This window comes from Paenirhizobium selenitireducens ATCC BAA-1503 (assembly GCF_000518785.1).
GTDB lineage: Bacteria > Pseudomonadota > Alphaproteobacteria > Rhizobiales > Rhizobiaceae > Allorhizobium > Allorhizobium selenitireducens.
Genome location: NZ_JAEG01000002.1, coordinates 167755 through 222502, shown reverse-complemented (window position 1 = coordinate 222502; position 54748 = coordinate 167755). Strand labels below are relative to the sequence as shown.

Here is a 54748-nt window from a genome sequence, read left to right as displayed (position 1 = left end):
GTCGCGGACAGAAGGCCGAGAGAAGCGGCCAGCGACTTGAGCATGATACAGGATCCCCTACGCAATACGGATTGCGCTAGAATATAATGTGAAACTTAAGGAAAGTTTGAAGAAAAATCGATGTTCACGAACTCGTGTAGGCGCATGAAATGTCCCGGTTCGGGGCTCGACTTCGCACTATATTGGGCTGTTCAGGCTGTCAGAAGTAAAAGAGCTCATGATGATGTATTTCCCTTGCTCGGAAACGTATAGCCTGTCTGCACGCTCGCCTTTCCAAACTTTTCCCTAAGTTTATCCATGGCAATCTCTGCCGCCGCCCGACGCTGCGCCTGTTCGTCGACGAGATCCGGCGGGTCGGCCAGTGCCTCGTCCTGCAGGTCGCTGACGCCGATGCCGATTAGCCGGAAGCGCGTGCCGTCCGCTTCTTTTTCCAAAAGCGTGAGCCCGGTACGAAAGATCCGGTCGGCGAGCTGTGTCGGGTCGTCGAGCCTGCGGTTGCGCGTTCGCCCCTTGAAGTCGGCAGTCTTCAGTTTCAGCACGACGGTCTGGCCGGCAATGCCGCTCTTCTTCAGCCGCCACGCGACCTTTTCGGACAGCGCCCGCAGATGGGTCACCAGTTCCTCGTTTCGCCAGATGTCGTCGAAGAAGGTGGTTTCGGCCGAAACGCTCTTGGCGGCGTCGTTGAGATGCACGTCGCGGTCGTCGATGCCGCGCGACAGGCGGAACAGACGCTGCCCCATGGTGCCGTAGCGCCGCATCAGGTCGCTTTCCTCCATCGTCTGCAACTGGCCGACCGTGCGGATGCCGTCGCGCTCCAGCGTCGCGGCAAAGGCCTTGCCGACGCCCCAGATGGTGGTGACGGGGCGAGGTGCCAGGAAGGACAGCGCCTCGGCCTCGCCGATCACCGAAAAGCCGCGCGGCTTTTGCAGGTCGGAGGCCACCTTGGCGAGGAACTTGCAGTAGGAGAGCCCGACGGAAACGGTAATGCCGATCTCCTTTTCGACACGCCGGGCAAACCGCGCCAATACGCGCGCCGGCGGATCGTGATGCAGTCTTTCCGTGCCCTTGAGCTCGAGAAAGGCCTCGTCGATCGACAGCGGCTGGACGAGCGGCGTGAGCTCTTCCATCATCGACCGGACCTGCCGCCCGACCCGGACATATTTCTCCATGTCGGGTTTGATCACCACGGCCTGCGGGCATGCCTCCAGCGCCTTGAACATCGGCATGGCCGAGCGCACGCCGTGGATGCGGGCAATGTAGCAGGCGGTCGAGACGACGCCGCGCTTGCCCCCGCCGATGATCACCGGCTTGTCGACCAGATCGGGATTGTCGCGCTTTTCCACCGAGGCATAGAAGGCGTCGCAGTCGATATGGGCGAGTGTCAGCCCGTAAAGTTCGGGATGATAGACGAGGCGAGGGCTGCCGCATGCGCGACAACGCGTCTTGCCCTCCGGCTGCCCGGCCAGGCAGTCGCGACAGAAGCCTGGAAGATGATCGGTGGGCGCGGTCATAATGAGAACAAAGGTTGAACATGGCCACCATACGCGCTAGCCTCATCGCACTCAAGAGGCAAGATTCGATGAATGAGACCGTGTTCACAACAAAGCCTTTGACCGCCGACCTCTGGCCCGATTTCGAGACGGTGATGGGGCCGCAGGGCGCCTGTTATGGCTGCTGGTGCACCTATTTCCGCCTCGCAGCCGCGCAGCGCAAGTTGCTCGGGGGCGCTGAAAAGAAGCAGCATATGCGGGCGCGCGTGCTGTCCGGGCCGCCGCCGGGCCTGATCGGCTATCGCGACGGCCAACCGGTCGGCTGGGTGCAGGTGGGGCCGCGCAGCGATGTGCCCAACTGGAATTCGTCGCGCACCGTGTCGCGCCCGGTGGAGGCGGCCGATGCCTCCGATCCGGGCGTCTGGGCGATCAGCTGCTTTTTCGTCGTCTCGTCCGGCCGTGGCGCCGGCCTCAGCCATGCCTTGCTGGCAGCAGCCGTCGATTTCGCCAGACGAAACGGTGCAAGCCGCGTCGAGGCCTGTCCGATCGATCATACCAAGCAGTCGAAATCCGTTGGCCTCTATGTCGGGCCGACGCGAATTTTTCGCGCCGCCGGTTTTGAGGAGGTGGCCTTGCGCAAGGAGGGCAGGCCGCTGATGCGGCTGGCGCTTTTATGAGACCCGGCTGACGCTGCAATGCCGGCGAATGTGCTGCGTTGCCTCGGGCCAGTCGGCAACGCGCAGGACGGGCGGCTCGGCCAGCGGCGCATGGCGATGGATCTCGGAGACCGGGATCATGTGCAAGAGCAGGCAATCGACGACATGGGTTCCGACCGAAACCAGATTGTGCGCCATGTCGTCGATGAAGGCGACCGGTAACGGGCGCCCGCCATGCAGGGTTTCGACAACCGGCCCCTTGGGCTCTTGGGTCGCCACCAGCGGCTGGCGGAGACCGATCGAGTCGAGCAGGCGCCGGCGGCGGTCGGCAAAGCGCGGCGGCATGGCGGTCAGGAACACGATGTCGGCATCACGGGCGATGGCCTCAATCGCCGCAGCCGTCGTGGAAAAAGGGGTTTGCCAGGTCTCCTGGGCGTCGAAGAAGGCCTCGATGAGATCGCTGACCTCCCGGTCGGGCAGGGCGGTGTCCGTCGTTTGCGAAACGATATTGCCATGCAGCCGGAACGAGCGGGGAACCAGCCTGTGGCCGAGACTGTCGAGATAGGATTGAAAGGGGACGATGAATTGCAGGACGACGTCGTCCACATCGCAGACGACGAGCGGCCGGTCGGTCAACCGGACTGCATCCAACCCCTGCGTCATTCAGAAGTCTCCGGAATCGAGCGTCGGACCATTGTAGTGGTGCGAGGCGCTGACGACGGCTTCGGGCTTGGTGTCGGTCGCTGCGCAGAAGGCCATCAGGGTCGGCTCGTGCGCCATGAGGAAATCCAGCATGCCGGCCATGAAGGCGGGATCGCGAATCGACTGCCGCAACTGGTCAGGCTGGGTACCGGAGAGGGCCAGAAAACGGCCGAGCATGTCTGGTTCGCCGGCAAGCCAGCCGAGAACAGCAATGGCGGTTTCCTCGGCGCTTAGGGGTATGCTGCTGTTCTTCATGGGCCTTTCCGTAATTCTCGGTAGAGTTACCTATTTCTCAACCAAATGACCTTAGCATGACATCGCACCAGAAGTGCAGACTGCCGCACCGCAGTGATCTGTGGATACAAGGCGGGATCAAGGAACGGGATTTATGCCGAAGAAGGTAATGATTGTCGAAGACAATGAGCTCAATATGAAGCTCTTCCGCGATCTTATCGAAGCTTCGGGCTATGAGACGATCCAGACCCGCAATGGCATGGAAGCGCTCGATCTGGCCCGCAAGTACCGTCCGGACCTGATCCTGATGGACATCCAGCTTCCCGAGGTTTCCGGCCTTGAGGTGACACGCTGGCTGAAGGAAGATCCTGAATTGCATGTGATTCCGGTGATTGCGGTCACCGCCTTCGCGATGAAGGGCGACGAGGAGCGCATCCGCCAGGGCGGTTGCGAGGCCTATGTCTCCAAGCCGATTTCCGTGCCGAAGTTCATCGAGACGATCAAGACCTATCTGGGCGACGCGTGAGGGAACGGGGCCGATGACCGCGAGAATACTTGTCGTCGACGATATTCCGGCCAATGTGAAGCTGCTTGAGGCGCGCCTTATCGCCGAGTATTTCGACGTGCTGACTGCCGACAACGGCCGCGATGCGCTGGACATCTGCGACCGCACCCAGGTCGATGTTGTCCTGCTCGACATCATGATGCCCGATATGGATGGTTTCGAGGTGTGCGAGCGGCTGAAGGCCAATCCGCGCACCGCGCATATTCCGGTGGTCATGGTGACGGCGCTCGACCAGCCATCCGACCGTGTGCGCGGCCTGAAGGCCGGCGCCGACGATTTTCTCACCAAGCCGGTCAACGACCTGCAGCTGATCTCGCGGGTCAAGAGCCTCGTGCGGCTGAAGACCCTGAGCGACGAATTGCGCATCCGCGCCGATACCGCGCAGTCGATCGGCATCGACGACCCGCTGCGCCTCAGCGAAGGCCGGCTCGAAGAGGCGGCCCAGGTTCTCCTCGTCGATAGCCGCGGCAGTTCCCAGGAACGCATCATCAAGACGCTGAAGCCGATCGCCGTCGTGACCGCGATGTCCGACCCGCAGGCCGCGGTGTTCGATGCTGCCGAAAACGCCTATGATCTGGTCATCGTCAACGGCAATCTCGACGACTACGATCCGCTCCGCCTCTGCTCGCAGCTGCGCTCGCTGGAGCGCACGCGCTTCATCCCGATCCTGCTGATTACCGAGCATGGCGACGATCAGGTGATCGTCAGGGCCCTCGATCTCGGCGTGAACGACTATATTGTGCGGCCCCTCGATCCGAACGAGCTGGTGGCCCGCACGCTGACGCAGATCCGCCGCAAGCGCTTCAATGACCGCCTGCGCCATAGCGTGACGCAGACGATCGAACTCGCCGTCACGGACGGTCTGACGGGGCTGCACAATCGTCGCTATCTCGACAGCCACCTGAAGATGCTTTTCACCCGGGCCCAGGCGCGGGGCAAGTCGTTGTCTGTCTGCATCACGGACATCGACCGCTTCAAGCAGGTCAACGACACCTATGGCCATGACGCGGGCGACGAGGTGTTGAAGGAATTCGCCATGCGGGTCCGCTCAACCGTGCGCGGCGCTGATCTGGCATGCCGCTACGGCGGCGAGGAATTCGTTGTCGTCATGCCCGATACCGCAGCTGACGTCGCGGCTCTCATTGCCGAGCGCCTGCGCAGCATTATCGAGACCAAGCCTTTCGTGCTGAAGGGGACGGGCGTATCGCTCGACATCACTGCCTCCATGGGCATCGCCACCGCCGGCCAGGGTATCGATACCCCCGAGCAGTTGCTGAAGCAGGCCGATCTGGCGCTCTATCAGGCGAAGCGGGACGGGCGAAATCGGGTGGTTGCCGCCGCGGCTTGACACCTGGCGTACCGAAACGACGCACCCCCGCGCCTCTGGTCCGAGGCGCTGCTGCATTTCGTTCTTTGTCAAGTTACCGAATTGGGGGATTGCGCCGAATTCCGCTGTGAATGACAATGGTCAAAATTCAGTGTTTTATCGACGTGCGTCGCGAACCGCCTCCATCGTCCCGAAGTCTCTTCTTGCAGACTCCGTTCGGGATTCTGGCGCGGAAGCCGTATTTTTCTGAGTGTTCTGAGTAGCTCGCAACTATAGATCGACTATCCGGCAAATTGTACGTGCGCGGATCTATTTTTGTACCTATTTATATTAGATTTTTATTATATGGAAGTTGTGTCGACGCTCTGCGTGTCGCGGTGTTTCCTGCGCTAAATAGCGAATTATACTTCTGTAGCTCAATAAATGTGTGAAGTAGAACGTCAAGGCTCCGACGGTAGTCGGTCGCTTTAAACTGTGCCAGCCTCAATCATTTTAACCATAGTCCAAAGCAAAGTGTGGAAGAGTTAAGAAACTATTGATTTTCTTCTGAAGTTGAGCGAAGTTGGGATCAACAGAAAGAACGCCTCGCTAAAGAGGCCTATCGATGCCCCATGATGCTCAGGTCCGCCGCATCTCCTGGGTCGTGGGGTCGGTCGGTTGGTATGCAAGTAATAAACGGTTCCTCGTGCCGTATTTGTGTACCGACCGACCCCCGTTTATCAAGCAAAGGCACCGCAGCCGGTATGGCGCGGTGCCTTTTGCTTTTGGTCCTCTCGGTCAATACGGAGCGGGCGAGGCGGCGATCCGCAGCGACACGAATTTTTCGAATTCCAAAACGAAAAGGCGCGCTGCCGAGGGCAACGCGCCTGATACGCTGAAAACCGATCAAGAATTACTTGATCTTGGTTTCCTTGAATTCGACGTGCTTGCGAGCGATCGGATCGTACTTCGTCTTCGTCATCTTGTCCGTCATCGTACGGCTGTTCTTGGTGGTGACGTAGAAGAAACCCGTGTCGGCTGTCGACAGCAGCTTGATCTTGATTGTTGTAGCCTTGGCCATGGTCGTCCTGCCTTTAATAAACGAAGCCGTGGACGACCGAACGAAGCCCACGGCAAATCTGGCGCGAAACTACAAATCGCGCCGGAAAAGTCAAGTCCGTTTCCCCCTGAAAAGCAGCCGGCCCACCGAAAGCGCTACGTAAAGGCCGAAGAAACCGGCAATTGCCCATGCAAAGCCGTGGTTTCCGGAAATGTCGATGGCGGCGCCGATCGCCTGCGGCCCGGCGACCGTGCCGACCGCATAGCAGAACACGAATGCGGCATTGGCCGCCGCAAGGTCCGAACCGGTCAGGCGCGAGCCGAGATGGCTCAAGCCCACGGTGTAGAGCCCGGAGACGCTGCCGCCCCAGAAAAGCAGCACGATGGCCATCAGCACCCAGTTCTCCGACAGCCAGGGGAGCGCCAGCGAACCGGCAAGGCCGATCACCGCCATGGCCGACAGCAGCAGCCGGCGGTCCTTCAGGTGGTCGGAGAGCATGCCGAGCGGGATCTGGAAGATCATGTTGCCGACGCCCATGACCGTCAGCAGCAGCGCCGCCTGCGATTCGCCAAAGCCGATTCGGGTCGCGTAGATCGGGAACAGCGACAGCCCGCCGACCTCGACGGCGCCGAAGATGAAGACCGCTGCCGTCGCCGTGGGCACGAGGAAGATGTAGCGCAGGAAGTGACTGCTCGGTTTCTCATCGAGCGCCGGGCTTTCGCCGCGGGCGATATAGATCGGAATGGCGGCAACGAGGATGGCGATGGCGCCCACGGCGAAGGGAATGATGCCGTCACTGCCCAGAATCGAGAAGAGCAGGGGACCCGAGGCGAAGCCGACCGACAGCACCGTCGCATAGATGCCAAGCACGAGGCCGCGGCGCGATGGCGGTGCTGCGGCATTGATCCAGAACTCGGACAGGATGAACAGGGTGGTCGTGGCACCGTGGAAGACAATGCGCAGCGGAAACCACATCCAGAACTGTTCGGCATAGTAGAAGCCGAGCGAGCTGATGGCGGCGAACAGGACCGCCCACAGCATGGTGCGCGCCACCCCGAAGGAATGGGCAAGCTTGGTGGTGACCGGAGCCGCCGCCATCGCCGCGACGCCCGCCATCGCCGAGTTCAGGCCGATCAGGGTGGACGAGATGCCGCGCTTTTCCAGAATGATGCTCAGCAGCGGCAGGCCGAGGCCGATTGCGATACCGACGGCGGTGATTGCCGATATGGCGGCAACCAGCGAAGGCCAGTGGATCTCCTCGCGGTGACCATTTGCGCCGTTTGCCGGCTTTGACATCAGTCTGACCTCAAATAGTTTCGCGGAAAAAACGGCCGTTGCGGGAGAAATAGAACGGGCCGTCGCTTCCGAACGGCAGGGATGGATCGCTCTTCATCTGTGCCTTCACGTCGTCGAGGATCGTCCTCGTGATCGCCGGCATGTTCAGACTGGAAAGGTCTTCCATGTCAAGCCAACGAAGGTCGTGTAATTCGGAAGAATCGCTGATGCCCGCCGGATCGACGGCCGCTTCGTCAGTAAAAGTCAAAAAGAACCGCGTGTCGAACCGCCGCACATTTCCCGGGGGCGTGATGGCGCGGGCGACATAGCGCAGGCTGCCGAGATCGGCGACAAGGCGGGAAATCCCCTTGCGGCCGTTCTCCGCGCGTCCGATGAGAAGCCCGGTTTCCTCGACCAGTTCGCGCACGGCGGCCAGCGCCAGGCCACGGCCGCGGCTGAGCGCAGCCGTGCTCGCATCGCCGCCGGCAAGCCTCGCAAGCACCAGCGGGTTCAAGTCGCGCAGGAAGGCCTGCCGGCTGTCGCCGCGGTCGCGTCGCCCGCCCGGAAAGACGTAGAGGTTCGGCATGAAGACATGCGCGCTGCCGCGCTTGCCCATCAGCACACGGGGCGTGCCGTCGGTCCGGTCGACGAGAAGAAGCGAGGCTGCGTCCCGAGGACGCATCCTGGCGGACGCCTGGGATGCGGCGTCCTGCTGATGGAATGGATGACTGCTCATGGTCTGGTGGTCGGACCGAAGTTCTCGGGCTCGTCCGCCTCGCCGCCGAAGCCGTGCATTCTGAGTGCCCATTGCAGGCCGATCACGCCGCCCTTGATAGGCTGGATGGTGACGAGCGCGGTGACGACGCCGAGCGGCGCCCAGATCGCCAGATGGATCCAGTCCGATGCCGGGAAAATCAGATCGGTCATCATGAAGCCGCCGAGCAGCACGTGGCCGAGCACCATGATCACCAGATAGGGCGGCAGGTCATCGGAGCGGTGATGGAAGATTTCCTCGCCGCAGGCGGCACAGGTGTCGACCGGCTTCAGGTAGGCGCGGAAAAGCTTGCCGCTGCCACAGGCGGGACACTGGTTGAGCAGGCCGCGCATGATCGAGCGGCCGAGGGGCCGCTCCGTCGCGGTGTCGCCGCCGAAGCGCACGGGTTCTTCCTGCTGTCCGGCGGTCATGTCTTTTCCTTCCATGTCTTTCCTCACCGTCTCGGCCGGCTGGGCCGCGTGCCGGGCTTCTTGGGCGCACCGCGCCGGCCGGCCTTGTGGAACGAGCGCGTGGCGGTCGGCATGGGCCGCCCATCGCTCAGCATCTCGAAGCGCAGGGCGCCGGCAAGCGGGATCGCCTCGACGAGCTTCACCTCAACCGAATCGCCCAGCCGGTAGCCGAGCCCGGTCTTTTCGCCGGACAGCGCCTGGTGCGCCTCGTCGTAGATATAGTAGTCGCGGCCGAGCGTCGACACGGGCACGAAGCCGTCGGCGCCGAACTGCGGCAGGGTAATGAACAGTCCGGCCTTGGTCACGCCGGAAATCTGCCCGTCGAATTCGTCGCCGACCCGGCCGGCGAGATGATGGGCGATCAGCCGGTTGACGGTGTCGCGTTCGGCGGCCATGGCACGCCGCTCGAAGGTCGAGATTTCCGCCGCGATGTCGTCGAGCGACGCCTCTTCCTCCGGCGTGATGCCGCCCTCGCCGAGCCCCAGCGAGCCGACCAGCGCGCGATGCACGATGAGGTCGGCATAGCGCCGGATCGGCGAGGTGAAATGGGCGTATTTCAGCAGGTTGAGGCCGAAATGGCCGATATTCTCCGGGCTGTAGATCGCCTGGCTCTGGCTGCGCAGCACCATTTCGTTGACCATGGTCTGGTGCGGCGTGTCGAGCGCCTTGGCGAGAATGCCGTTGAAGGAGTTGGACCGCAGGCCGGCCCCCTTGGCAAGCGTCAGACCGATGGTGGCGAGGAATTCGCGCAGCGTCTCCTGCTTGGAAAGCTTCGGTGCGTCGTGGATCCGGTAGACGAGCGGCTGGCGCTTCTTCTCCAGCGTTTCGGCGGCCGAGACATTGGCCTGGATCATCATTTCCTCGATCAGCTTGTGGGCGTCGAGGCGTTCCGGCACATGGACGCGGTCCACCGTGCCGTCGGGCTTGAGGATGATCTTGCGCTCGGGCATGTCGAGTTCGAGCGGCTGGCGACGGTCGCGGCCGCGCTTCAGAACCTCGTAGGCGTGCCATAGCGGCTTCAGGATGGGCTCCAGCAGCGGTCCTGCCTTGTCGTCGGCCTTGCCGTCGATCGCCGCCTGGGCCTGCTGGTAGGAGAGCTTGGCCGCGCTCTTCATCATGACGCGATGGAATGTATGCCCGGCCTTGCGGCCTTCCTTGGAGAAGGTCATGCGCACGGCGAGTGCCGGCCGGTCGACGCCCTCGCGAAGCGAGCAGAGGTCGTTGGAAATCCGCTCGGGCAGCATCGGTACGACGCGGTCGGGGAAGTAGACCGAGTTGCCGCGCTTCAGCGCTTCGCGGTCGAGCGCCGATTTCGGCCGGACATACCAGGAGACGTCGGCGATCGCCACGGTGACGATCACGCCGTCGGGATTGTCGGGCGAGGGGTCGCGCTCGGCATAGACGGCATCGTCATGGTCCTTGGCGTCGTGCGGGTCGATGGTGATCAGCGGCACATGGCGCCAGTCCTCGCGATGGGACATGGAGGCATGCTGTGCCGCGTCCGCCTCGTCGAGGACCGATTGCGGGAAAATGTGCGGAATGCCGTGCGAATAGATGGCGATCATCGAGATCGCCTTTTCCGAGGCGACGGAGCCGATCACGTTCAGCACGCGCGCCTGCGTCAGCCCGAGACGTCCGGTGCGGGCAATCTCGACCTCGACCAGATCGCCGTCCTTGGCGTCGCCCAGGTCACCGGCGGAGATCAACATCTCCTCGCCGCGCCGTTCGATCGGCATCAGCCGCCCGCCGCCGCCCGGCATTTCGCGGAACACGCCGAGCAGCGCGTTGCGATGCCGGTCGATGACCTTGATGATGCGCGCGCTATAAGCGGGACCTGCCCGGTCCTTGGAGGCGAATATCTTGGCAAGCACCCGGTCCCCCAGTCCGCCGACGGGGGCCTTGCCCTTGGCGCGGTCGGCGCTCGACTGGCGGATGGCGACAGCGGGCGCGACGCCCAGTTCCTCGTTCCACTCCGCCGGACGGCCGATCAGTTCGCCATCCTTGTCGCGGGTGGTGATGTCGAGAACGGTGACGGGGGGAAGGGCGCCCGGCCGCTTCAGCGACTTGCGGTCCTTCTGCACCAGACCGTCATCCTCGAGAGAACGCAGCACATCCTTGAGTTCGACCCGCGTTTCACCCTTTAGTCCGAAGGCCTTGGCGATCTCGCGCTTGGAGGCGCGGTCCGGGTTGTCGGCGATGAACTCGAGCAACACTTCCCGCGACGGCATCTCGCCATGGATGATCACAGGCTTGTCGCCTGCCGCGCCCGCAGCCTCCGCACGCCGGCTCCTGCGGTTGCCGGAGGCGGGGTTGGGAGAACGGTCGCGCGGGGTCTTGCTCAAATCTAGCTCTTCTTCGTCTTTGGTGCCGCCTTGGCCTTCGGCTTGGCGGCAGTTGTCTTCTTCGGCTTCGCCTCGGTGGCGTCGGCGGCCTTGGCCTTGACGGCCTTCGGCTTTGCCGCGGCCTTGGCCGGAGCCTTTTTCGCTGCGGTCTTCTTGGTGCCGCTCTTGCCCGCCTTTTCGGCGATCATGAGTAGCGCCTCCTCCAGCGTCACCGACTGCGGGTCCTTGCCCTTCGGCAGCGTGGCGTTGACCTTCGCCCAGTTAATATAGGGACCATATTTGCCATCGCGAACAGTAATCGCGCCGCCGTCGGGATGTTCCCCGATTTCCTTGAGGGCGGCAGCCGTCCGCCCGCGCCCGCCGGGGCCCTTGCTCTGCTTTTCCGCCAGAACGGTGACGGCGCGGTTGAGACCGACCGAAAGCACGTCCTCGATGCTGTCGAGGTTGGCATAGGTGCCATCATGCAGGATGAAGGGTCCGTAGCGGCCGAGGCCGGCGGAGATCATCTTGCCGGTCTCGGGATGGTTTCCGACCTCGCGCGGCAGCGAAAGCAGCGACAGAGCCTTCTCGAAATCGATGCTGTCCGGGGTCCAGCCCTTGGGCAGCGAGGAGCGCTTGGCCTCTTTGCCGTCGCCGCGCTGGACGTAAGGTCCGAAGCGGCCGCTGCGCAGGGTGATTTCCTCGCCCGTCGTCGGGTCCTTGCCGAGCGCTTTCGGTTCGTTCGATCCGGACGCCTCGGCATCCGCGCCGCCTTCGGAGGAGAGCTGACGGGTGAAGCTGCATTCCGGATAGTTCGAGCAGCCGACGAAGGCGCCGTACTTGCCGAGTTTCAGCGACAGGTTGCCGGTGCCGCAGACCTGGCAGATGCGCGGGTCGGAACCGTCCTCGCGCTTCGGGAAGACCAGCGGTGCCAAAGTCTCGTTCAGCGCGTCGAGCACATTGGTGACGCGCAGTTCCTTTGTGTCCTCGATCTGGGCAAAGAAATTCGTCCAGAAGTCGCGCAGCACATCCTTCCAGTTCAGCTCGCCGGCCGAGACCTGGTCGAGCTTTTCCTCAAGGTCGGCAGTGAAATCGTATTCGACGTAGCGGGTGAAGAAGCTCTCGAGGAAAGCCGTTACCAGTCGCCCCTTGGAATGCGGGATCAGCTTGCGCTTGTCGATCGTCACATATTCGCGGTCGCTCAGCGTTTTCAGCGTCGCGGCATAGGTGGAGGGGCGGCCGATGCCGAGCTCTTCCATCTTCTTGATCAGCGTCGCTTCCGAATAGCGCGGCGGCGGCTCGGTGAAATGCTGGGTTGCGTTGACCTTCTGCTTGGCCAGCGCTTCACGCGCATTGATCTCGGGCAGGCGGCCTTCGTCGTCGCCATCCTCTGCCGGTTCGCCCTCTTCCTTCTGGTCGGTATAGGCGGCGATGAAACCGTCAAAGCGGATGACCGAGCCGACGGCGCGCAGGCCGGCCTTTTCGCCATTGTTGTCGGCGAGGATCTCGACCGTGGTGCGCTCGATTTCCGCGGATGCCATCTGGCTGGCGATGCCGCGCTTCCAGATCAGGTCGTAGAGACGCATCTGGTCGGCGTCGAGGAAGCGGCGCACCTTGTCGGGCGAGCGATTGAAGTCGGTCGGGCGAATGGCTTCGTGCGCTTCCTGGGCGTTCTTTGCCTTGGTCGAATAGAAGCGCGGCTTCTCCGGCACGTAGCGCGGACCGAACTGGTCGGCAACGGCGGCGCGGGCGCCGTCGATCGCTTCGGGCGCCATCTGCACGCCGTCGGTACGCATATAGGTGATGAGACCGACGGTCTCGCCGCCGATGTCGATGCCTTCATAGAGTTTCTGGGCGACCTGCATGGTCCGCGAAGCCGAAAAGCCGAGCTTGGAGGAGGCAGCCTGCTGCAGCGTCGACGTCGTGAAAGGCGGCCCGGGATTGCGCTTGACGGGCTTTGCCTCGACGCTGTCGACGACATATTTGGCGCCCTCGAGCAGCGTCTTGATGCCGCCCGCCTGGTCGCCGTTGGTCACCGAATTGCGCTGGATGCGCTTGCCGAGATGCGAGACGAGCCTTGCCTCGAACTCATCGCCGCGCGGCGTCTTGAGCAGCGCGGAAATGTTCCAGTATTCCTCGGCGACGAAGCGCTCGATTTCCGTCTCGCGATCGCAGACCAGGCGCAGCGCCACCGACTGCACGCGGCCGGCCGAGCGGGCGCCCGGCAGCTTGCGCCACAGCACCGGCGAGAGGTTGAACCCGACGAGATAGTCGAGCGCGCGGCGGGCGAGATAGGCATCGACCAGCGCGCCGTCGATGTCGCGCGGATGCGCCATCGCGTCCAGTACCGCCTTCTTGGTGATGGCGTTGAAGACGACGCGTTTGACCGGCTTGTCGCCGATCACCTTCTTCTTCTTGAGAAGATCGAGCACATGCCAGGAAATCGCCTCACCTTCGCGATCCGGGTCGGTTGCAAGAATGAGGCCGTCGGCGCCCTTCATGGCGTCGGAAATGTCCTTCATCCGCTTGGCCGACGCCGCATCGACTTCCCAGTCCATGGCAAAGTCATCGTCGGGGCGCACGGATCCGTCCTTGGCCGGCAGATCGCGCACGTGACCGAAGGATGCAAACACTTTGTAGCCGGGACCCAGATACTTGTTGATCGTCTTGGCCTTGGCCGGAGATTCTACGACTACGACATCCATTGCGTTTCTCTGTACTACGGAAAAGGCTTTTCATCCGGGCCTTTGCGGCCTGACCCCGAAAACCGGTTCCCCGACATGGAGGGGGATTCGGCCGCGGTCAAGGGGGCAGCGGGATTTTCTCCCATATGCAACGCGATGCAACCAGATGTAGATTCGCGGTAGATTGCAATTTAAGATAATAGGCACTATCGTTTTCGCAACTAGGGTACAACCGCATCGCGCGGTAATTGCGGGTGGGAAACATGGTCTCGAAAACGGCGAACGGTGGCGAGTCGCGCACGGGAGAAAACATAGCCTATATCCGGCAGATGCTCGGCGAGCTGCGCATGGTCGCCGAGAACGAGGGGGCCGAGATGCTCTGTTACCTGATCGAGATGGCCTATGTGGAGGCTGGCGACCTGCAGATGGGGCGTCGGTCGCTGTCAATCCATCATCGCAATGGAAACAAGCCCACCCGGATGCCGGTGTAGCCGGCCGGCGATATCGAGTTCCAGCAGAACCAGATAGACTGCGGAAGGTGCGAGCCCGGTATGGCGGACGATGTCGTCGATTTCCACCGGTGTTGGCCCCAGCGCATCGGTGATGCGCGCCCGATCGCTGTCGCTCGGCGGCGGAGCCATTCCATGCTCCTCGCTGCCGCCCGGTTCATCCGCTTCACGGCCGGAGAAGAGATCGATCGCGGTCAGCGGCGCGAGCGCCTGCAGTACGTCGTCCGGCCGCGTCGTCACGGTTGCGCCGTCCTTCAACAGGCCGTTCGTGCCTTCGCAGCGTGGATCGAGCGGTGAGCCGGGTACGGCAAAGACGAGCCGGCCGAAATCGCCGGCGAGCCGGGCGGTGATCAGCGAACCGGAGCGCGCCGCCGCCTCGACGACGACCACGCCGAGGGCGACGCCGGCGATCAGGCGGTTGCGGCGGGGAAAGTCGCGGGCGCGCGCCTCCCAGCCAAAGGGCATTTCGGAGATCGCCAGTCCCCGGCCGTCCCAGATCTCGCGCAGGAGGTCGATGTTTTCCGGCGGGTAGGGCCGGTCGAGCCCTCCGGCCATGGCGGCGATCGTGCCGGTCTCGAGGCTCGCGCGATGGGCGGCGGTGTCGATGCCGCGTGCCAGGCCGGAGATGATGGCGTAGCCCGCCCGCCCGATGTCGCGCGCCATGAGCGCGGCGAATTTCGCCCCGCTGATCGAGGCATTGCGCGAACCGACCACGCCGACGGCGGGCAGGCTTGCCGCCGAAAGGTCGCCCTTCACCGCCAGCAGCGGCGGCGCCCCGTCGATCTGTCGCAGCGCTGTGGGATAGTCCGGTTCGCCGATGCCGAGAAAGCGCGCGCCGAAGCGTGCGGCCGTCTCCAGTTCCTGTTCGGCTTCCGCCTCGGTGGCAATGCGGATCGCGCGCGTCGAACCGCCGCGCCGGGAAAGCTCCGGCAGCATGGCAAGCGCGGTTTCCGCCGTGCCGAAATGATTGATGAGATCGCGAAAGGTCGCGGGGCCTACATTGTCGCTTCGGATCAGTCTCAGCCAACTGATCCTTTGCCGGTCGTTCAGCGCAATCCCTGTCCGTCTTGCGCCTGGCTCCGGCATGACCTCATCCCTTTTTGCCGATCTTGCTCTCGGTTCCCGCGATCAGTCGTTCGATATTGGCCTTGTGCCGCCAGTAGGTGATGGCCGTCATGACGGCTGTGACCAGGGCCGCGTCACGAGTGCCCAGTATCCACAACACAACCGGAATGACAAGGGTTGCAACCAGGGCGGACAGCGAGGAGTAGCGGGTCACGAATGCGAGCGTCAGCCACACCACCGCGAAGACGGCTACCATCAGCGGCGCGACGCCAAGCAGCGTGCCGATATAGGTGGCGACGCCCTTGCCGCCCTTGAAGCCGAGCCAGATCGGGAAGAGGTGGCCGATGAAGGCAGCAAAGCCGGCGATGAGGCCGGCGTTCTGGCCGAACACCGCCTGGGCGATGACCGCGGCGACAGTCGCCTTCAGCGCATCGAGCAGGAGGGTTGCGGCGGCAAGCTTCTTGTTGCCGGTGCGCAGAACGTTGGTCGCGCCGATATTGCCGGAGCCGATCGAGCGCAGGTCGCCATGGCCGGCCATGCGGGTGAGCAGCAGGCCGAACGGGATCGAACCCAGCAGGTAGCCGAGGCTCAGCACGGCGATCAGCGCCGGCCATCCGATTGCAAGAAAATTGACGCTGGCCACCTGAGCTCCCCTTTGGTTCTTTTAGAGCGAATGCACGCACTTGCCGGCGACATAGGTCGCGACCGCGCGGCCGGAGAAGCGGGCATCCTCGAAGGGTGTGTTCTTCGACCGCGACAACAGCAGTTCCTTGGCGACCAGCCACGGTTCGTCGAGGTCGATCAGCGTGATGTCGGCCTTCGAACCGGGCCGGAGCGAGCCGGCGTCGAGACCGAAGATCTCGGCCGGGCGCGTCGACATGGCATCGATCAGCCGCATCAGCGGCACGTGGCCGCTGTGATGCAGGCGCAGTGCCGCAGACAGCATGGTCTCGAGGCCGATCGCACCGTCGGCTGCGTCGGCGAAGGGCAGCCGCTTGGTATCGACGTCCTGCGGATCGTGCGACGACACGATGATGTCGACGGTGCCGTCGGCGATCGCCTGGACCATGGCCATGCGGTCGTCTTCGGCCCGCAGCGGCGGCGTCAGCTTGAAGAAGGTGCGGTATTCGCCGATGTCGTTCTCGTTGAGCGCCAGATGATTGATCGAGATGCCGCAGGTGACCCTGGCGCCGCGGCCGCGCGCCACGCGGATCGCTTCTGCCGACTCAGGCACGGAGATCTTTGCGGCGTGAAACTTGGCGCGTGTCAGACCGGCGATGCGCAGATCGCGTTCGAGCGGGATGATCTCCGCTTCGCGCGGCACACCGGAAAGCCCGAGCCAGCTGGCGAACAGCCCCTCGTTCATCACGCCGTTGCCGAGATATTTTTCGCGAGATTCGAGGTCGATGACCGCGCCGAATTCGCGGGCATAGGTCATCGCCCGGCGCAGCACCAGCGTGTCGGAAAGCCCGTGGCGGCCGTTGGTGAAGGCGACGGCGCCGGCTTCCTGCAGCAGGCCTATCTCGGTCATTTCCTCGCCGGCAAGGTGCTTGGTCAGCGCCGCTGCCGGATAGACATTGACGACGGCCTTGTCGCGGGCCGTCTTCTTGACGAATTCGACCAGCGCGATGTCGTCGATCACCGGATCGGTGTCCGGCATCATGATGAAGGAGGTGACCCCGCCGGCTGCAGCCGCCCGGCTCGCCGAGGCGATCGTCTCGCGGTGTTCGGCGCCCGGTTCGCCGACGAAGACGCGGGCGTCGACCAGCCCCGGAACGGCGGTGAGACCGGCACAGTCGCGGACTTCGGCGCCGTCCGGCGCACCCTGGTTCAGTGCGTCGGCACCGGCGGCCAGCACGCGACCGTCTTCGCCGACGATGATCGCGCCGATGGTGTCGAGCTGGCGGGACGGATCGACGATACGGACATTCTTGAAGACGAGCGGCCGGTTCATGCGCCCATTCCTTCGCTACGCGGACCCTGGTTTTGCGAGATCAACAGCGCCTCCATGACCGCCATGCGAACGGCGACGCCCATTTCCACCTGTTGTTCGATGACGCTCTGCGGACCGTCTGCCACTTCCGAGGCGATCTCGACGCCGCGGTTCATCGGGCCGGGATGCATGACGAGGGCGTCTTCCTTCGCGGCCTTCAGCTTTTCCGCGTCGAGACCGTAGAAGTGGAAGTATTCGCGGACCGACGGCACGAAGGCGCCGGCCATGCGCTCGCGCTGCAGCCGCAGCATCATCACCACGTCGGCGTCCTTCAGGCCTTCCTTCATGTCGTGGAAGACCTCGACCCCCATGTCGGCAATGCCCGAGGGCAACAGCGTCGCGGGCGCGACGACCCGCACCCGTGCGCCCATGGCGTTGAGCAGAAGAATGTTGGAGCGCGCGACGCGCGAGTGGAGCACATCGCCGCAGATCGCCACGATGATGCGCGACAGCTTGCCCCGGGCGCGACGGATGGTCAGCGCGTCCAGCAGAGCCTGGGTCGGATGTTCATGCTGGCCGTCGCCGGCATTGACCACGGAGCAGGCGACCTTCTGGGCCAGCAACGCGGCAGCACCGGCCGAGGAATGGCGCACCACCAGCACGTCGGGGCGCATGGCGTTCAGCGTCATGGCCGTGTCGATCAGGGTCTCGCCCTTCTTCACCGACGAGTTGCCGACCGACATGTTCATCACGTCGGCGCCAAGGCGTTTTCCGGCCAGCTCGAACGAGGACTGGGTCCGCGTCGAGGCTTCGAAGAAGAGGTTGATCTGGGTGAGGCCGCGAAGCGTGGAAGTCTTCTTCTCCCGCTGGCGGCTGATTTTTACGGCTTCGTCGGCCCTGTCGAGCAGATAGGTAATATCCTGCTCGGTCAGACCCTTGATGCCGATGAGATGGCGATGGGGAAAGAAGACCATGGACGCCCTCCTGAGATGTCACGCGGTCTATAAAGAAGGCCGGGCCGGGGGGCAAGCATATGCTATGTGGATAGAAGCGCGGTCCCCATGTAAAACGAATCGATTTCCGCTAGAGGATCGGCATGACCCCAATGAACCGGACTGAAGAAAAGCTCGCAGAACTGAACCAGCCGAAACCCTGGTCCGGTATCAATGCCTATCGCTCCGATCCGCTGCTGGTCGACCTGACCGCCTCGCTGTCACGCGGACTTCGCGAGGAATACGACGTCATCGGCAAATACGTGACCTCACACGAGGCACAGGAACTGGCGCGCATGGCGAACCAGAGCCCGCCGCAGCTGCGCACCCACGGCGTTCGCGGCGAGCGGCTCGACGTCGTCGAGTTTCATCCGGCCTGGCATGCGCTGATGCGTCGCTCCATGTCGGTCGGCCTGCATTCCTCCGTCTGGGAAAACCAGACCGAAGCGCGCGGCCACGAGCATCTGGCCCGCGCTGTGCGGTTTTTCCTCACCGCCCAGCTCGAATGCGGCCATCTCTGCCCGCTGACCATGACCAGTGCCTCGGTCGCGGCCCTCGTTGCCTCGCCGCACGTGCAGAAGGAATGGGCGCCGAAGATCCTGTCGCGCAAATATGATTCGTCCAACAAGCCGGCCATGCAGAAGACTGCGGTCACCATCGGCATGGGCATGACGGAAAAGCAGGGCGGCACGGATGTGCGTGCCAACACCACGTCCGGCGAGCGGGTGGGCGAGGGGATCTATCGCCTCTCCGGCCACAAGTGGTTCATGTCGGCGCCGATGAGCGACGCCTTCGTCATGCTCGCCCAGACCAAGGACGGCATGGGCTGCTTCCTGGTGCCGCGCCTGCTCGAAGACGGCTCGGCCAACGGTCTGGAGTTCCAGCGTCTCAAGGACAAGATCGGCAACCGCTCCAACGCCTCGTCCGAAGTGGAGTTTTCCGAGACCTTCGGCTTCCTGCTCGGCACGCCCGGCGACGGCATCCGCACGATCCTCGACATGGTGACGCTGACCCGCCTCGATTGCGCGCTGGCGTCCGCCGGCATCATGCGCGCCTCGATGGCCGAGGCGGTGCACCATGTGCGCGGCCGCTCGGTGTTCGGCAAGAAGCTGATCGACCAGCCGATCATGACGCGCGTGCTGGCCGACATGGCGCTTGATGTCGCCGCCGCCACGGCCCTTGCCCTCAAGCTCGCCGATTCCTTCGACCGGGCCCGCGAGAATGCGGTCGATGCCGCTTATGCGCGGGTCATGACGCCGGTGGTCAAGTACTGGATCTGCAAGATGGCCCCGGCGCTGATCTACGAGGCGATGGAGTGCATCGGCGGCAGCGGCTATATCGAGGAGCGGCCGATTGCGCGCCACTACCGCGAGGCCCCGGTCAATGCGATCTGGGAAGGCTCCGGCAACGTCATGGCGCTCGATCTGCTTCGGGTGCTGAGCCGCGGCAAGGACCTGTTCGAGACGATTTTTGCCGGTCTCGAGCGTGATCTCGGCGCGTCGGGCAAGAAGACGGTGGAAGTCCTGCGCGCCGCAACCGCCCTTGCCGAACGCGATGAGGGGGCGGCCCGCCTGCTGATCGAGCAGCTGGCGCTGGCGGCGGCCGCGGCCGAACTCTACAAGCTAGGAGCGGGCAAGATCGCCGATGCTTTCCTCGAATCGCGCCTCGCCGGCGGCTGGCGCCATACCTATGGCGTGCTCGATGCCCGCTTCGACGCGCGTTATGTGCTGGACCTGCTCTATCCCGCCGCGAGCTGACCGACCAGATAGAGCACCAGCGGGATGGTGATGACGGCGGCGACCGTCTGGACGGTTGCCGCTGCCGCATAGAGCGGCGCATCGCCCCCCATCTGCTTGGCCAGCAGATAGCCGTTCATGGCGGTGGGCACCGCCGCGGAAAGCGCCAGCATGGTCAGCGCATCGCCCTGGACGCCGAGCAGCATGGCGATACCGGTGGTGACCGTCGGGAACACCAGGAGCTTCAGCGCCATCGCCAGGATCACGTTGGCCCGCGGCCGCAACGCGTCCATGATCCGCAGGCCCGCACCGACCATGATCAGGCCGAGGCCGAGCGAGGAACGCGCCACGAGGTCGACGGCCGTCATCAGCGGGTCGTAGACCGTTATGCCTGAGACATTGACCAGGACACCCAGCGCCGCGCCGAGAATGATCGGGTTCGACACGATCCTGACGACCAGGTCCATGAAACTGCGGCGGCCGCCGGAGAACCAGATCATCACCCCGACATTGATGACGTTGAGCGGGATGATGTTCACGGCCATCACGACCGCAACCAGGGTGAGCCCCGGCTGTCCGAAGAGCTTTTCCGCAATGGCGAGCGCCATGAAGGCGTTCCAGCGGGTCGCCGTCTGGAAGATCGAGGTAAAGGCCGGTCCCTCGACCCCGAGGCGATGGAGCGGCCGCCAGAGCCCCAGCACCAGCGCCGACATCAGGCCGACCGAAACGACGGCGCTGGTGCCGACCGCACCGGTGTCCATGGTCGAGAAATCGGCCTTGGCCAGCGTTTCGAAAAGCAGTGCGGGGAAGAGCACGTAGAAGCCGAACTGTTCCAGCCCGCCCCAGAGACTGTCGCTGATCAGCGGCCATCGCTTGAGCAGCGCGCCGAGCAGCACGAGCAGGAAGATCGGCAGGATGCTTTCGAAGATCAGGAGCATTGGTTCGCTTTCGGGGCCGGACGCCGGGGAGGGCGGGTTCCGATTAGCAGGTCAGGGTCGGGCGAGGCAATCGAGCCTTGGATTGTTTTGCCTGTCTGTCGATCCGCCCGTTCACTACCGGTGCCGATCCGAGACATCTTGGGTTATCCCCAACGGCTGTTAACCTTAACAAAGGGTTTACGTTGCGAGCCCACGGTTAAGAGGCCAGTTTCTTCCTGGAACGGGACAGGTGAATCGGACGGCCGCAATGGGAACCGCAGTGGCAAGAGTGACGTTGACGACCGTCATGGCGGCGTTTTTTGCCGGCCTTGCGCTGGATATCGCGGTTCCGGCCGTGGTGCTGAGCGTGATGGCGGGGTCGAACTGGCTGGTTCAGGTCTGGCCCGAATCACGGGATCGCGCCGGACCGCTGCCGCAGCGATGGAAGGGGAGACCCGCATGAAGGTATTTCTGGTGTTGTGGGCGCTGCCGATCCTGCTGCTGGGCAGCTGGTACAGCCTGTCCTATTACGACATGAGCTTCGGCATCTTCATGCTGACCCGCCGGGCGCATGACCTGGTCTTTTCCGTCTATGGCCATGTTCTCGGCCTGCCGCCCGAGACGATCCCGCCGCTGGTCGCCCGGGCCATCGTCGTCGACAGCGCGGTCGTCTTTGCCATCATCGGCTTTCGTCGTCGCAAGAAGATCGCGGCCTGGTGGGCGGCCCGTCAGGCCTCGTCCGAACTGCGGCCCGTTGTCGTGCCGAGCGCCGACAATCTGTCCAGCGCGCCCTGAAGAATGAAGCTCGCGGCGGCGGAATCAATCCGCTCGCTGCGCTTGGCCCGCGACACGTCCATTTCCAGAAGCGCCCGTTCGGCGGCAACCGTCGACAGACGCTCATCCCAGTAGACGAAGGGAATGTCCGTCTTCTCGGACATGGCGCGCACGAAGGCGCGCGTCGCCTGAACGCGCGGACCGGCCGAGCCGTCCATGTTCGTCGGCAGGCCGATGATGAAGGCGGCCACGTTCTCCTTGGCCGCGAAAGCCAGGAGCGTTTCGGCATCCTGGGTAAACTTCACGCGCTTGATCACCGTTCGCGGTGTGGAGAATCGCCGACCGAGATCCGACATCGACAGCCCGATGGTCTTGGTGCCGAGGTCGAGGCCGGCAATCGCCTGTCGGGGCTGCAGCACTTCCGCCAGTTCTTCGATGGTAAGCGTGGTCATGCTGCGGCCCCGGCCAACTAGTTTGTCAGGGAAAAGTGGAAACCGGTTTTCCCGAAAAGGCAAACGAAAACAAAAGAGCTAAAGTCTGGCTGGTTCAGAAAGAACCTGACAGACTCTAGCGCTTGCGCACGAACTCGGTCCTGAGGACCAGTCCCTTGATCGTGTCGTTCCGGCAGTCGATCTCTTCCGGGTCTTCGGTCAGGCGGATCGACTTGATGACCGTTCCCTGCTTGAGGGTGGTGTTGGTACCCTTGACCTTGAGGTCCTTGATCAGCGTGACGGAATCGCCGTCCGCCAGCACATTGCCGGCCGAATCCTTGGCAACCGGCTTGGCATTGGCAGCAGCGGCCACTTCGGAGGCCGGGCGCCATTCGCCTGTCACTTCGTCATATACATAATCGTCATCGTCGGCGGCCATTTTGGTCTCCTGTCGTAAGCGTTGATAGTCGGCCGGACGACCGGAGCGGTGAGGGCGGCCTTGCCAACCTGAAGGCTGGTCGCTGCGGCTTATCTTACGCTCGACCGGGGCGCAACACGCCGTGCCCGCCGTTTGAGGAGAACACGGTTGCCGCAGGATTGGCATGGCCTATATTCCGGGCAACGCACCGAAGGGGAAACATCATGAAGATCACGTGGCTCGGCCATTCTGCATTCCGTCTCGATACCGCCAAGGCCAGCATCCTCATCGATCCGTTCTTCACCGGCAATCCCGGTTTTGCCGGGCTGGACCGCAAGGATGCGGCGGCCGGCGTCACCCACATCCTCTTGACCCACGGTCACGGCGACCATGTCGGCGATGCCTTGCAGATCGCCGACGAGACGGGCGCCACCGTCGTTGCCAATTTCGACCTTTGCATGTGGCTGGCTCACAAGGGTCTGAAGAATTTCTCGCCCGGCAACACCGGCGGCACCATCGGCTTCGAAGGCTTCACCGTCACCTTCACCAACGCGCTTCATTCGTCCGCCCAGATCACCGAGGACGGGGTCTCCCATGCGCTCGGCAGCGCCAATGGCCTGATGCTTCATATCGAGGGCGAGCCCTCGCTGCTGCACATGGGTGATACCGACATCTTCTCCGACATGAAGCTGATCAACGAACTGCACCAGCCGGATATCGGCATCGTGCCGATCGGTGACCGCTTCACCATGGGCGGCGCCGTGGCCGCGCTCGCCTGCCGCCGTTTCTTCGATTTCAAGACGGCGCTGCCCTGCCACTACGGCTCGTTTCCGATGATCGACCAGACCCCGGAGAAATTCGTGCTCGGCATGGAAGGCACCCGCACCCGCGTGGCCACGCCGGCAGCCGGCGATAGCGTGGAAGTCTGACAAATCCCCCGTTGCGCCTGAGCTTTGCGGCCATTATAGCGAAGGAAACGAAAGACCTGGAGAATACCGATGTCCGTTGATCTCAAGACCGTCAAGCGCGTCGCGCACCTGGCCCGAATCGCACTCAGCGAAGACGAAGCCGAACGGATGATGGGTGAGCTGAACGGTATTCTCGGCTTCGTCGAGCAGCTCTCCGAGGTCGATGTCTCGGGCGTCGAGCCGATGACCTCGGTCACGCCGATGGCGATGAAGAAGCGCCAGGACGTGGTCACCGACGGCGGCAAGGCCGACGACATCGTCGCCAATGCGCCGGAAACCGACCGCAATTTCTTCCTGGTGCCGAAGGTGGTCGAATAAGCAGGGGGGACCAAGCGTCTCTCTGTCTTCCGCCGATCCCGATTTTTGGGGCGCTTGGCCAAAGCGCCGATTTTCTGAAGTGAACCGACATCATGAGCGAACTGACCAGCCTCACCATTGCCGAAGCCCGCGCCAAACTGGTGGCCAAGGAAATCACGGCCGTCGAACTGACGGACGCCTATGTCCAGGCGATCGAGGCCGCCAATGACGCTATCAACGCCTATGTGACGGTCACCGGCGACAAGGCCCGCGAGATGGCCAAGGCTTCGGACGCGCGCATCGCCGAAGGCAAGGCAGGCGCGCTGGAAGGCATTCCGCTCGGCATCAAGGACCTGTTCGCCACCCGCGACGTCCACACCCAGGCCTGCTCGGGCATCCTCAGCCGCTTCAAGCCGAAATACGAATCGACCGTCACCCAGAACCTGTGGGACGATGGCGCGGTCATGCTCGGCAAGCTCAACATGGACGAGTTCGCCATGGGCTCGTCCAACGAGACCTCGCACTACGGACCGGTCGTCAACCCGTGGAAGGCGAGCGGCTCCAACCAGCAGCTCGTTCCGGGCGGTTCGTCCGGCGGTTCGGCCGCAGCCGTTGCCGCGCATCTGTGCGCCGGCGCCACCGCCACCGACACCGGCGGCTCGATCCGCCAGCCGGCAGCCTTCACCGGCACCGTCGGCATCAAGCCTACCTATGGCCGTTGCTCACGCTGGGGCACCATCGCCTTCGCCTCCTCGCTTGACCAGGCCGGCCCGATCGCCCGCGACGTGCGTGATGCCGCGATCCTGTTGCGGTCTATGGCCAGCACCGACGCCAAGGACACGACCTCGGTCGATATTCCGGTGCCGGACTACGAAGCCTCGCTCGGCCAGTCGCTGAAGGGCATGCGCATCGGCATCCCGAAGGAATACCGCGTCGACGGCATGCCGGACGAGATCGAGACGCTCTGGCGTCAGGGTGTTGCCTGGCTGAAGGACGCCGGTGCCGAAATCGTCGACATTTCCCTGCCCCACACCAAATACGCGCTGCCGGCCTATTATATCGTCGCGCCTGCCGAGGCCTCGTCGAACCTCGCCCGTTACGATGGCGTACGCTACGGCCTGCGCGTCGACGGCAAGGACATTGCCGACATGTACGAGAAGACCCGCGCGAGCGGCTTCGGCACCGAGGTAAAGCGCCGCATCATGATCGGCACCTATGTTCTGTCGGCCGGTTACTACGACGCCTATTATCTGCAGGCCCAGAAGGTCCGCACGCTGATCAAGCGCGACTTCGAACTGGCTTTCCACGCGGGTGTCGACGCGATCCTGACGCCGGCCACGCCGTCCTCCGCCTTCGCCATCGGCGACGAGGCGCTCGCTGCCGACCCGGTCGCCATGTACCTCAACGACATCTTCACCGTGACGGTCAACATGGCGGGTCTTCCGGGCCTTTCCGTGCCCGCCGGCCTCGACGCCAAGGGCCTGCCGCTCGGCCTGCAGCTGATCGGCCGCCCCTTCGAGGAGGGCACGCTGTTCAAGACCGCCCACGTCATCGAACAGGCCGCCGGCAAGTTCACGCCGGCGAAGTGGTGGTAGGGTTTCACCTGCCAAACCGCAGACTTCATCCGTCGCCCGTCGGGAGCGACAGAGACTGTAGAAACAAGCCGCGCCAGATGTGGCTGACCAAATGGATCTAGCTGCGGTCCCATCGAGATCGCGGCATTTCATACCAGACTTCGCCATGTTCGCTGCCCGCAATGGCATCGAGTCCGGCGGCATGGATGGTTCGCGCATGGCGCATGCCGATTTTCTCCATCACGCGGCGCGAGCCGTGGTTCACCGCCATAGTCGTCGCGACGATCTTGTCGTATCCACCGTTTCCGAACCCCCAATCGACGAGGGCAGCGGCGCCTTCGGACGCCAAACCTTGGCCCCAATCGGCTTGGCGCAGGCGGTAACCGAGTTCGGCCAGGACTTCGCTTTCGGGCCAAAGGCAGAACCACCCGACGAAGGCGTCGTTTTCCAGCCTGCGTGCCGTCCAGACGTGGGGCTCTGTGCCGTTAGGCATCAAGAAATCCGCGTTTCCAGCGACTTGTCCACGGTCGACGGCGTATCCCCCGTTCAGAAAGCGCATGACCTCTGGATCATGCTCAAGCCCAACGAAGTCATCGCGGTCATCCGGACGGCAGGGGCGCAGGGTAAGTCTATCCGTCGTCAAGACGACCATTTCGAAGATCCGTTCAATGGAAGCCTTTAGGAGTTTTCAGCCAGTGGCGATCCAAGCCTCGTCCACCGGCTTGGTATGGATGATCCGGAACTAAGGCTTTCGCGATCGCCTATAAGCTTTGGGGACCGCGTTCATCCGGCATCCTCGAAAGAAACGCCGTGTTTCGCCCTGTTCTTCGTCTCGTCCCATTCGAAACTCATGACGTAATGTAACTACAAACGTATTGTCTGGCAACGGCAGGAGATCCTGCCGTTGCCAGCGTCTTCCTCACCTGTTGTCCGGTTGTGACCTGACCAGCACCAGACCGCGTTCGGTGATGCGGTAGGGGTGGCCGCCGGAAGATTTGATCGCCCTCTTCTGCTTCAGCTTGCGGAAGGCGATGATGTCGAGGCCGCCGAAGACCCAGCCTTCGCGGGTGAAGAGCTGGATCTTTTCTATTCTGCTGTTTTCGTCACGGGTGAGTTCGATGCGCCCGCCCTGGGCGAGCAGGTGGAGGATGCGCTGTTCGGCGCGGGAGATGTCCATGGTGTCGATCCGGATAAGCGCTCTGAGGCGAGCGCACAAAAACGATACCGGCGCCGCAAGGGCGTCGGGGCTTCGCTTTTTTTCGGGCCCGAGCGCGCGGATCATGACGATCGCGGGCAGGGGCCTTTACCGGGTCTCCGACTGACGGAACATCCAAACTCCATAGGTTACGGCCTGAAAATGGGTCTGCCGGGCCTTGAGGTCAAGCGTCATCCGCTGCGGCATGACGTCCTCTCTCGACAGCGTGTCGAATCGGTCACAGCGCGGTTCTGGCCATGGCCGGCGATCTCTCTTGGCGGAGGCTTTGGTAATGGTTTGGCTAACTGACTGAAAACAATGAGGAACGTTCAACGTTTTGGGGGAGGCCGGTGCCGGACTGGAAAAACCTCGGCTGCGATGGTCTACTAGCGTGGAAAGATGGGGTGCCGATGATCACCATACGCAATGCGCGCCGCGACGAAGCGGATCTCCTGGCCGCCATCGGCTTTCGCGCTTGGGAAAAGGCGATGATCCCCGTCGGCGAGACGAAGACCATGGTCGAGGGCGCCCGGTCCGCCTTCCTCAACTTCACCCGCTCAGGCTGGCTGACGATCTCGGTGATCGAATTGAACGGTCAGCCCGCCGGCTGGGCGGCGCGCGAAGAACTCGACGAGAACATCACCGACTTCTGGATCGATCCGGATTTCCAGGGGCAGGGCCTGGGCGCGGCGCTGCTGGAGGAGATCGAGAAGGAGGTCCTGCACCAGGGCTTCACCAAGGCGAGCCTGCAGACCCATGCCAAGAACGAGGAGGCGGTGCGCTTCTTCGAGAAGCATGGCTACGCCGTGCACTGGCTGACGATCGCCTACAATCCCAAGCTCGATCGCGACGTCCAGTCGGTCGGCCTGTCGAAGCAGCTGGCCGTGCCGGTCGCTCCCGTCTACGGACAGGAATTCTAGCTTCCGGCAAGCGCCTGAACGCCGGCTCGGATGGCGGCAAGGGCCGCCTGCGGGGCCAGCAGCACGGCGAGGCCAAGGAAGGTCTGCAACACGAACAAGGCAGGCAGCACGACGTGGAAGGGCGGCTTGCGTGTCTTGTGGCGCAGCAGCCGCTGGCCGAGAAAGGCGCCGATCCCGCCGCCGAGCACCGCCAGCCAGAGCAGGGTGGATTCCCGCACCCGCCAGTCGCCGTTCCGCGCCGCCGCCTTGTCGAAGGCGTAGACGCCGAAGACGACGACGTTGTAGAGCGCGGCGCTCGCCACCAGGATGAGAAGGTTTACAGAGGTCATGAGCATCAGCCTAGCGGCTCGCGTTTAACGCTTTGTGAGCCGCCGGAGCCTTCGTCCCGACCCGCACAAGCCTTGCGCCACCGCCGCATTTGTTCTACCTCACGGGCTTGAGAAATCCACGCATGACACGAGCAGCCGATGACCCTTGTTGACACCCGCACGCCCGATCCGAAACGTTTTATCCCCGGCGCCACCGGTGACTGGGAGATCGTCATCGGCATGGAAGTCCACGCCCAGGTGACGAGCAATTCCAAGCTGTTTTCGGGCGCGTCGACGACCTTCGGCAATGCGCCGAACTCCAACGTATCGCTGGTCGATGCCGCCATGCCCGGCATGCTGCCCGTCATCAACCAGGAATGCGTGGCCCAGGCCGTGCGCACCGGTCTTGGCCTGAAAGCCCAGATCAACAACCGCTCGATCTTCGACCGCAAGAACTATTTCTATCCCGACCTGCCGCAGGGCTACCAGATCTCGCAGTTCAAGGACCCGATCGTCGGCGAGGGCAAGATCATCATCTCGCTCGGTCCCGACCGTCAGGGCAATTTCGAGGATATCGAGATCGGTATCGAGCGCCTGCATCTGGAACAGGATGCCGGCAAGTCGATGCACGATCAGCACCCGACCATGTCCTATGTGGATCTCAATCGCTCCGGCGTTGCCCTGATGGAAATCGTCTCGAAGCCCGACATGCGCTCGTCCGACGAAGCCAAGGCCTACATGACCAAGCTGCGCTCGATCGTTCGCTATCTCGGCACCTGCGACGGCAACATGGATGAAGGCTCGATGCGCGCCGACGTCAACGTCTCCGTGCGCAAGCCGGGCGGCGAATTCGGCACGCGCTGCGAGATCAAGAACGTCAATTCGATCCGTTTCATCGGCCAGGCCATCGAATACGAAGCCCGCCGCCAGATCGCCATCCTCGAGGACGGCGGCTCGATCGACCAGGAAACCCGTCTCTTCGATCCGGGCAAGGGCGAGACCCGCTCGATGCGCTCCAAGGAAGATGCGCATGACTACCGCTACTTTCCCGACCCGGACCTGCTGCCGCTCGAATTCGACGATGCCTTCGTCGAGGCGCTGAAGAAGGATCTGCCGGAACTGCCCGACGACAAGAAGGCCCGTTTTGTCCGCGATCTCGGCCTCTCCATCTACGACGCCTCGGTGCTCGTATCGGAAAAGGCGATCGCCGATTACTTCGAAGCTGTAGCCGAAGGTCGCGACGGCAAGACGGCCGCCAACTGGGTCATCAACGACCTGCTGGGCGCCTTGAACAAAGCCGGAAAAGCCATTGAAGAGACACCGGTTTTGCCCGCCCAGCTCGGCGGCATCATCGACCTCATCAAGGCCGAGACCATTTCCGGCAAGATCGCCAAGGACCTGTTCGAAATCGTTTTCAACGAGGGCGGCGACCCGGCCGAGATCGTCGAGAGCCGCGGCATGAAGCAGGTCACCGACACCGGCGCCATCGAAAAGGCCGTCGACGAGATCATCGCCGCCAATCCCGACCAGGTTGCCAAGGTGCTCGCCAAGCCGACGCTTGCCGGCTGGTTCGTAGGCCAGGTGATGAAGGCGACCGGTGGCAAGGCCAACCCGCAGGCCGTGCAGGCGCTGGTCAAGGCCAAGCTCGGCATCGTCGAGGAATAAGGCCTTGTTCTTCGTCCGCACCGCCGGCCCGCAGGACGTGGAGGCGCTCCGCACCCTGCTGTCGGAGACCTTCCACGCCACCTATGATCCGTTCTACGGCGAGGCGAAGGTGCGCGAACTGGTCGATGCCTGGCATTCGCTTGCGGCGCTGAAAGCCCGCATCGCCAAGAAGGGCGGCGAGTTCCTCGTGGCGGACGATGGCAGGCAGCTCGGCGGCATGGCCTATGCGGCCATGTCGACGAAGATGGCCAAGACCGCCTTCCTGCATCAGCTCTATGTCCGGCCTTCATGCCAGCGCATGGGCATTGGCCGCGATCTTTTCGCCGAGCTCGAAACCTGTTTTCCCGATGCCGAGATCATGCGGCTCGAGGTCGAGCCGCGCAACACGGCGGCGCTCGCCTTCTATCAGGAGCACGGCTTTGTCGAAGTCGACCGCACGACGAGCTGCGGCGGACCGGAAAGCGGCCTGCCGGCCATCGTCATGGAAAAACGGCTCGGCTGAGCGGCTAGCCCCGGGGCACCGCGGTCAGTTGTCCATCGGCACTTCTTCCGAATTGCCGTCTTCGTCATAGATCAGAACCGGCGTGCATTCGACCAGATAGGGCCGCTTGATGTTGTCGCAGGCGACCTTTGCCGCGGCGAGCGCCAGTTCCTTGCTGTCCCAGCCACAATAATATTCGTGCCAGTGCGGCCCTTCCGACGACTGCATGAAGACATCGACGCTGAAGCGCGCCGGGAAACAGTAGGCCGCCTCCAGGCAGTCCTCGTCCGTGCCTCCGCCGTCGACGCACTGTTTTTTGGCGCAGTCGAAGGCGGTGGTGGCATCCTTGCCGGTACAGACCCCGCTCGACATCTCCGGCGCCTGGACGAAGGCGATGCCCTGGCGTCCACCCTCCTTTGCCATCGCTCCCGTGGCCCCGAACGCGATGGCGAAAATAAACGTGCAAAACCCTCTCACTGTCATACGGTCCTCCTGCATTCTCCCTAAACCTCCCCATGAGTAACGCGCGGAAGGGAAGATTATGCAAGCACCGACGATCACCATCAGGCCGGCCCGCGAAGAGGATCTTGCGGCGATCGTCGCGCTCCTCGCCGCTGACGACATCGGCGGTCATGGCGACACGACCGCCGAGGCGGCGCGGGCGGATTATCTGGACGCCTTCCGCACGCTGCAGCAGACGCCGCGCGAAACCCTCTATGTCGCCGAATGTGAGGGCGAGATCGTCGGTACGTTCCAGACACTCCTGACCACGACCCTGACCGGGCGCGGCGCAACCTCGATGATCGTCGAAGCGGTGCAGACGCGGTCCGATATGCGGGGTCGCGGCATCGGCGGCCAGATGATCGGCTTCTGCCTGGAAGAGGCGAGGCGGCTTGGCCTGCGCCAGGTGCAATTGACCTCGAATGCCGCCCGCACCGATGCGCATCGCTTCTACGAACGCCTCGGTTTTGCCAAGAGCCATTTCGGCTTCAAGTACAAGCTGAAATGAGGGCCGCAGCGCGGCGAATCACTGGACAACCGGCCACCGAGGCGGCATAAGCGGAGAACGATGACAAGCCGGCGGCCGCCAAGGCCCGGAGCCAAGGACGAGACATGAAGCAGCTTCTGTTGGAACTTTTCACCTGGTGGAACGGTCAGACCATGGGCACGCGTTTCTTCACCTGGCGCAAGGGCACGAAGGTCGGCGAAGACCAGTTCGGCAATATCTATTACGAGGGCGGCACCACCACCTTCGGCCTGCCGCGCCGCTGGGTCATCTACAAGGGCTATGCCGACGCCTCGGCCATTCCGGCCGGCTGGCACGGTTGGATGCACCATCGCACCGACGTTCCGCCGTCCAAGGAAGACTACAAGGCCGCCGAATGGCAGAAGCCGCACCGCGCCAACGCGACCGGCACGCCGAACGCTTATCGGCCCCAGGGCTCGATCGCCGCGACCGGCGAACGTCCCCGCGTCACCGGCGACTACGACGCCTGGACCCCCGGCAACTGACACCCGATTTGGCCACAATTCGGTTCTAGGGCCTCTGTGTGGGGGCCGCTCTGATCGCGGCGCCCGCATAATCGAAGGCTGGAGAATGGCAGACATGAAGCGTATCGGGCGTGGCTCTACCCTTGCTGTGATGGGCATGGCGGCATTGGCCGCATCTGCCGCCGCAATGGTTGGAGCAGGCCCCGCTCAGGCCGAGCGGATTTCCAATCCGGTCGCACAATTCGCCGGCATCGACAAGATCACCGGCCGCATCACATCCTTCGACGTCTATATCGACGAAACGGTCCAGTTCGGCGCCCTACAGGTCACGCCGAAGGTTTGTTATTCCCGCGACGAGACCGAAGCGCAGAAGACCGATGCTTTCATCGAGGTCGACGAGATCACCCTCGACCGCAAGATCCGCCGCATCTTTTCCGGCTGGATGTTCGCCGACAGCCCGGCGCTCAACGCCGTCGAACATGCGATCTATGACGTCTGGCTGACCGGCTGCAAGCAATCCTCCGATGTGCCGGCCCCCAAGGGCGTCAAGGCTGCTCATGCTGCTCCGGTACCGGTCACCGAGGCCCAGAAGCCCGTCGAGGCACAGCAACCTGCCCAGAGCGGGCAACCCCAGCCGACGGGCACGCCGGATCAGGCCGCCCCTGACGGGACCGCGCCGGTCGCCGTGCCCCAGCTCGACGCGCCGCAAGAAATACCGGATGATGTGACCGGCGATGGCCTGCCGCCGCTCGACCTCCCCCAAGGGGGCGAAGAGGTGCCACAGGGGCAGCCTTTGCCGCTGCCGCCGGCAGCGGTGACAAAACCCGGAAGCGTCGGACTGTTCTGACGTCCTGACCCGCATGGCGCGTCAGACGAAGGCGATGTCCGGTACCGCACTGCCTTTTCCAGCAAGCGCGCAAAGACGAATTAAATCACAGAGTTCCGCAATCCGGTTGATCCGCGCGACGGGATGAGAAGTGACGCTTGACATTGTCTCTGAATGGGAACATTCAGAGAACGAACAGGAGTTGCGACCATGGCCCTTTCTGAAAAATTCATCGTCTTGCCGTTCAAGAAGAACCGCGGGAATCTGGTTCCGGGCGAGATGCGCCAGGCCTCCAATGCCATGTCTGCCGAGAAGATCGCCACCGCCATGTCGGCGCGCCACATCGGCGTCGCGGCCTATTCGGTCCAGGTGGACGAGGAGAGCGGCGACATGACCAGCCCGCGCCTTTTGATCCAGTTCGGCGAAACGGCCGATCTCAACGCAGCCTAACCTGTCTCCGACGATTGCCGGATCGTGCCTGCCGCTTGAGGGCGTGGCTCAGAACGGCAGCGTCCCGCTGTCCATCGCCTTGTCGAGCAGTTTCATATAGTCCTGCTTGGGAACGTCGATCGCCCCGAACGTCTTCAAATGCTCGGTGGTGAACTGGGTGTCGAGCAGGGTGAAGCCGCGAATCTTCAGTCTTTCGACCAGATGCACCAGGCAGATCTTCGAGGCATTGGTGCGCCTCGAAAACATGCTCTCGCCGAAGAAGGCCGAGCCGAGCGACACGCCGTAAAGCCCGCCGATCAGCGCATCGCCTTCCCACGCCTCGACCGAATGGGCGTGGCCCAGCTTGTGCAGCGCCCCGTAGAGTTCCTTGATGGTGTCGTTGATCCAGGTGCTCGGCCGGTCTTCGGCTTCCTCCGCACACTTCTCCACGACGGCGTCGAAGGCCGTGTCGAAGCGGATGTCGAAGGGCTTCTTGCGCACCGCCTTGGCGAGGCTCTTGGATATGTGGAAAGCGTCGAGCGGCAGGATGCCGCGCATTTCCGGTTCGACCCAGAAGATCTCCGGGTCGTCGGCGGCATCCGACATCGGGAAGAGCCCGATGGAATAGGCGCGCAGCAGGAGTTCCGGGGTTATCCTCTGGTCCCTGCTGCGGCGCCCTGCCATGTCCGTCTCACCTCACGGTGCGGTCCTGGCCAGATAGTCTTCCAGCCAGTGGATGTCGTAGTCGCCGTTGGCGATGTCCTGGTTGGCCACCAGATCCTGGAACAGCGGCAGCGTCGTCTTGATGCCGTCCACGACGAACTCGTCGAGCACGCGGCGAAGCCGCATCATGCATTCGACGCGGGTGCGGCCGTGCACGATCAGCTTACCGATCAGGCTGTCGTAGTAGGGCGGGATCTTGTAGCCGGCATAGGCGCCACTGTCGACGCGAACGCCCAGGCCGCCCGGCGCGTGGAAATGCGTGATCGTGCCCGGCGAGGGAACGAAGGTGCGCGGATCCTCGGCATTGATGCGGCATTCGATGGCGTGGCCGGAAAACGTGATCTCGTCCTGCGTGACCGACAGGCCTGCGCCGGAAGCGACGCGGATCTGCTCGTGCACCAGGTCGATGCCGGTGATGGCTTCGGTGATCGGATGCTCGACCTGCAGGCGGGTGTTCATTTCGATGAAATAGAACTCGCCGTTCTCGTAGAGGAATTCGATCGTACCGGCACCGCGGTACTTCATCTTCTTCATCGCGTCGGCGCAGATCTGGCCGATCTTCATGCGCTGCTCGACATTGAGGGCAGGGGAGTTGGCCTCTTCCCAGACCTTCTGGTGGCGTCGCTGCAACGAGCAGTCGCGTTCACCCAGATGGATCGCATTGCCTTCGCCGTCACCGACGACCTGCACTTCGATATGGCGCGGATGGCCGAGATATTTCTCCATGTAGACCGCATCATTGCCGAATGCGGCGAGCGCCTCGGAGCGGGCAGTCGAAACGGCCTCCTCGAGTTCGGCCTCGGTCTTTGCCACCTTCATGCCGCGGCCGCCGCCACCGGCGGTCGCCTTGATGAGAACCGGGAAGCCGATCTGGCGGGCGATCTCCAGCGCATTTTCCGGCAGCACTTCGCCGGCCGAACCGGGAACGACCGGAATGCCGAGTTCGACAGCGGTCTTCTTGGCGGTGATCTTGTCGCCCATCAGGCGGATATGCTCGGCGGTCGGCCCGATGAAGGTGATGCCGTGGGCGTCGAGGATGTCGGCGAACTTGGCGTTTTCCGACAGGAAGCCGTAGCCGGGATGGACGGCGTCGGCGCCGGTGATTTCACAGGCGGCGACGATCTGGTGAATGTTCAGATAGCTGTCGCGCGACGGCGGCGGGCCGATGCAGACACTTTCGTCGGCAAGGCGCACATGCATCGCGTCGGCGTCTGCCGTCGAGTGCACGGCAACGGTGGCGATACCGAGCTCCTTGCAGGCGCGAAGCACCCGAAGCGCGATTTCGCCGCGATTGGCGATGAGGATCTTGGAGATTGTCATCGGCTTACTCGATGACGATCAGAGGCTCGCCGTACTCGACCGGGCGACCGTCTTCGACGACAATTTCGACAACCTTGCCGGAGCGCGGCGCCGGGATCTGGTTCATGGTCTTCATGGCCTCGATGATGAGAAGCGTCTGACCTTCCTTGACGATCGAGCCGACCTCGACGAAGGGGCGCGAGCCCGGAGCCGGTGCGAGGTAGACCGTGCCGACCATGGGTGCGGTCAGCGTATTGGCGAGGTTGCGCGTCGGTTCGGCGGCGACCACTGCGGCCGCAGCCGGTGCTGCCGCCTGAGGTGCGGCGAACTGCTGGTAGGCCATCTGCGGCATAGCCATCATCTGCGGTGCGGCGCGCGACACGCGGATGCGGATGTCGTCCTGCTCGACCTCGATCTCGCTGAGATCCGTGTCGTTGAGGATGTTTGCCAGATCACGGATCAGCGCCTGATCGATTCCCGATTTCTTGTCAGCCATGGAAAGGGGTCCTGTATTCTTGTTATTGCGTGATGTTCTTCAGCGCGTGAAGCGCCAGGATGTAGCTGTGAGGGCCGAAGCCGCAGATCATGCCCTTGGTGGCGGGTGCGATCACCGATTTGTGGCGAAACTCTTCCCGCGCATGAATGTTGGAGATATGCACCTCGACGACCGGAACGCCGATCGCGCGGATGGCGTCGTGCAGCGCGATCGAGGTATGCGTATAGGCACCGGCATTGATCGCCACGCCGACCGACTTCTCGCCGGCCTCGTGCAGCCAGTCGACCAGCACGCCCTCGTGGTTGGTTTGACGGAAGTCCACCGAAAAGCCGAGCTCCGCGCCGGCAGCCGTGCAATCGGCTTCGATGTCGGCGAGCGTCTTGCCGCCGTAGATCCCCGGCTCGCGTTTGCCGAGCGCGTTGAGATTTGGGCCGTTCAGGACGAAAAGGATCTTGCTCATCTGCGGTTCCGTCGACTTTCAACCGCCTCCTATAGACCGGCGAGGCCGCAAGGGAAAGCCCTTTGCGGCCCGGGTGCGGTTCGTTCCCCGGAAAATGAGGGGCAAGGTTAAGCGCGGCGTGTTGCGCCGTCAGCAGGTCGTCTGGCCGCAGGTGCGGACATTGGCAAGCTTCTGGCCGATCGCCTCGGAGCCGATGGCACCGAACACGGCCTCGTTGCCGACGATGTAGGAGGGGGTGCCGGTGATGCCGAGGCTGGTCGCCAGCTGGTAGGCTTCCTTGACCGACGCATCGTTCGGGCTTTCGGCCATCTTGGCGCGGATCTGCTCTTCGGTCACGCCGAGGGAGGAGGCGACTTCAAGGGCGCTCTCTTCGCCGGCGCGGCCTTCGGCGCCCATCAGGGCCCGGTGGAAATCGCCGTATTTTTCGGGTGCGATCTTGCGGAAGGCGTCCGAGACCTTGTGGGCCGCTTCGGATTCCGGTCCGAGGATGGGGAATTCCTTGAGCACGAAGCGGACGTTCTTGTCCTTGGCGAGGATGTCCTCCATGTCGGAGAGCGCGCGCTTGCAGTAGCCGCAATTGTAGTCGAAGAATTCGACGATCGTCACGTCACCCTTCGGATTGCCGAGCGCGAGGTCATATTCCGAGGCAAACAGCGCGTCCTTGTTGTCCTTGACGGCCGCCGAGGCCTGCTGCAGGCGCGCGTCCTGCTGCTTCTTCTCGAGCGCATCCTGGACGTCCAGCATGATCTCCGGATTGGCGATCAGATATTCCTTGATGAAGGCGCCGAGCTCCTTCTTCTGCGCGTCGTCGAGCGCGCCGGCCGACGTGGGCAGGGCCACCGGCAGGAGTATGAGGGCGGTCGCGGCGAGCTTCCTGAAATTCAAGGCCATGTCTTTCCTCTTGCATGCTGTCCGCCATGGCGGATGTCGTGCGGATGGCCAAAGCCATCCGAAACCGTTGATTTGCTCTAGCGTATCGGCAGCGAACGGCAAGTGGAATTGGAAAAATGGCCGCAGCGAAGCGCTCTCGCCATTGTGATGACTGCAATAATACGGCAATTGTCGGGCGACCTTCATCGACCGGAGAGAGTTGTTCGTGGTTTCCCTTTCAAGACGCAGCGCAGTCGAACCCTTTCACGCCATGGATCTGCTGGCGGAGGCGACACGGCGCCGCAATGCCGGAAAACCGGTGATCTCGATGGCGGTAGGCCAGCCGGGCCACCCGGCGCCGGAAGCGGCCCTGGCCGCAGCGCGCCAGGCGCTCGGCCACGGCCGGATCGGCTACACCGATGCGCTCGGTCTCGCCGACCTTCGGGCCAAGCTCGCCGACTATTATCGCCGGCGTCACGGCATTGCCGTCGATCCGGCCCGTGTCGTCGTCACCACCGGCTCCTCGGCCGGCTTCAACCTGGCCTTCCTCGCGCTTTTCGATCCCGGCGATGCCGTGGCGATCGCGAGGCCCGGCTATCCGGCCTACCGCGCCATCCTCTCGGCGCTTGGTCTCAAGGTGATCGAGGTGCCGGTCAATGCCGAAACCCAGTTCACGCTGACCCCGGAGAGCCTCGAGGCTGCGCAGGCAAGCGCAGGCCTGCGCCTCAAGGGCGTGCTTTTGGCAAGCCCCGCCAACCCGACCGGCACGGTGACGGGGCGGGCACAGCTGAAGGCGGTCTATGACTATTGCCAGGGGCAGGGCATCACGCTCATCTCCGACGAGATCTATCACGGCCTCACCTACGCTGGCGAAGAGGCGACCGCGCTGGAGATCGGCGACGAGACGATCGTCATCAATTCCTTCTCCAAATACTACTGCATGACCGGCTGGCGCATCGGCTGGATGGTCGTGCCCGACCACATCGTCCGGCCGCTCGAATGCCTGGCCCAGAGCCTCTACATTTCCGCCCCCGAGCTGTCGCAAATCGCGGCGATCGCCGCGCTCGACGCCGAAGAGGAGCTGGAGCACTACAAGGCCAGTTGCCGCAAGAACCGCGACTTCCTGATGACACGGCTGCCGGAACTCGGCCTGCCGCTGCTCTCGCCGATGGACGGGGCCTTTTACGCCTATGTCGACGCCAGCCGCTATACCAATGACAGCATGGGGTTCGCCAGGCGCATGCTGGCCGAAATCGACGTGGCGGCGACGCCGGGCATGGACTTCGATCCGGTCGACGGTCACCGGGCGCTGAGGATCTCCTATGCCGGAACCTATGCCGAAATGGTCGAGGCGACCGATCGCATGGCCCGCTGGTTGCCGTGAAAAGCGATTCCGGAACAAGGCCCTGGCGGCATTTCCGGAATCAGTCTGGCAAGACGTTGAATCAGAGTGTGAACGCGGCCGGGTCTGATGGACCGGCCGCCTGGAGGGCTCAACCATGTCCAGAACGAGAACCCAGGCGCCTTTCGGCCCGACGCCCGAGCTGCTGACGCTGCGCACCGTCATGCGTGGTCACCGGGCGGGGGATTTCGACGCCATGCTCCGCCTGTGGAGCGACGAGCGTGTGGTCCGGCACATCCTCGGACGCCCCTCGACCCCGTCGGAAACCTGGACGAGGCTGCTGCGCTATGTCGGTCACTGGCAGGTGCTCGGCTTCGGCTATTGGGCGATCGAGGACAGGGCGACCGGCGCCTTTCTCGGCGAGGTCGGGTTCGCCGACTACAAGCGCGACATCCAGCCGAGCCTCGACGGCTTGCCGGAAGCGGGGTGGGTGATCGCGCCGGATGCGCAGGGTAAAGGGCTTGCCACGGAGGTGTTGGCGGCGGCCCTTGCCTGGGCGGACGCCAACTTCGTCGATGCGAAGACCACCTGCATCATGTCGCCGCAACACGCGGCATCGATCCGCGTCGCAACGAAGAACGGCTTTGCCGAACGCGGTCTCGCGACCTTCATGAACGAGCCGACGTTGGTCATGGAACGGATCCGCCCCCTCGGTTGAGCCCGGCGCCACCGCCCATCACCCACTACGCAAAAAAAGGCCGCGTCAGACGCGGCCTTTGTTTTGTCCTGGTGCTAAGGGGCTTCTCAGAAGAAGCCGCGCTTCTGCCACCAACCACCCTTTTTCGGCTTTGTCGGTTCGTCGTCACCGTCCGTCGCTGTCTTGACCGACGTCACGACCGGTTCGGAGGAGGAGACATTCGACTGGCGATTGGCGCGAGCCGGCTTTGCCTCTTCGGCCGCTTCAACCTCGGCTTCCGCTTCCGCTTCTGCAGGTGCCGCGACCTCTTCCACGACCGGTGCTGCGGCGGCGGGGGCCTCGACCTTGGCGACCGGTTCGGCGGCGATCACCGGCTCCTCGACGGGAGACACGGCAACCTTGGCCTTGCGGCTGCGGCGCGGCTTGGGCTGGACGACTTCCTCGGCGGATTCGATCGCTGCCATGGCGGCCGGTTCGACCGCGACGGCCTGTTCGGCGATGTTCTCGATCAGAGCGGCTTCGGTATCGCTGTCGTCGCCTTCGCCTTCGTCGCCTTCAGCGGATGCTTCGGCACCGTTCTCGGAGCCTTCTTCGCCCGGACGGCTGCGGCGGCCGCCGCGCTTGCCGCGACGGCGGCGCTTGCGCTTCTGGCCGTCTTCGCCGACGGTTTCGTCCTGTTCGCGGGCTTCGCCCGAAGTTTCGACGGCGCTGTCCTCGTCGCCCTCTTCGCCTTCGTCCTCGTCGCCTTCGGCATCGCCGTCAGCGCCGGCCTGCGCACCGTTGCCGGGCTGGCCGTTCTTGTTCCGCCGGCGGCGGCGACGCTTGCGCTTGCGGTTCTGCTCGTCGCTGTTGGCGGCGGCTGCTGCTGCCGGCTGGGCTGCCGGTGCGGCTGCGATGATTTCTTCTTCTTCCTCGTCCTCCTCGATCTCGGGGACGTAGTCGTCCTCCTCGATCGGCGGAAGCAACTGCATCAGGCTCTCGATCTTCACCGGGTTGGCCACGGGTTCGCCGCGGTCGATGCCGAAGTGCTGCGAGCCGACCGAAACGTCGCTGTCGATGACGATGGCGACGCCGAAGCGCTGCTCATAGTCGACGATCGTGCCGCGCTTCTGGTTGAGGATGTAGAGCGCCGTTTCCGGCGTCGTGCGAACCGTAATGTCGTGGGTCGTGTTCTTCAGCAGGTATTCTTCAATGCCGCGCAGGACGTGCAGGGCAACCGAGGACTGCGAACGGATCAGGCCCGTGCCGCCGCAATGCGGGCAGAGCTGGGTCGTGGATTCGAGAACCGAGGCGCGAATGCGCTGACGCGACATTTCGAGCAGGCCGAAATGCGAGATCCGGCCGACCTGGATGCGGGCGCGGTCGTTCTTCAGGCAATCCTTCAGCTTCTTCTCGACGGAGCGGTTGTTGCGCTTCTCCTCCATGTCGATGAAGTCGATGACGATCAGGCCGGCAAGGTCGCGCAGGCGCAGCTGGCGGGCGACTTCTTCGGCGGCTTCCAGGTTGGTCTGAAGCGCGGTGTCCTCGATCGAGTACTCGCGGGTCGAACGGCCGGAGTTGACGTCGATCGCCACCAGCGCTTCGGTCTGGTTGATGATGATGTAGCCGCCGGACTTCAGCGTCACCTGCGGCTGCAGCATCTTGTCGAGCTGGCCTTCGATGCCGGAGCGCGAGAAGATCGGGTGCAGGTCGCGATAGGGCTGAACCACCTTGGCGTGGCTCGGCATCAGCATCTTCATGAAGTCTTTCGCTTCGCGATAGCCTTCCTCGCCGGCGACGACGATCTCGGAGATGTCCTTGTTGTAGAGGTCGCGGATCGAGCGCTTGATCAGCGAGCCTTCTTCATAGACCAGGCACGGAGCGGTCGAATTGAGCGTCAGCGTGCGGACGTTTTCCCACAGGCGCATCAGGTATTCGAAGTCGCGCTTGATCTCGACCTTGGTGCGGTTGGCGCCGGCCGTGCGCAGGATCACGCCCATGCCGAGCGGCACTTCGAGACCGCGGGCGATTTCCTTCAGGCGCTTGCGGTCGGCCGGATTGGTGATCTTGCGGGAAATGCCGCCGCCACGTGCCGTGTTCGGCATCAGGACCGAATAGCGGCCGGCGAGCGACAGGTAGGTGGTGAGCGCTGCGCCCTTGTTGCCGCGTTCTTCCTTGGCGACCTGCACGAGCAGGATCTGGCGGCGCTTGATGACTTCCTGGATGCGGTACTGCTTGCGCGGCTTGCGCACGACCCGGTCCGGAACCTCTTCCATGGCGTCTTCGGCGCCGACGGATTCGATCTCTTCCTTCTCTTCGATGTGGTCGTCGTCGTCATCGTCGAAATCGTCATCGCGGCCACGGCGTCCGCCGGCATCCTCGGAGATCTCGTCGTCAGTTTCGAACAGGGCGGCCATGTCGCCCTTGCCGTCGTCGTCGATGGCTTCGACAGCTTCGGAAATCTGTTCTTCCGTCTCCGCCGTCTTCTTGGCGCGCGGCTTGCGGGTGCGCTTCGGCTTTGCCTTCGGGGCCTCTTCTGCCGCAGCAACTTCTTCGGCGACGGCTTCAACCGGCGCTTCGCTCGCAGCTTCTGCTTCCGGCTCGGCCGTTTCGTCGGGTGCGATGCCGACGTCGGGCTGTTCCTGCTTGGCCAGGTCGACGGCCGGTGCCTCGTCGCCGTCGGCTTCGTCTTCGCGACGATGTTCCTCGGCTTCGGCGCTCAAGAGCGCCTGTCGGTCGGCATAGGGGATCTGGTAGTAGTCGGGGTGAATTTCGGCGAAGGCCAGGAAGCCATGGCGATTGCCGCCGTAGTCGACGAAGGCGGCCTGCAGCGAAGGTTCGACACGCGTCACCTTCGCCAGATAGATATTGCCCCGTATCTGCTTCTTGTGCTGGGACTCGAAATCGAATTCTTCGATACGGTTACCGCGTACGACGACAACGCGCGTCTCTTCTTCGTGAGACGCGTCGATCAACATTCTGTCTGCCATTTAAGCTGTGCTCCTCGGCGTCGCCTGGAAGGAGTTCACTCGCTCGCTTTGCTTTGGTGCGGGTGATGCCTTGGGGGCTTGGCGCCGGATATAAATGTTCCCGCCCGGTGGGGTGCGCTGGCAGCACTTGAACGGCTGTCGGGGTGCTTGAAAAGCCCGATCCGCCAAACGTGTTCAAGATCAACTGCAATGACATCAAAGACCGAACGAAAACGACAATGACCTAGGCCCCTGGAGACCCGATGAGTGCTCTTTTGAGCATGCGGTGGAAACCACCAGTTGCGTTTGCCGGCCGAGCCGGCGTGTTAAACAAGTTTCAGGAAAAAAAGCGGAGACGGCGGATGAAGATCCGACAAGCTAGGCGCCAAGTCCTTGAAGAGGTTGGCAGCCGTGGCGGTCATTCTATCCCGTTGGCACTTTTAACCCTCATCTGCCTTGTATGTTTTCTGCGTGACAATAGCAAGGGGAAACGAAATTATGCCATAATATCGATTGATTAGCGGGGTTTGACATGGAATCCCGATTCTCGGCCGAAAGAGGCGGCTGTGCCGATTTGACACAGTTTGACCGCGTAAAAGCCTCCGGTTTTCGACCGAACGGGACTGATTTCATGCAGGATCGACGCAATGGCGGGGGCAAAATGGCGATCGCCGGCGATTCGATACGGGGAAGCGACTTGGATATGAACCTGTCTCGTTCGGGACATCGGCCTCGCCTGAGGCTGAAATATGCGCGAATCGCTGTTGCGCTGCTGCTGGCGGTTGCGGGTGTCTCGGTCAACGCCGCATCGGCCGCCGAGGATGCGCCCGTGGTTCCGGCCGATCCCCTTGCCGCCTATGCCGCGCGTATCGTCGGCGACCGGGCCCGCACCCGCATCGTCCTTGAATTCGACCGCAAGCCCGAAATCGCGGTGCGCTACATCGGCAAGCCCGACCGGATCGTCGTCGACCTGCCGTCGACCGTCTTCACGTTTCCCCAGGCCGATCTTGAGGCCAAGGGGCTGTTTCGCGACATTCGCTACGGATCGATGGATGCGGATTCGGCAAGGCTGGTGCTGACGGCCGAGCGGCCGGCGCGGCTGGTGGTCAGCGAGGTCATGGCGAACGAAGGCGGCGAGGGCTTCCGTCTGGTGCTCGATGCCGAAATGGTTTCGCAGCAGGATTTCGAAAAGCTGGTGCACGACCAGACCTGGACGACTGCCATTGCCGATGCCAGCGCGGGCGTGCAGCGCGGCGACCGGCTGGCGGCGGCCACGCCGGATGTGTCGGGCGCGTTCGTCATCGCCATCGATGCCGGGCATGGTGGTATCGACGCCGGTGCGGCGGGTGCGGCGACCAAGACGCCGGAGAAGGAAATCACGCTCGCCTTTGCCAGGGCGCTGGCCGAACGGTTGAGGGGAGAGGCCGGCATCGAGGCCTTTCTCGTGCGGGAAGGCGACGAGTTCCTGTCGCTCTCCGAGCGCGTCACCATCGCGCGGCAGCGCGGGGCAAACCTGCTGGTTTCCTTCCATGCCGACACGCTGCGCCAGAACAATATTCGCGGCGCCACCGTCTACACCATCTCCGACAAGGCATCCGACCGCATGGCCGAAGATCTCGCCGAGCGCGAGAACCTGTCGGACGCTGTGGGCGGTGTCAGTCTCTCCACCGAGCCGGCCGAGGTTTCCGACATCCTGCTTGACCTTACGCGCCGTGAGACGCAGGCCTTCTCGATCTCCATGGCCGATTCCGTGGTCAAGTCCTTCGAGGGGCAGGTGCAGTTGATCAATAATCCGCATCGCTATGCCGGATTCCGTGTGCTGCAGGCCCATGACGTGCCGTCGATCCTGCTGGAATTGGGCTTCCTGTCGAACAAGGACGACGAGAAGCTCCTGCTCGATCCGGCCTGGCGCGTGAAGATCGCCGACCTGCTGGCAGCGGCGATCAAGCGCTATCGCGTGCCGGTCGTTGCCAATGGCGGCTGATCGGCTGCGCGTGCCGGGCCAAGTGGGGCCGTGCATAACATAAAGACGGCCCTATTTTCCTCACAATCGGGCGGTTACTCCGAACGGGGCCGCTTGTGTCTTGCCAAGGGCCGCATGACGTGCAAAACGCCACGCTATGTGCGATGTTCGCCCATTGCGCGCTGAACCGAAAGCATTGCCGGTAGCTCGAACATGATCAGACTGATTGGTTATCTCTTCGGACTCGCGTCCGTCCTGGCCCTCGGCGTAGCCGTTGTCGTCGCCGTCTATCTGAACGGGGTCTCGAAGGATCTGCCGGACTACGCGGTACTGTCGAGCTATGCCCCTCCGGTCACGACGCGCATCCACGCCGGCAATGGCGCGCTGATGGCGGAATATGCCCGCGAGCGGCGCCTCTTCCTGCCGATCCAGGCAATCCCGGACCGCGTCAAGGCGGCGTTCCTGTCGGCCGAAGACAAGAATTTCTACAATCACCCCGGCGTCGACATCTACGGTCTTGGCCGCGCCATCCTGGTCAACGTCCAGAATCTCGGCTCCGGCCGCCGCCCGGTGGGCGCCTCCACCATCACCCAGCAGGTGGCGAAGAACTTCCTGCTCTCGGCCGACCAGACGATGGACCGCAAGGTCAAGGAAGCAATCCTGTCCTTCCGCATCGAGCAGACCTATTCGAAGGACAAGATTCTCGAACTCTATCTGAACGAGATCTTCTTCGGCATGAATGCCTACGGCATTGCCGGCGCGGCACTCACCTATTTCGACAAGTCGGTGACGGAACTGACCATCGCCGAAACCGCCTATCTCGCGGCACTGCCGAAGGGGCCGTCCAACTACCATCCGTTCCGCCACACCGAGGCGGCAATCGAGCGCCGCAACTGGGTCATCGACCGCATGGTGGAGAACGGCTTCGTCGTGAAGGCCGACGGAGAGGAAGCCAAGAAGCAGCCGCTCGGCGTGACCGGTCGCCGCACCGGTTCCTATCTGTTCGCCTCGGACTATTTTTCCGAAGAGGTTCGCCGCCAGATCATCGAGAAGTACGGCGACAAGTCGCTGTATGAAGGCGGCCTGTCGGTGCGCACCTCGCTTGATCCGCAGATGCAGATCTTCGCCCGCAAGGCGCTGCAGGACGGCTTGATCACCTACGACCAGCGCCGCGGTTACCGCGGGCCTGTGGCGAAAATCTCCGCCTCGGGCGACTGGGGGGCAGAGCTCGCCAAGCTCAATGCGCTGAGCGATGTGCCTGAATGGAAGCTTGCCGTCGTGCTCGCCGTTTCGGCGTCGAACGTCGACATCGGCCTGCAGCCCGCCAAGGAAGCCGGCGGCAAGGTTGTGGCCGAACGCGAGACCGGCACCATCGCGGCCGACGACATGGATTGGGCCTACCGCGCCGCGGCGGGCGACCGCAAGACGGCGAAGTCGCCGGAAGGCGTCCTGGCGCCGGGCGATGTCGTCTATGTCGAGAAGACAGGCAAGGGCGGCTACAAGCTGCGCCAGCCGCCGAAGGTGCAGGGCGGTCTCGTGGCCATGGACCCGCATACAGGCCGTGTTCTCGCAATGGTCGGCGGTTTCTCCTATGCCCAGTCCGAGTTCAACCGCGCGACGCAGGCCATGCGCCAGCCCGGCTCGTCCTTCAAGCCGTTCGTCTACGCGGCCGCGCTCGACAATGGCTATACTCCGGCCTCGGTCATCATGGACGCCCCGATCGAGTTCGTCTCGGGCGGTCAGGTCTGGCGGCCGCAGAACTACGGCGGTGGTTCGGCCGGTCCCTCCACCCTTCGTCTCGGCATCGAGAAGTCGCGCAACCTGATGACGGTCCGCCTCGCCAACGACATGGGCATGAACCTGGTCGCCGAATATGCCGAGCGTTTCGGCATCTATGACAAGATGAACCCGGTGCTTGCCATGTCGCTCGGTTCCGGCGAAACGACGGTGCTGCGCATGGTTTCTGCCTATGCGGTGCTGGCAAACGGCGGCAAGCAGATCAAGCCGACGCTCATCGACCGCATCCAGGACCGTTACGGCAAGACCATCTTCCGCCATGAGGAGCGGGTCTGCGAAGGCTGCAACGCCAATGGCTGGGATGGCCAGGAAGAGCCGGCCATCGTCGACAATCGCGAGCAGGTTCTCGACCCGATGACCGCCTATCAGATCACCTCGATCATGGAAGGCGTCGTGACGCGCGGCACCGCGGCCGGCAAGATCAAGCTCGATCGCCCGACCGCCGGCAAGACCGGCACGACCAACGATGAAAAGGACGCCTGGTTCGTCGGCTACACGCCCGATCTGGTCGCCGGCCTCTATATCGGCTTCGACAATCCCGCACCGCTCGGCCGAGGCGCGACCGGCGGTTCGATGTCGGCGCCGATCTTCAACGAGTTCATGCAGGACGCCGTGGCCGGAACGCCTCCGGGCAAGTTCCGCCTGCCGGAAGGCATGAGCCTTATCCCGATCAATCGGAAGACCGGCATGTATGCGGCCGAGGGCGATCCCGACACGATCATTGAGGCCTTCAAGCCGGGCACCGGACCTGCCGACACCTTCTCCGTCATCGGCATGGAGGGCTATGTCGCGCCCGAGGAAATCCTCAGGGAATCGCCGCAGGCCAACGAGGCCGTGACATCGGGTGCCGGCGGCCTGTTCTGATATCCAGCTGCAGTTCAATGCGCCCGGCCGCCTCTTTACATCGGGGGCGGCCGCAACTAATTGACGAACCAGTTTTAGACCGAGGTGAAGATCAACCACGATGCGTAATGAAATCGAAAATGTAGTCGACGAAATCAAGCAGGCCATAAGCCTGCTGAGGAGGCATCTTTGACTGGGATCAGGCTGTAAGGCGACTGGACTGGTTGAACAACAAGGCGGAGGATCCCAACCTCTGGAACGATGCTGCCGAGGCCCAGAAGCTGATGCGCGAGCGCCAGCAGCTGGATGACAGCATCAGTGGCGTCAAGCGCCTCGAACGGCAGATGACCGACAACATCGAGCTGATCGAGATGGGCGAGGAAGAAGGCGACGAGACAGTCGTCCGGGAAGCCGAGGATGCCCTCAAGGCGCTGAAGGCCGAGTCCGGCCGCCTGCAGGTGGAAGCCATGCTGTCCGGCGAGGCCGACGGCAACGACACCTATCTCGAAGTCCATTCCGGCGCCGGCGGCACCGAGAGCCAGGACTGGGCCAACATGCTGCTGCGCATGTACATCCGCTGGGCCGAAAAGCAGGGTTTCAAGGTCGAGGTGATGGAAGTCCACGACGGCGAAGAAGCCGGCATCAAGTCGGCGACCATTCACGTCAAGGGGCACAATGCCTATGGCTGGCTGAAGACCGAATCAGGCGTTCACCGTCTGGTGCGCATTTCGCCCTATGACAGCAATGCGCGCCGCCATACGTCCTTCTCTTCGGTCTGGGTCTACCCGGTCGTCGACGACTCGATCACCATCGAGATCAATGAAAGCGATTGCCGTATCGACACCTATCGTTCGTCGGGCGCCGGCGGCCAGCACGTCAACACGACCGATTCGGCGGTGCGTATCACGCACATGCCGACCGGCATCGTGGTCGCCTGCCAGCAGGAGCGTTCGCAGCACAAGAACAAGGCCAAGGCCTGGGAAATGCTGCGCGCCCGCATGTACGAGGCGGAACTGATGAAGCGCGAGGCGGCGGCCAATGCCGAAGCCGCGTCCAAGACCGACATCGGCTGGGGCCATCAGATCCGTTCCTACGTCCTGCAGCCCTACCAGCTGGTCAAGGACCTGCGCACCGGCGTCGAGAGCACCGATCCCGATACCGTGCTGAACGGCGGCCTGAACGAGTTCATGGAAGCAGCCCTTGCCCACCGCATCAGCGGCAGCGCCGATTCGGTCAGCGACATCGACTGATAGGGTTCTCTCAGATGAACATTCGAACGGCGGGGCGAGAGTCCCGCCGTTTTGCATCCTGGTTGTCAGTTCGTCTCGCGTTCGACGCGGATCTCGCCGAACTCGTCGATCAGCACCGTCCAGCCTTCCGGCTCGAGCTGGGCCGGATCGGTCTTCAGGTAGACGGTGGCAAAGAATCCCGGCTGGCGGCTGACACCGGTCGAATCCTCGGGCCGGATGTCGGTGACGTAGGGGCGGATCGTGGTGAACTCCTCGAGCTCGACGCTTTCCAGCACCTGCGGACCGGTCTCGCTGGACAGGATCTGCTGCAGATAGACCTTCGCGGTCCTGTCCGGCTGGCGGATGGCGATCAGCTTGTAATAGCCATTGCGCACAGCCGGCGCGGCGGTTTCCGCCGTAGCTGCGGGAGCTTCCGCTGCGGGTGGCGGAGCGGCTGTGTCGCCCGCCGCGGGAGCCACGGGCTTTACGGTCGGAAGGGGCTCGGCATCGCCCTCCCAGGCGCCGCCGCTGATGACGAAGGTCGCCGTCACCGGCAGCTGGTCGATGTCCTCGGCGAGCGCCGGGCCGCTTGCCAGCATGAGGCCGACAAGGCCGGCGCGGAGAAACAGGGTAGGGGCCATGCGGTAATCTCCCTCAGTCGGAAAACTGTTCGGCGAGAATGCGATCCGACCAGGAACGATCTGGATCGGAAAGAATGCGGGCGGTCGTGTCCTCCGACTGGGCGATCTGGACCCGGATGACGGACTTCACCTCTGTATGGTCGGCGACCGCGTTGACCGGGCGCTTGTCCGGTTCGAGTACGATGATCTCGACGCTCACCTTGTTCGGCAAGAGCGCGCCGCGCCAGCGGCGCGGGCGAAACGGGCTCACCGGGGTCAACGCGAGAAGCGGCGCCTCGAGCGGCAGGATCGGTCCGTGGGCGGAGAGGTTGTAGGCGGTCGAACCGACTGGCGTGGCGACCATCAGTCCGTCGCAGATCAATTCGTCCAGCCTGACCTTGCCGTCGATCATCACGCGCAGCTTGGCCGCCTGGTAGGATTGCCGGAGCAGCGACACCTCGTTGATCGCCAGCGCGACCGAATGCGAGCCATCGGCATTGGTGGTGGTCATCTTCAACGGGTGAAAATCGTTCTCGACCGCTGCGGCGATGCGCTCCCGCAGGCTCTCGGTCGAATAGTCGTTCATCAGGAAGCCGACCGATCCGCGGTTCATGCCGTAGACCAGCTTGCCGGAATTCATCGTGTCGTGCAGCGTCTGCAGCATGAAGCCGTCGCCGCCGAGCGCGACGATGACGTCCGCTTCCCCCGGTTCCACGTTCCCATAGCGTGCCGACAGCTCGGCGCGCGAGGCTTGGGCCTCGTCGGAATTGGAGGCGATGAAGGAAAGCGACCGGAACACACGCGACATGGGCAGCCCTTTGTGATTGGCGCCAGTGGTACATGATAAAGCCCTGTAACCACAAGTCATTCGCGCCGGCAAACGGTCCTGTCGCCGCCCGTAGGGCAAACCGCGTTCCCGGCCGCCGCACCAAATTTTTGCTTTACCGCAAATCGATTTGCCCTTAATGACGGCACCACTGCCCTTGTAGCTCAGTTGGTAGAGCACCTGATTTGTAATCAGGGGGTCGCGGGTTCGAATCCTGCCGGGGGCACCATTTTTCTCTTCTTTGAAATCACGACGTTTTCACGCCCGCGCTTTTGCTGGAAAGCGGGTGAGGGCGGCGAATGGCGCTGGAAGCCGAAGAGCAGAGGCATCCCTGCCGTCGTCCGCCCGCATCGATGCAGTCGGCCAGCAGATGCCCCTCCCAGGCGGGGCGTTTCACGGCTTTCGATCGCCGCTGACGTCCCCGTTGCGCCGGTGACTCAGGCGTAGCCGATGATATCGGGCTGGACCTTGCGCTGGGCGCCATAGTCGCGCGCATACGATCCCCGGCCTGCATCCCGGCGGGAGGCGGTGCGCAGCTCGACGGCAGGAATGGAAAGCGCGCCATCGGCATAGGTTCCGGTTTCCGCCGCTTCCGCGATGTTTCCGCGGATGGTGTTCAACAGTGCGAGCATGATCTTTCCTCCCAATTGACGCAGGAACGCGGAGCCGTGGTTTCTGTTCCCATCCTAGCCGCCCTCGGGTTGACCGATCGTTAACCATGATCGGGAAAAGGAGAGAAACGCGCGCTTTGCTGATCGCAGGAGGTCCGCCTGTAGAGCGGCGGAGAGTGCCCCTTGCCTGCGACGCTTCTTGCATCTTGATTGCCCCACAAAGATCGCCGGCATGCTTCAGCGCTCCAGATCTCCAAGAGCATCCGACAGCCCTCCGCGATATCCGCTGTCTTGCCAAATAAAATTGGCTTTTGGCAAGAAATCGCAATTTACAGGCGCGACGATTCGTCCTCTACTGGGGTTGCGGCCATCAAGGACGGAGCTCCGTTATGATCCTCGGAATGACGCCTTTCACCTTTTTCCATGTGGTCTTGAGCCTTGTCGGCATCGCGGCTGGGTTCGTGGTCCTTTACGGCTGGTTCCGGTCCGACCGCATGTCGCGCTGGACGGCGGTTTTCCTGCTCGCCACGCTGGCGACGGTAGTTACGGGGTTCCTCTTTCCCTTCAGCGGCTTCACGCCGGCGATCGGGGTCGGGATCGTCACCACGGCCACCCTCGTCGGGGCGATGCTTGCGCTCTATCGCTACCACCTGAACGGCCGCTGGCGTGCCATCTTCGTAATCTTCGCGGCCGTCTCGTTCTATCTCAACGTCTTCGTGCTGGTGGTTCAGGCATTCGCCAAGATCCCGGCACTGAATGCATTGGCGCCGACCGGTTCCGAGCCGCCCTTCGCCGCCGTCCAGGGCTTGGTGCTGCTCGCCTTTCTCGGCGCCGGTTACCTGGCGGTCAACCGATTCCATCCTGCGGCGGCCTGAGTTCGGCGGGCGGGGCGGGCTGGTCGTCTTCCCCGTCCGCTCGAACTGCCGCCTGCATCTCGAGGGCGCACAGGATGGGCATCCTGCAGCGTTCCGTCGAGCACCGTCACAAGACGACGATCATGCCGTCCGTTTCAGCAGATGCTGACGGGTGGCATAGAGCGCGATGGCTGCCGCGTTCGACACGTTGAGCGACTTGATCTCGCCCGGCATGTCGAGACGCGCCAGCGCATTGACGGTCTCGCGCGTCTTCTGCCTGAGGCCCTTGCCTTCCGAGCCGAGCACCAGCGCCACCTTGTCGCCGGTGAGCGAGCCTTCCAGCGGGGCCGGGCCTTCCGAATCAAGGCCGACGGTGAAGAAGCCGAGCTTGTGCAGTTCGCCGAGCGCATCCGACAGATTGGTGATCTGGATATAGGGGATCATTTCCAGCGCGCCGGAGGCGGATTTCGCCAGCACGCCGGACTCGGTCGGGCTGTGGCGCATGGTGGTGATCACGGCGCCGGCCCCGAAGGCAACGGCGGTGCGCATGATGGCGCCGACATTGTGCGGATCCGTCACCTGGTCGAGCACCAGCAGGAGAGGGCTGTCTTTCAGCGCTTCCAGCCGGCGCACGGGAAGCGGCCGTGTCTCCAGCATGGCGCCCTGGTGGATGGCGTCGGGGCCGAGCTGCTTGTCGAGATCCTGCGGCGTGACGATTTCCACAGGAAAACCGAGGGAATCGACCGGACCGATTTCCAGCCTGACGAGCGCATTCTGGGTCACGCTGAGCTTGATCAGCTCGCGTTCGGGATTGTCGATCGCCGCGCGCACGGTATGCAGGCCATAGAGGCGGACCTGGTCAGGCGCCAATTGCGGCGGTGTCCAGTCGGTCTCCTTGCGGCGGTCCTTGCGCGGATCGGGGGTGGGAATCTCGCCCCGTTCGCGTTTGCCGTCGCGCACCTGGCGGCGCAGCGTAGCGTAGTGGGTGTCGCGGGCGGTTTTGTCTGTCTTAGGATCTTTTGCCATGCGGTCTTATAGCCGCCCGGGATCGTCGGGGATAGACCCGCCGGGCCGACGGCCATTTTCTGCGGCGTGAAATTTTTTCCAGATTTTTCCACATTCATCGTGTTGACATGAGCGGGAAGGGCCGTCATATACCCGCCGCAGAACGCGGGGCCAACGGCACTGCAATCTCGACTGAAAAGCTTGGTCGCTTTGATCCGGACGAATAGACTGGAGAGATGCCCGAGTGGTTAAAGGGGACGGACTGTAAATCCGTTGGCTCAGCCTACGTTGGTTCAAATCCAACTCTCTCCACCATTCGTCCTCGGATCGAACATCGCGGGTATAGCTCAATGGTAGAGCAGCAGCCTTCCAAGCTGAATACGCGGGTTCGATTCCCGCTACCCGCTCCAGTTAGATGTTCCCTCCTCATTCTCGCCTGACGCATAAACAGTAGCCGGCTTGCCTCCATCCGACAGGCCCCGGCGGTTACGTTTCCCCACACGCTTCTATGGCGCATCCGTGCTGAATTGCATCTGGTCGCGCTGTCTGTCGACAGAACAGCCTGGGAATTGCCAATACGCAAGCCTCTCGATGTATTTTCCGCGTCCTCGCAAGAACGTGTTCAAGTTGTCTTGCGATTGCACTACCCTCCGCCTGAACCATCGTCCGCGGAGAAAATGACATGACGCAAAAGATGAAAGCGGCAATTTTCGTTGAAAAGGGCCGCATCGTTCTCGACGAAAAACCGATCCCCGATGTCGGCCCGCTCGACGCCCTGATCCGCATCACGACGACGACGATCTGCGGAACGGACGTGCACATCCTGAAGGGCGAGTATCCGGTGGCGAAGGGACTGACGATCGGCCACGAGCCGGTCGGCGTCATCGAAAAGCTCGGCTCGACCGTCGACGGCTACAGGGAAGGCCAGCGCGTGATTGCCGGCGCCATCACGCCGTCCGGTCACAGCTATGCCTGCCTGTGCGGCTGCGGCTCGCAGGACGGCGTCGGGACGAAACACGGCTTCAAGGCCATGGGCGGCTGGAAGTTCGGCAACACCATCGACGGCTGCCAGGCGGAATACGTGCTGGTCAAGGATGCGATGGCCAATCTCAGCCCCATTCCGGATCATCTTTCGGACGAACAGGTGCTGATGTGCCCCGACATCATGTCGACAGGCTTTTCCGGCGCGGAAAGCGGCGGAGTGAGGATCGGCGACACCGTCGTCGTCTTCGCGCTCGGGCCGATCGGTCTTTGCGCGGTCGCGGGTGCCAAGCTGATGGGCGCCACGACGATCATCGGCGTCGACACGCTGGCGTCCCGCATGGAGGTCGCCAAGAAGCTCGGCGCCGACCACGTCATCGACTTCAAGGCCGGTGACCCCGTCGAGCAGATCATGGCGCTGACGGACGGACGCGGCGTCGATGTGGCGATCGAGGCGCTCGGCACGCAAGGCACCTTCCGCTCGGCGCTCGAATCCCTGCGCCCCGGCGGGACGCTGTCGAGCCTGGGCGTCTATTCCAGCGATCTCACCATACCGCTCGGCGCTTTTTCGGCGGGGCTGGGCGACAATCGCATCGTCACGACGCTCTGCCCGGGCGGCAAGGAACGCATGCGCCGCCTGATGGAAGTCTGCGCTTCGGGCCGCGTCGACCTGAAGCCGCTGGTCACCCATCGTTTCAAGCTCGACGACATCGAGGAAGCCTACGACCTCTTCTCCAACCAGCGCGACGGCGTGCTGAAAGTGGCGATCGAACCGTAAGGTGAGAGTGAAATAACGAACCTGTCCGGCGCCGTCCCGGCGTGCAGCGGACCCGATTTGGCCCCGGTCGACAGGGCAGGGTACGACCCTGTCCCTGCGATCCGGGGCCAAAGCAATTAAGTCTTGCGCAATCCTCTCGAAAGCCTTAAACGGCGGGACCAAACCGGTACGCCGGCTTCACATCTTTCTCGATCATAGGAAGCATTCAAATGGCAAAGAGTAAGTTTGAGCGCAATAAGCCGCACGTCAACATCGGTACGATCGGCCACGTCGACCATGGCAAGACGTCGCTGACGGCTGCGATCACCAAGTATTTTGGCGAATACAAGGCCTATGACCAGATCGACGCAGCGCCGGAAGAAAAGGCCCGCGGCATCACCATCTCGACGGCTCACGTCGAGTATGAGACGGCTGCCCGCCACTACGCCCACGTCGACTGCCCCGGCCACGCCGACTACGTCAAGAACATGATCACCGGTGCTGCCCAGATGGACGGCGCGATCCTGGTTTGCTCGGCTGCCGACGGCCCGATGCCGCAGACCCGCGAGCACATCCTGCTGGCCCGTCAGGTTGGCGTTCCGGCGATCGTCGTGTTCCTCAACAAGGTCGACCAGGTTGACGACGCCGAGCTTCTCGAGCTCGTCGAGCTGGAAATGCGCGAACTCCTGTCGTCCTACGACTTCCCCGGCGACGAAATCCCGATCATCAAGGGTTCGGCTCTGGCTGCTCTGGAAGATTGGGACAAGACGATCGGCGAAGACGCGGTTCGCGAGCTGATGGCGGCTGTCGATGCCTACATCCCGACGCCTGAGCGCCCGATCGACCAGCCCTTCCTGATGCCGATCGAAGACGTGTTCTCGATCTCGGGCCGTGGTACGGTTGTCACCGGCCGCGTCGAGCGTGGCATCGTCAAGGTTGGCGAAGAAGTCGAAATCGTTGGCATTCGTGCGACCACCAAGACGACGGTGACCGGCGTTGAAATGTTCCGCAAGCTGCTCGACCAGGGCCAGGCCGGCGACAACATCGGCGCTCTGATCCGCGGCGTTGCCCGTGACGGCGTCGAGCGTGGCCAGATCCTGTGCAAGCCGGGTTCGGTCAAGCCGCACAAGAAGTTCATGGCAGAAGCCTACATCCTGACGAAGGAAGAAGGCGGCCGTCATACGCCGTTCTTCACCAACTACCGTCCGCAGTTCTACTTCCGCACGACGGACGTGACGGGTATCGTCTCGCTTCCGGAAGGCACGGAAATGGTCATGCCGGGCGACAACGTCACGGTTGAAGTCGAACTGATCGTGCCGATCGCGATGGAAGAAAAGCTGCGCTTCGCGATCCGCGAAGGCGGCCGCACCGTCGGCGCCGGCATCGTTGCCTCGATCATCGAGTAATCGATTGACGAATAGCCGGCGGCAGTGTATGTCGCCGGCCAGAACAGAGTCGGATGGTGATTTGCATCATCCGATTCTTGCGCTGCATTTTCCGATCAGCTCTTGCGATCGGGGCGGGCAGGGCACCTCATGCTTTATAAGTGACAGGGACACCCACGGTGTCCCTGTGATTTTTGAAAATCAGGGGCCGGCCAGCAATTCGTAATTCACTGTCTCTGCGCACGCGGGACGCAAGAAAAGAAACAAGGATAAGTCGAATGAACGGCCAGAATATCCGTATCCGCCTCAAGGCGTTTGATCACCGGGTTCTCGATGCCTCTACGCGGGAGATCGTCTCGACCGCAAAGCGCACTGGTGCTAGCGTTCGCGGCCCGGTACCGCTCCCGACCCGCATTGAAAAGTTCACCGTCAACCGGTCGCCCCACGTCGACAAGAAGAGCCGTGAACAGTTCGAAATGCGCACGCACAAGCGTCTGCTCGACATCGTTGATCCGACCCCGCAGACCGTCGACGCTCTGATGAAGCTCGACCTGGCTGCCGGCGTTGACGTCGAGATCAAGCTCTAAGAAGAAATT

Annotated in this window: 57 protein-coding genes and 3 tRNA genes (1 of these 60 cut by a window edge); 29 read left to right on the top strand and 31 right to left on the bottom strand. The window is 63.2% G+C overall.

Features of this window, described 5'->3' with window-relative positions:
- Both L867_RS0105560 and L867_RS0105555 read right to left on the bottom strand, forming a co-directional pair.
- Positions 1-44, bottom strand: partial view of a L,D-transpeptidase family protein gene (locus tag L867_RS0105560; RefSeq protein ID WP_028735957.1) — the 5' end (the start) only. The gene continues 1204 nt to the left of window position 1, outside the view; 44 of the gene's 1248 nt are visible here — the first part of the coding sequence; its start codon is at positions 42-44; its stop codon lies beyond the left edge, outside the window.
- Between the two features lie 171 nt (positions 45-215).
- Positions 216-1511: a DNA polymerase IV gene (locus L867_RS0105555; RefSeq protein ID WP_028735956.1), complete on the bottom strand. Its 1296-nt coding sequence runs from the start codon at positions 1509-1511 to the stop codon at positions 216-218.
- A gap of 68 nt (positions 1512-1579) precedes the next feature.
- Between L867_RS0105555 and L867_RS0105550 the strand changes: the two genes are divergently transcribed.
- The gene (locus tag L867_RS0105550) at positions 1580-2167 is read left to right on the top strand and encodes a GNAT family N-acetyltransferase (RefSeq protein WP_028735955.1); all 588 of its coding nucleotides are present in this window, start codon (positions 1580-1582) and stop codon (positions 2165-2167) included.
- On the opposite strand, the gene L867_RS0105545 is transcribed toward L867_RS0105550, so the two are convergent.
- Together L867_RS0105545 and L867_RS0105540 are read right to left on the bottom strand one after the other, a co-directional pair.
- Positions 2162-2809: a hypothetical protein gene (locus L867_RS0105545; RefSeq protein WP_028735954.1), complete on the bottom strand. Its 648-nt coding sequence runs from the start codon at positions 2807-2809 to the stop codon at positions 2162-2164. The genes L867_RS0105550 and L867_RS0105545 overlap by 6 nt on opposite strands.
- Positions 2810-3103, bottom strand: coding sequence for a DUF3572 domain-containing protein (locus tag L867_RS0105540; protein ID WP_028735953.1), 294 nt, complete (start codon positions 3101-3103; stop codon positions 2810-2812). It lies immediately after the preceding gene.
- Between the two features lie 133 nt (positions 3104-3236).
- On the opposite strand from L867_RS0105540, the gene L867_RS0105535 reads away from it, so the two are divergent.
- Together L867_RS0105535 and L867_RS0105530 are read left to right on the top strand one after the other, a co-directional pair.
- The gene (locus L867_RS0105535) at positions 3237-3608 is read left to right on the top strand and encodes a response regulator (protein ID WP_028735952.1); all 372 of its coding nucleotides are present in this window, start codon (positions 3237-3239) and stop codon (positions 3606-3608) included.
- A 13-nt stretch (positions 3609-3621) separates the two neighbouring features.
- On the top strand, positions 3622-4995 hold the full coding sequence (locus tag L867_RS0105530) for a PleD family two-component system response regulator (protein ID WP_028735951.1): 1374 nt from the start codon (positions 3622-3624) through the stop codon (positions 4993-4995).
- An 871-nt stretch (positions 4996-5866) separates the two neighbouring features.
- Here L867_RS0105530 and rpmG read toward each other — a convergent pair.
- The 6 genes from rpmG to topA all read right to left on the bottom strand — a co-directional run bounded on the left by rpmG (position 5867) and on the right by topA (position 13538).
- On the bottom strand, positions 5867-6034 hold the full coding sequence (gene rpmG, locus L867_RS0105525) for a 50S ribosomal protein L33 (protein ID WP_015915679.1): 168 nt from the start codon (positions 6032-6034) through the stop codon (positions 5867-5869).
- A gap of 90 nt (positions 6035-6124) precedes the next feature.
- Entirely contained in the window at positions 6125-7309 is a 1185-nt protein-coding gene (locus tag L867_RS0105520; RefSeq protein WP_028735950.1) for an MFS transporter, read from the bottom strand.
- A 10-nt stretch (positions 7310-7319) separates the two neighbouring features.
- Positions 7320-7970, bottom strand: coding sequence for an NUDIX hydrolase (locus L867_RS0105515; protein WP_169734063.1), 651 nt, complete (start codon positions 7968-7970; stop codon positions 7320-7322).
- A gap of 50 nt (positions 7971-8020) precedes the next feature.
- Entirely contained in the window at positions 8021-8473 is a 453-nt protein-coding gene (locus L867_RS0105510; protein ID WP_037172660.1) for a DUF983 domain-containing protein, read from the bottom strand.
- Positions 8474-8496: 23 nt separating this feature from the next.
- Positions 8497-10740, bottom strand: a complete 2244-nt coding sequence (gene rnr / locus L867_RS0105505; protein WP_104368103.1) for a ribonuclease R — start codon at positions 10738-10740, stop codon at positions 8497-8499.
- Positions 10741-10856: 116 nt separating this feature from the next.
- Positions 10857-13538 carry a type I DNA topoisomerase gene (gene topA / locus L867_RS0105500; RefSeq protein WP_028735946.1) on the bottom strand — a complete coding sequence of 894 codons (2682 nt, stop codon included), beginning with the start codon at positions 13536-13538 and terminating at the stop codon, positions 10857-10859.
- Between the two features lie 242 nt (positions 13539-13780).
- Here topA and L867_RS24645 point away from each other — a divergent pair, with 242 nt between their 5' ends.
- Complete coding sequence (locus tag L867_RS24645) at positions 13781-14008, top strand: hypothetical protein (RefSeq protein WP_037172659.1); 228 nt, start codon at positions 13781-13783, stop codon at positions 14006-14008.
- On the opposite strand, the gene dprA is transcribed toward L867_RS24645, so the two are convergent.
- From dprA to L867_RS0105480, 4 genes are read right to left on the bottom strand one after another with little or no spacing between them, the layout of a single operon-like run.
- On the bottom strand, positions 13961-15112 hold the full coding sequence (gene dprA, locus L867_RS0105495) for a DNA-processing protein DprA (RefSeq protein ID WP_037172657.1): 1152 nt from the start codon (positions 15110-15112) through the stop codon (positions 13961-13963). The two genes, L867_RS24645 and dprA, sit on opposite strands and share 48 nt — an antisense overlap.
- 4 nt (positions 15113-15116) lie before the next feature.
- Positions 15117-15734, bottom strand: coding sequence for a glycerol-3-phosphate 1-O-acyltransferase PlsY (gene plsY / locus L867_RS0105490; RefSeq protein ID WP_051438840.1), 618 nt, complete (start codon positions 15732-15734; stop codon positions 15117-15119).
- A gap of 21 nt (positions 15735-15755) precedes the next feature.
- A complete protein-coding gene (locus tag L867_RS0105485; protein ID WP_028735943.1) occupies positions 15756-17045 on the bottom strand; it encodes a dihydroorotase in 1290 nt (429 codons plus the stop codon).
- Positions 17042-17998 carry an aspartate carbamoyltransferase catalytic subunit gene (locus L867_RS0105480; RefSeq protein ID WP_028735942.1) on the bottom strand — a complete coding sequence of 319 codons (957 nt, stop codon included), beginning with the start codon at positions 17996-17998 and terminating at the stop codon, positions 17042-17044. Before L867_RS0105480 ends, L867_RS0105485 begins: the two co-directional genes overlap by 4 nt.
- Before the next feature lie 122 nt (positions 17999-18120).
- Between L867_RS0105480 and L867_RS0105475 the strand changes: the two genes are divergently transcribed.
- On the top strand, positions 18121-19773 hold the full coding sequence (locus L867_RS0105475; protein WP_028735941.1) for an acyl-CoA dehydrogenase family protein: 1653 nt from the start codon (positions 18121-18123) through the stop codon (positions 19771-19773).
- Here L867_RS0105475 and L867_RS0105470 read toward each other — a convergent pair.
- Entirely contained in the window at positions 19755-20690 is a 936-nt protein-coding gene (locus L867_RS0105470; RefSeq protein ID WP_028735940.1) for an AEC family transporter, read from the bottom strand. The two genes, L867_RS0105475 and L867_RS0105470, sit on opposite strands and share 19 nt — an antisense overlap.
- A gap of 274 nt (positions 20691-20964) precedes the next feature.
- On the opposite strand from L867_RS0105470, the gene L867_RS27285 reads away from it, so the two are divergent.
- Together L867_RS27285 and L867_RS0105460 are read left to right on the top strand one after the other, a co-directional pair.
- Entirely contained in the window at positions 20965-21132 is a 168-nt protein-coding gene (locus L867_RS27285) for a hypothetical protein (protein WP_232363904.1), read from the top strand.
- Positions 21129-21464 (top strand): DUF6105 family protein, encoded by a 336-nt coding sequence (locus L867_RS0105460; RefSeq protein ID WP_028735939.1) that lies wholly within the window; start codon positions 21129-21131, stop codon positions 21462-21464. The genes L867_RS27285 and L867_RS0105460 overlap by 4 nt, the downstream gene beginning before the upstream one ends.
- On the opposite strand, the gene ruvX is transcribed toward L867_RS0105460, so the two are convergent.
- Together ruvX and L867_RS0105450 are read right to left on the bottom strand one after the other, a co-directional pair.
- On the bottom strand, positions 21398-21895 hold the full coding sequence (gene ruvX / locus L867_RS0105455; protein WP_028735938.1) for a Holliday junction resolvase RuvX: 498 nt from the start codon (positions 21893-21895) through the stop codon (positions 21398-21400). The two genes, L867_RS0105460 and ruvX, sit on opposite strands and share 67 nt — an antisense overlap.
- 115 nt (positions 21896-22010) lie before the next feature.
- On the bottom strand, positions 22011-22313 hold the full coding sequence (locus L867_RS0105450; RefSeq protein WP_028735937.1) for an alkylphosphonate utilization protein: 303 nt from the start codon (positions 22311-22313) through the stop codon (positions 22011-22013).
- Positions 22314-22516: 203 nt separating this feature from the next.
- Between L867_RS0105450 and L867_RS0105445 the strand changes: the two genes are divergently transcribed.
- The 3 genes from L867_RS0105445 to gatA all read left to right on the top strand — a co-directional run bounded on the left by L867_RS0105445 (position 22517) and on the right by gatA (position 25152).
- Positions 22517-23221, top strand: a complete 705-nt coding sequence (locus L867_RS0105445) for a metal-dependent hydrolase (protein WP_028735936.1) — start codon at positions 22517-22519, stop codon at positions 23219-23221.
- A 69-nt stretch (positions 23222-23290) separates the two neighbouring features.
- Positions 23291-23578, top strand: a complete 288-nt coding sequence (gene gatC / locus L867_RS0105440; RefSeq protein ID WP_028735935.1) for an Asp-tRNA(Asn)/Glu-tRNA(Gln) amidotransferase subunit GatC — start codon at positions 23291-23293, stop codon at positions 23576-23578.
- A gap of 92 nt (positions 23579-23670) precedes the next feature.
- A complete protein-coding gene (gene gatA, locus L867_RS0105435) occupies positions 23671-25152 on the top strand; it encodes an Asp-tRNA(Asn)/Glu-tRNA(Gln) amidotransferase subunit GatA (protein WP_028735934.1) in 1482 nt (493 codons plus the stop codon).
- A 97-nt stretch (positions 25153-25249) separates the two neighbouring features.
- Here the strand turns inward: gatA and L867_RS0105430 are convergent, their stop codons facing one another.
- Both L867_RS0105430 and L867_RS0105425 read right to left on the bottom strand, forming a co-directional pair.
- Positions 25250-25783: a GNAT family N-acetyltransferase gene (locus L867_RS0105430; RefSeq protein ID WP_028735933.1), complete on the bottom strand. Its 534-nt coding sequence runs from the start codon at positions 25781-25783 to the stop codon at positions 25250-25252.
- A gap of 267 nt (positions 25784-26050) precedes the next feature.
- Complete coding sequence (locus tag L867_RS0105425) at positions 26051-26308, bottom strand: YjhX family toxin (RefSeq protein ID WP_028735932.1); 258 nt, start codon at positions 26306-26308, stop codon at positions 26051-26053.
- A gap of 428 nt (positions 26309-26736) precedes the next feature.
- Here L867_RS0105425 and L867_RS0105415 point away from each other — a divergent pair, with 428 nt between their 5' ends.
- Positions 26737-27246, top strand: coding sequence for a GNAT family N-acetyltransferase (locus tag L867_RS0105415; protein WP_028735931.1), 510 nt, complete (start codon positions 26737-26739; stop codon positions 27244-27246).
- Here L867_RS0105415 and L867_RS0105410 read toward each other — a convergent pair.
- Positions 27243-27575 carry a DUF1294 domain-containing protein gene (locus L867_RS0105410; protein ID WP_028735930.1) on the bottom strand — a complete coding sequence of 111 codons (333 nt, stop codon included), beginning with the start codon at positions 27573-27575 and terminating at the stop codon, positions 27243-27245. The two genes, L867_RS0105415 and L867_RS0105410, sit on opposite strands and share 4 nt — an antisense overlap.
- Before the next feature lie 138 nt (positions 27576-27713).
- Between L867_RS0105410 and gatB the strand changes: the two genes are divergently transcribed.
- Together gatB and L867_RS0105400 are read left to right on the top strand one after the other, a co-directional pair.
- Positions 27714-29219, top strand: a complete 1506-nt coding sequence (gene gatB / locus L867_RS0105405) for an Asp-tRNA(Asn)/Glu-tRNA(Gln) amidotransferase subunit GatB (protein WP_028735929.1) — start codon at positions 27714-27716, stop codon at positions 29217-29219.
- Between the two features lie 4 nt (positions 29220-29223).
- Entirely contained in the window at positions 29224-29721 is a 498-nt protein-coding gene (locus L867_RS0105400; RefSeq protein WP_028735928.1) for a GNAT family N-acetyltransferase, read from the top strand.
- Between the two features lie 24 nt (positions 29722-29745).
- Here L867_RS0105400 and L867_RS0105395 read toward each other — a convergent pair whose 3' ends face one another.
- Positions 29746-30123 carry a hypothetical protein gene (locus tag L867_RS0105395; protein WP_210163630.1) on the bottom strand — a complete coding sequence of 126 codons (378 nt, stop codon included), beginning with the start codon at positions 30121-30123 and terminating at the stop codon, positions 29746-29748.
- 118 nt (positions 30124-30241) lie between these two features.
- Between L867_RS0105395 and L867_RS0105390 the strand changes: the two genes are divergently transcribed.
- The 4 genes from L867_RS0105390 to L867_RS0105375 all read left to right on the top strand — a co-directional run bounded on the left by L867_RS0105390 (position 30242) and on the right by L867_RS0105375 (position 32467).
- A complete protein-coding gene (locus L867_RS0105390; RefSeq protein WP_028735926.1) occupies positions 30242-30709 on the top strand; it encodes a GNAT family N-acetyltransferase in 468 nt (155 codons plus the stop codon).
- Positions 30710-30813: 104 nt separating this feature from the next.
- Positions 30814-31212 (top strand): NADH:ubiquinone oxidoreductase subunit NDUFA12, encoded by a 399-nt coding sequence (locus tag L867_RS0105385; protein WP_028735925.1) that lies wholly within the window; start codon positions 30814-30816, stop codon positions 31210-31212.
- 94 nt (positions 31213-31306) lie between these two features.
- The gene (locus L867_RS0105380; protein WP_028735924.1) at positions 31307-32038 is read left to right on the top strand and encodes a DUF2155 domain-containing protein; all 732 of its coding nucleotides are present in this window, start codon (positions 31307-31309) and stop codon (positions 32036-32038) included.
- Between the two features lie 189 nt (positions 32039-32227).
- A complete protein-coding gene (locus L867_RS0105375) occupies positions 32228-32467 on the top strand; it encodes a hypothetical protein (RefSeq protein ID WP_028735923.1) in 240 nt (79 codons plus the stop codon).
- A 48-nt stretch (positions 32468-32515) separates the two neighbouring features.
- Here the strand turns inward: L867_RS0105375 and aat are convergent, their stop codons facing one another.
- The 5 genes from aat to L867_RS0105350 form a co-directional block, all read right to left on the bottom strand.
- Positions 32516-33130 (bottom strand): leucyl/phenylalanyl-tRNA--protein transferase, encoded by a 615-nt coding sequence (aat, locus tag L867_RS0105370; RefSeq protein ID WP_028735922.1) that lies wholly within the window; start codon positions 33128-33130, stop codon positions 32516-32518.
- Positions 33131-33142: 12 nt separating this feature from the next.
- Complete coding sequence (accC, locus tag L867_RS0105365) at positions 33143-34489, bottom strand: acetyl-CoA carboxylase biotin carboxylase subunit (protein ID WP_028735921.1); 1347 nt, start codon at positions 34487-34489, stop codon at positions 33143-33145.
- 4 nt (positions 34490-34493) lie between these two features.
- Positions 34494-34964 carry an acetyl-CoA carboxylase biotin carboxyl carrier protein gene (gene accB / locus L867_RS0105360; protein WP_028735920.1) on the bottom strand — a complete coding sequence of 157 codons (471 nt, stop codon included), beginning with the start codon at positions 34962-34964 and terminating at the stop codon, positions 34494-34496.
- Positions 34965-34986: 22 nt separating this feature from the next.
- Positions 34987-35424 (bottom strand): type II 3-dehydroquinate dehydratase, encoded by a 438-nt coding sequence (gene aroQ, locus L867_RS0105355; protein ID WP_028735919.1) that lies wholly within the window; start codon positions 35422-35424, stop codon positions 34987-34989.
- A gap of 129 nt (positions 35425-35553) precedes the next feature.
- Positions 35554-36315: a DsbA family protein gene (locus L867_RS0105350; protein ID WP_028735918.1), complete on the bottom strand. Its 762-nt coding sequence runs from the start codon at positions 36313-36315 to the stop codon at positions 35554-35556.
- A 205-nt stretch (positions 36316-36520) separates the two neighbouring features.
- Here L867_RS0105350 and L867_RS0105345 point away from each other — a divergent pair, with 205 nt between their 5' ends.
- Both L867_RS0105345 and L867_RS24635 read left to right on the top strand, forming a co-directional pair.
- A complete protein-coding gene (locus L867_RS0105345) occupies positions 36521-37678 on the top strand; it encodes a pyridoxal phosphate-dependent aminotransferase (protein ID WP_028735917.1) in 1158 nt (385 codons plus the stop codon).
- Positions 37679-37793: 115 nt separating this feature from the next.
- Positions 37794-38354, top strand: coding sequence for a GNAT family N-acetyltransferase (locus L867_RS24635; protein WP_051438837.1), 561 nt, complete (start codon positions 37794-37796; stop codon positions 38352-38354).
- Positions 38355-38440: 86 nt separating this feature from the next.
- Here the strand turns inward: L867_RS24635 and L867_RS0105335 are convergent, their stop codons facing one another.
- Entirely contained in the window at positions 38441-41302 is a 2862-nt protein-coding gene (locus L867_RS0105335) for an Rne/Rng family ribonuclease (RefSeq protein ID WP_028735916.1), read from the bottom strand.
- 682 nt (positions 41303-41984) lie between these two features.
- Between L867_RS0105335 and L867_RS0105330 the strand changes: the two genes are divergently transcribed.
- The 3 genes from L867_RS0105330 (at position 41985) to prfB (ending at position 47134) form a co-directional block, all read left to right on the top strand.
- A complete protein-coding gene (locus tag L867_RS0105330) occupies positions 41985-43265 on the top strand; it encodes an N-acetylmuramoyl-L-alanine amidase (protein ID WP_051438869.1) in 1281 nt (426 codons plus the stop codon).
- A 192-nt stretch (positions 43266-43457) separates the two neighbouring features.
- A complete protein-coding gene (locus tag L867_RS0105325) occupies positions 43458-45905 on the top strand; it encodes a penicillin-binding protein 1A (protein ID WP_028735914.1) in 2448 nt (815 codons plus the stop codon).
- Positions 45906-46005: 100 nt separating this feature from the next.
- Positions 46006-47134 (top strand): peptide chain release factor 2 gene (gene prfB, locus L867_RS0105320; protein WP_104368035.1). Its coding sequence is split into 2 segments (ribosomal slippage): positions 46006-46074 and positions 46076-47134, totalling 1128 coding nucleotides; the frame shifts between segments, so codons are not numbered across the junction.
- Between the two features lie 65 nt (positions 47135-47199).
- Here prfB and L867_RS0105315 read toward each other — a convergent pair.
- The gene (locus L867_RS0105315) at positions 47200-47754 is read right to left on the bottom strand and encodes a hypothetical protein (protein ID WP_028735912.1); all 555 of its coding nucleotides are present in this window, start codon (positions 47752-47754) and stop codon (positions 47200-47202) included.
- A 13-nt stretch (positions 47755-47767) separates the two neighbouring features.
- Positions 47768-48541 (bottom strand): NAD kinase, encoded by a 774-nt coding sequence (locus tag L867_RS0105310; RefSeq protein ID WP_028735911.1) that lies wholly within the window; start codon positions 48539-48541, stop codon positions 47768-47770.
- Between the two features lie 171 nt (positions 48542-48712).
- Here L867_RS0105310 and L867_RS0105305 point away from each other — a divergent pair.
- A tRNA-Thr gene (locus tag L867_RS0105305) sits at positions 48713-48788 on the top strand.
- Positions 48789-48996: 208 nt separating this feature from the next.
- Here L867_RS0105305 and L867_RS0105300 read toward each other — a convergent pair.
- Positions 48997-49191, bottom strand: a complete 195-nt coding sequence (locus L867_RS0105300; RefSeq protein WP_028735910.1) for a hypothetical protein — start codon at positions 49189-49191, stop codon at positions 48997-48999.
- A 368-nt stretch (positions 49192-49559) separates the two neighbouring features.
- On the opposite strand from L867_RS0105300, the gene L867_RS0105295 reads away from it, so the two are divergent.
- On the top strand, positions 49560-50045 hold the full coding sequence (locus tag L867_RS0105295; protein ID WP_028735909.1) for a hypothetical protein: 486 nt from the start codon (positions 49560-49562) through the stop codon (positions 50043-50045).
- A gap of 120 nt (positions 50046-50165) precedes the next feature.
- Here the strand turns inward: L867_RS0105295 and rlmB are convergent, their stop codons facing one another.
- Positions 50166-51050, bottom strand: a complete 885-nt coding sequence (rlmB, locus tag L867_RS0105290; protein WP_028735908.1) for a 23S rRNA (guanosine(2251)-2'-O)-methyltransferase RlmB — start codon at positions 51048-51050, stop codon at positions 50166-50168.
- A 209-nt stretch (positions 51051-51259) separates the two neighbouring features.
- Between rlmB and L867_RS0105285 the strand changes: the two genes are divergently transcribed.
- From L867_RS0105285 to rpsJ, 5 genes are all read left to right on the top strand, one after another.
- Positions 51260-51344, top strand: a tRNA-Tyr gene (locus tag L867_RS0105285).
- A 21-nt stretch (positions 51345-51365) separates the two neighbouring features.
- Positions 51366-51439, top strand: a tRNA-Gly gene (locus L867_RS0105280).
- 272 nt (positions 51440-51711) lie between these two features.
- Positions 51712-52788, top strand: a complete 1077-nt coding sequence (locus L867_RS0105275) for an NAD(P)-dependent alcohol dehydrogenase (protein ID WP_037172650.1) — start codon at positions 51712-51714, stop codon at positions 52786-52788.
- A 209-nt stretch (positions 52789-52997) separates the two neighbouring features.
- Entirely contained in the window at positions 52998-54173 is a 1176-nt protein-coding gene (tuf, locus tag L867_RS0105270; protein ID WP_028735906.1) for an elongation factor Tu, read from the top strand.
- A gap of 257 nt (positions 54174-54430) precedes the next feature.
- Positions 54431-54739, top strand: a complete 309-nt coding sequence (rpsJ, locus tag L867_RS0105265; RefSeq protein WP_006728688.1) for a 30S ribosomal protein S10 — start codon at positions 54431-54433, stop codon at positions 54737-54739.
- Positions 54740-54748: the final 9 nt, after the last annotated feature.

Excerpts from the sequence above, each read along its gene's own strand:
- aat (WP_028735922.1), bottom strand. The coding sequence starts at position 33,130 with ATGGCAGGGCGCCGCAGCAGGGACCAGAGGATAACCCCGGAACTCCTG.
- L867_RS0105310 (WP_028735911.1), bottom strand. The coding sequence starts at position 48,541 with ATGTCGCGTGTGTTCCGGTCGCTTTCCTTCATCGCCTCCAATTCCGAC.
- L867_RS0105385 (WP_028735925.1), top strand. The coding sequence starts at position 30,814 with ATGAAGCAGCTTCTGTTGGAACTTTTCACCTGGTGGAACGGTCAGACC.
- L867_RS0105315 (WP_028735912.1), bottom strand. The coding sequence starts at position 47,754 with ATGGCCCCTACCCTGTTTCTCCGCGCCGGCCTTGTCGGCCTCATGCTG.
- L867_RS0105325 (WP_028735914.1), top strand. The coding sequence starts at position 43,458 with ATGATCAGACTGATTGGTTATCTCTTCGGACTCGCGTCCGTCCTGGCC.
- L867_RS0105295 (WP_028735909.1), top strand. The coding sequence starts at position 49,560 with ATGATCCTCGGAATGACGCCTTTCACCTTTTTCCATGTGGTCTTGAGC.
- L867_RS0105520 (WP_028735950.1), bottom strand. The coding sequence starts at position 7,309 with ATGTCAAAGCCGGCAAACGGCGCAAATGGTCACCGCGAGGAGATCCAC.
- L867_RS0105375 (WP_028735923.1), top strand. The coding sequence starts at position 32,228 with ATGGCCCTTTCTGAAAAATTCATCGTCTTGCCGTTCAAGAAGAACCGC.
- dprA (WP_037172657.1), bottom strand. The coding sequence starts at position 15,112 with ATGCCGGAGCCAGGCGCAAGACGGACAGGGATTGCGCTGAACGACCGG.
- L867_RS0105390 (WP_028735926.1), top strand. The coding sequence starts at position 30,242 with ATGCAAGCACCGACGATCACCATCAGGCCGGCCCGCGAAGAGGATCTT.
- L867_RS0105430 (WP_028735933.1), bottom strand. The coding sequence starts at position 25,783 with ATGGTCGTCTTGACGACGGATAGACTTACCCTGCGCCCCTGCCGTCCG.
- L867_RS0105555 (WP_028735956.1), bottom strand. The coding sequence starts at position 1,511 with ATGACCGCGCCCACCGATCATCTTCCAGGCTTCTGTCGCGACTGCCTG.
- L867_RS0105540 (WP_028735953.1), bottom strand. The coding sequence starts at position 3,103 with ATGAAGAACAGCAGCATACCCCTAAGCGCCGAGGAAACCGCCATTGCT.
- L867_RS0105460 (WP_028735939.1), top strand. The coding sequence starts at position 21,129 with ATGAAGGTATTTCTGGTGTTGTGGGCGCTGCCGATCCTGCTGCTGGGC.
- L867_RS0105535 (WP_028735952.1), top strand. The coding sequence starts at position 3,237 with ATGCCGAAGAAGGTAATGATTGTCGAAGACAATGAGCTCAATATGAAG.
- L867_RS0105425 (WP_028735932.1), bottom strand. The coding sequence starts at position 26,308 with ATGGACATCTCCCGCGCCGAACAGCGCATCCTCCACCTGCTCGCCCAG.
- L867_RS0105330 (WP_051438869.1), top strand. The coding sequence starts at position 41,985 with ATGAACCTGTCTCGTTCGGGACATCGGCCTCGCCTGAGGCTGAAATAT.
- L867_RS24635 (WP_051438837.1), top strand. The coding sequence starts at position 37,794 with ATGTCCAGAACGAGAACCCAGGCGCCTTTCGGCCCGACGCCCGAGCTG.
- L867_RS0105445 (WP_028735936.1), top strand. The coding sequence starts at position 22,517 with ATGAAGATCACGTGGCTCGGCCATTCTGCATTCCGTCTCGATACCGCC.
- L867_RS0105545 (WP_028735954.1), bottom strand. The coding sequence starts at position 2,809 with ATGACGCAGGGGTTGGATGCAGTCCGGTTGACCGACCGGCCGCTCGTC.
- L867_RS0105300 (WP_028735910.1), bottom strand. The coding sequence starts at position 49,191 with ATGCTCGCACTGTTGAACACCATCCGCGGAAACATCGCGGAAGCGGCG.
- L867_RS0105410 (WP_028735930.1), bottom strand. The coding sequence starts at position 27,575 with ATGACCTCTGTAAACCTTCTCATCCTGGTGGCGAGCGCCGCGCTCTAC.
- L867_RS0105470 (WP_028735940.1), bottom strand. The coding sequence starts at position 20,690 with ATGCTCCTGATCTTCGAAAGCATCCTGCCGATCTTCCTGCTCGTGCTG.
- L867_RS0105485 (WP_028735943.1), bottom strand. The coding sequence starts at position 17,045 with ATGAACCGGCCGCTCGTCTTCAAGAATGTCCGTATCGTCGATCCGTCC.
- accB (WP_028735920.1), bottom strand. The coding sequence starts at position 34,964 with ATGGCTGACAAGAAATCGGGAATCGATCAGGCGCTGATCCGTGATCTG.
- L867_RS0105350 (WP_028735918.1), bottom strand. The coding sequence starts at position 36,315 with ATGGCCTTGAATTTCAGGAAGCTCGCCGCGACCGCCCTCATACTCCTG.
- L867_RS0105275 (WP_037172650.1), top strand. The coding sequence starts at position 51,712 with ATGACGCAAAAGATGAAAGCGGCAATTTTCGTTGAAAAGGGCCGCATC.
- aroQ (WP_028735919.1), bottom strand. The coding sequence starts at position 35,424 with ATGAGCAAGATCCTTTTCGTCCTGAACGGCCCAAATCTCAACGCGCTC.
- L867_RS0105335 (WP_028735916.1), bottom strand. The coding sequence starts at position 41,302 with ATGGCAGACAGAATGTTGATCGACGCGTCTCACGAAGAAGAGACGCGC.
- L867_RS0105395 (WP_210163630.1), bottom strand. The coding sequence starts at position 30,123 with ATGGCAAAGGAGGGTGGACGCCAGGGCATCGCCTTCGTCCAGGCGCCG.
- topA (WP_028735946.1), bottom strand. The coding sequence starts at position 13,538 with ATGGATGTCGTAGTCGTAGAATCTCCGGCCAAGGCCAAGACGATCAAC.
- rnr (WP_104368103.1), bottom strand. The coding sequence starts at position 10,740 with ATGCCGTCGCGGGAAGTGTTGCTCGAGTTCATCGCCGACAACCCGGAC.
- rpmG (WP_015915679.1), bottom strand. The coding sequence starts at position 6,034 with ATGGCCAAGGCTACAACAATCAAGATCAAGCTGCTGTCGACAGCCGAC.
- L867_RS0105475 (WP_028735941.1), top strand. The coding sequence starts at position 18,121 with ATGACCCCAATGAACCGGACTGAAGAAAAGCTCGCAGAACTGAACCAG.
- L867_RS0105415 (WP_028735931.1), top strand. The coding sequence starts at position 26,737 with ATGATCACCATACGCAATGCGCGCCGCGACGAAGCGGATCTCCTGGCC.
- gatB (WP_028735929.1), top strand. The coding sequence starts at position 27,714 with ATGACCCTTGTTGACACCCGCACGCCCGATCCGAAACGTTTTATCCCC.
- tuf (WP_028735906.1), top strand. The coding sequence starts at position 52,998 with ATGGCAAAGAGTAAGTTTGAGCGCAATAAGCCGCACGTCAACATCGGT.
- L867_RS0105510 (WP_037172660.1), bottom strand. The coding sequence starts at position 8,473 with ATGACCGCCGGACAGCAGGAAGAACCCGTGCGCTTCGGCGGCGACACC.
- rpsJ (WP_006728688.1), top strand. The coding sequence starts at position 54,431 with ATGAACGGCCAGAATATCCGTATCCGCCTCAAGGCGTTTGATCACCGG.
- L867_RS0105380 (WP_028735924.1), top strand. The coding sequence starts at position 31,307 with ATGAAGCGTATCGGGCGTGGCTCTACCCTTGCTGTGATGGGCATGGCG.
- gatA (WP_028735934.1), top strand. The coding sequence starts at position 23,671 with ATGAGCGAACTGACCAGCCTCACCATTGCCGAAGCCCGCGCCAAACTG.
- rlmB (WP_028735908.1), bottom strand. The coding sequence starts at position 51,050 with ATGGCAAAAGATCCTAAGACAGACAAAACCGCCCGCGACACCCACTAC.
- accC (WP_028735921.1), bottom strand. The coding sequence starts at position 34,489 with ATGACAATCTCCAAGATCCTCATCGCCAATCGCGGCGAAATCGCGCTT.
- L867_RS0105515 (WP_169734063.1), bottom strand. The coding sequence starts at position 7,970 with ATGCGTCCTCGGGACGCAGCCTCGCTTCTTCTCGTCGACCGGACCGAC.
- L867_RS0105550 (WP_028735955.1), top strand. The coding sequence starts at position 1,580 with ATGAATGAGACCGTGTTCACAACAAAGCCTTTGACCGCCGACCTCTGG.
- ruvX (WP_028735938.1), bottom strand. The coding sequence starts at position 21,895 with ATGACCACGCTTACCATCGAAGAACTGGCGGAAGTGCTGCAGCCCCGA.
- L867_RS0105530 (WP_028735951.1), top strand. The coding sequence starts at position 3,622 with ATGACCGCGAGAATACTTGTCGTCGACGATATTCCGGCCAATGTGAAG.
- L867_RS24645 (WP_037172659.1), top strand. The coding sequence starts at position 13,781 with ATGGTCTCGAAAACGGCGAACGGTGGCGAGTCGCGCACGGGAGAAAAC.
- L867_RS0105450 (WP_028735937.1), bottom strand. The coding sequence starts at position 22,313 with ATGGCCGCCGACGATGACGATTATGTATATGACGAAGTGACAGGCGAA.
- L867_RS0105480 (WP_028735942.1), bottom strand. The coding sequence starts at position 17,998 with ATGGTCTTCTTTCCCCATCGCCATCTCATCGGCATCAAGGGTCTGACC.
- gatC (WP_028735935.1), top strand. The coding sequence starts at position 23,291 with ATGTCCGTTGATCTCAAGACCGTCAAGCGCGTCGCGCACCTGGCCCGA.